General features: G+C 37.1%; 42 protein-coding genes and 1 tRNA gene (1 of these 43 running past the window's edge). 9 read left to right on the forward strand and 34 right to left on the reverse strand.

What is annotated here, in order from left to right; translation table 11 throughout:
* A partial coding sequence (locus B3C16_RS01025) for a choice-of-anchor L domain-containing protein (protein WP_291127766.1) occupies window positions 1–3,627 on the reverse strand: 3,627 nt, incomplete at its 3' end.
* 131 nt (window positions 3,628–3,758) lie between these two features.
* Here B3C16_RS01025 and B3C16_RS01030 point away from each other — a divergent pair.
* From B3C16_RS01030 to B3C16_RS01045, 4 genes are all read left to right on the forward strand, one after another.
* Window positions 3,759–4,655: a NifU family protein gene (locus tag B3C16_RS01030; RefSeq protein WP_291127769.1), complete on the forward strand. Its 897-nt coding sequence runs from the start codon at window positions 3,759–3,761 to the stop codon at window positions 4,653–4,655.
* A 176-nt stretch (window positions 4,656–4,831) separates the two neighbouring features.
* The gene (locus tag B3C16_RS01035) at window positions 4,832–6,886 is read left to right on the forward strand and encodes a thioredoxin domain-containing protein (protein ID WP_291127772.1); all 2,055 of its coding nucleotides are present in this window, start codon (window positions 4,832–4,834) and stop codon (window positions 6,884–6,886) included.
* A 45-nt stretch (window positions 6,887–6,931) separates the two neighbouring features.
* Complete coding sequence (locus tag B3C16_RS01040) at window positions 6,932–7,288, forward strand: Rv0909 family putative TA system antitoxin (protein ID WP_121311905.1); 357 nt, start codon at window positions 6,932–6,934, stop codon at window positions 7,286–7,288.
* Window positions 7,289–7,358: 70 nt separating this feature from the next.
* The gene (locus B3C16_RS01045; RefSeq protein WP_291127994.1) at window positions 7,359–8,186 is read left to right on the forward strand and encodes a mechanosensitive ion channel family protein; all 828 of its coding nucleotides are present in this window, start codon (window positions 7,359–7,361) and stop codon (window positions 8,184–8,186) included.
* Between the two features lies 1 nt (window position 8,187).
* On the opposite strand, the gene tsaB is transcribed toward B3C16_RS01045, so the two are convergent.
* Genes tsaB through B3C16_RS01060 form a run of 3 tightly spaced genes read right to left on the reverse strand, consistent with a single transcriptional unit; the run spans window position 8,188 to window position 11,535 of the window.
* Window positions 8,188–8,853 carry a tRNA (adenosine(37)-N6)-threonylcarbamoyltransferase complex dimerization subunit type 1 TsaB gene (gene tsaB / locus B3C16_RS01050; RefSeq protein WP_291127776.1) on the reverse strand — a complete coding sequence of 222 codons (666 nt, stop codon included), beginning with the start codon at window positions 8,851–8,853 and terminating at the stop codon, window positions 8,188–8,190.
* A gap of 3 nt (window positions 8,854–8,856) precedes the next feature.
* The gene (locus tag B3C16_RS01055) at window positions 8,857–10,155 is read right to left on the reverse strand and encodes an efflux RND transporter periplasmic adaptor subunit (protein WP_121311907.1); all 1,299 of its coding nucleotides are present in this window, start codon (window positions 10,153–10,155) and stop codon (window positions 8,857–8,859) included.
* Window positions 10,156–10,158: 3 nt separating this feature from the next.
* Entirely contained in the window at window positions 10,159–11,535 is a 1,377-nt protein-coding gene (locus B3C16_RS01060) for a TolC family protein (RefSeq protein WP_291127780.1), read from the reverse strand.
* Window positions 11,536–11,698: 163 nt separating this feature from the next.
* Between B3C16_RS01060 and B3C16_RS01065 the strand changes: the two genes are divergently transcribed.
* Window positions 11,699–13,090: a DUF4403 family protein gene (locus B3C16_RS01065; protein WP_291127783.1), complete on the forward strand. Its 1,392-nt coding sequence runs from the start codon at window positions 11,699–11,701 to the stop codon at window positions 13,088–13,090.
* Window positions 13,091–13,148: 58 nt separating this feature from the next.
* Here B3C16_RS01065 and B3C16_RS01070 read toward each other — a convergent pair whose 3' ends face one another.
* The 25 genes from B3C16_RS01070 to B3C16_RS01190 form a co-directional block, all read right to left on the reverse strand.
* The gene (locus B3C16_RS01070; RefSeq protein WP_121311910.1) at window positions 13,149–13,406 is read right to left on the reverse strand and encodes a hypothetical protein; all 258 of its coding nucleotides are present in this window, start codon (window positions 13,404–13,406) and stop codon (window positions 13,149–13,151) included.
* On the reverse strand, window positions 13,396–13,989 hold the full coding sequence (locus tag B3C16_RS01075; protein WP_121311911.1) for a DUF420 domain-containing protein: 594 nt from the start codon (window positions 13,987–13,989) through the stop codon (window positions 13,396–13,398). The genes B3C16_RS01070 and B3C16_RS01075 overlap by 11 nt, the downstream gene beginning before the upstream one ends.
* A complete protein-coding gene (locus B3C16_RS01080; RefSeq protein WP_121311912.1) occupies window positions 13,982–14,665 on the reverse strand; it encodes an SCO family protein in 684 nt (227 codons plus the stop codon). The genes B3C16_RS01075 and B3C16_RS01080 overlap by 8 nt, the downstream gene beginning before the upstream one ends.
* Window positions 14,666–14,675: 10 nt before the next feature.
* On the reverse strand, window positions 14,676–15,332 hold the full coding sequence (locus B3C16_RS01085; protein WP_291127789.1) for a hypothetical protein: 657 nt from the start codon (window positions 15,330–15,332) through the stop codon (window positions 14,676–14,678).
* 77 nt (window positions 15,333–15,409) lie between these two features.
* Window positions 15,410–15,766 carry a cytochrome C oxidase subunit IV family protein gene (locus tag B3C16_RS01090; protein WP_121311914.1) on the reverse strand — a complete coding sequence of 119 codons (357 nt, stop codon included), beginning with the start codon at window positions 15,764–15,766 and terminating at the stop codon, window positions 15,410–15,412.
* A 21-nt stretch (window positions 15,767–15,787) separates the two neighbouring features.
* Complete coding sequence (locus tag B3C16_RS01095; RefSeq protein WP_121311915.1) at window positions 15,788–16,816, reverse strand: cytochrome c oxidase subunit 3; 1,029 nt, start codon at window positions 16,814–16,816, stop codon at window positions 15,788–15,790.
* Window positions 16,817–16,860: 44 nt separating this feature from the next.
* Window positions 16,861–17,451, reverse strand: coding sequence for a cytochrome c oxidase subunit 3 (locus B3C16_RS01100; RefSeq protein WP_291127796.1), 591 nt, complete (start codon window positions 17,449–17,451; stop codon window positions 16,861–16,863).
* Window positions 17,452–17,453: 2 nt separating this feature from the next.
* The gene (cyoE, locus tag B3C16_RS01105; protein WP_199717086.1) at window positions 17,454–18,356 is read right to left on the reverse strand and encodes a heme o synthase; all 903 of its coding nucleotides are present in this window, start codon (window positions 18,354–18,356) and stop codon (window positions 17,454–17,456) included.
* 231 nt (window positions 18,357–18,587) lie between these two features.
* The gene (locus tag B3C16_RS01110) at window positions 18,588–20,687 is read right to left on the reverse strand and encodes a gliding motility protein RemB (RefSeq protein ID WP_291127801.1); all 2,100 of its coding nucleotides are present in this window, start codon (window positions 20,685–20,687) and stop codon (window positions 18,588–18,590) included.
* Window positions 20,688–20,704: 17 nt separating this feature from the next.
* Window positions 20,705–21,448, reverse strand: a complete 744-nt coding sequence (gene deoC, locus B3C16_RS01115) for a deoxyribose-phosphate aldolase (protein ID WP_291127804.1) — start codon at window positions 21,446–21,448, stop codon at window positions 20,705–20,707.
* Window positions 21,449–21,660: 212 nt separating this feature from the next.
* Window positions 21,661–21,951 carry a VanZ family protein gene (locus B3C16_RS01120; RefSeq protein WP_291127806.1) on the reverse strand — a complete coding sequence of 97 codons (291 nt, stop codon included), beginning with the start codon at window positions 21,949–21,951 and terminating at the stop codon, window positions 21,661–21,663.
* Between the two features lie 73 nt (window positions 21,952–22,024).
* Window positions 22,025–22,405, reverse strand: a complete 381-nt coding sequence (gene gcvH, locus B3C16_RS01125) for a glycine cleavage system protein GcvH (RefSeq protein WP_121311921.1) — start codon at window positions 22,403–22,405, stop codon at window positions 22,025–22,027.
* 81 nt (window positions 22,406–22,486) lie between these two features.
* Complete coding sequence (sprA, locus tag B3C16_RS01130; RefSeq protein ID WP_414655248.1) at window positions 22,487–29,737, reverse strand: cell surface protein SprA; 7,251 nt, start codon at window positions 29,735–29,737, stop codon at window positions 22,487–22,489.
* A gap of 39 nt (window positions 29,738–29,776) precedes the next feature.
* Window positions 29,777–30,358, reverse strand: coding sequence for a Holliday junction branch migration protein RuvA (ruvA, locus tag B3C16_RS01135; RefSeq protein ID WP_121311923.1), 582 nt, complete (start codon window positions 30,356–30,358; stop codon window positions 29,777–29,779).
* 82 nt (window positions 30,359–30,440) lie between these two features.
* Window positions 30,441–32,732, reverse strand: a complete 2,292-nt coding sequence (locus tag B3C16_RS01140) for an NADP-dependent malic enzyme (protein ID WP_121311924.1) — start codon at window positions 32,730–32,732, stop codon at window positions 30,441–30,443.
* Window positions 32,733–32,813: 81 nt separating this feature from the next.
* Window positions 32,814–33,737: a tRNA epoxyqueuosine(34) reductase QueG gene (gene queG, locus B3C16_RS01145; RefSeq protein ID WP_291127813.1), complete on the reverse strand. Its 924-nt coding sequence runs from the start codon at window positions 33,735–33,737 to the stop codon at window positions 32,814–32,816.
* Window positions 33,734–34,756: a Holliday junction branch migration DNA helicase RuvB gene (ruvB, locus tag B3C16_RS01150; protein ID WP_121311926.1), complete on the reverse strand. Its 1,023-nt coding sequence runs from the start codon at window positions 34,754–34,756 to the stop codon at window positions 33,734–33,736. The genes queG and ruvB overlap by 4 nt, the downstream gene beginning before the upstream one ends.
* Window positions 34,757–34,837: 81 nt before the next feature.
* Window positions 34,838–36,637: a cytochrome c oxidase subunit I gene (locus B3C16_RS01155; RefSeq protein ID WP_291127814.1), complete on the reverse strand. Its 1,800-nt coding sequence runs from the start codon at window positions 36,635–36,637 to the stop codon at window positions 34,838–34,840.
* A gap of 22 nt (window positions 36,638–36,659) precedes the next feature.
* Window positions 36,660–37,847, reverse strand: coding sequence for a cytochrome c oxidase subunit II (locus B3C16_RS01160; RefSeq protein WP_121311928.1), 1,188 nt, complete (start codon window positions 37,845–37,847; stop codon window positions 36,660–36,662).
* A 19-nt stretch (window positions 37,848–37,866) separates the two neighbouring features.
* On the reverse strand, window positions 37,867–39,351 hold the full coding sequence (locus tag B3C16_RS01165; protein ID WP_291127818.1) for a quinol:cytochrome C oxidoreductase: 1,485 nt from the start codon (window positions 39,349–39,351) through the stop codon (window positions 37,867–37,869).
* Between the two features lie 27 nt (window positions 39,352–39,378).
* Window positions 39,379–39,942 (reverse strand): c-type cytochrome, encoded by a 564-nt coding sequence (locus tag B3C16_RS01170; RefSeq protein ID WP_121311930.1) that lies wholly within the window; start codon window positions 39,940–39,942, stop codon window positions 39,379–39,381.
* 8 nt (window positions 39,943–39,950) lie between these two features.
* Window positions 39,951–40,478 carry a DUF3341 domain-containing protein gene (locus B3C16_RS01175; protein ID WP_121311931.1) on the reverse strand — a complete coding sequence of 176 codons (528 nt, stop codon included), beginning with the start codon at window positions 40,476–40,478 and terminating at the stop codon, window positions 39,951–39,953.
* Between the two features lie 8 nt (window positions 40,479–40,486).
* Window positions 40,487–41,896 (reverse strand): NrfD/PsrC family molybdoenzyme membrane anchor subunit, encoded by a 1,410-nt coding sequence (gene nrfD, locus B3C16_RS01180; RefSeq protein ID WP_291127823.1) that lies wholly within the window; start codon window positions 41,894–41,896, stop codon window positions 40,487–40,489.
* A 39-nt stretch (window positions 41,897–41,935) separates the two neighbouring features.
* Complete coding sequence (locus tag B3C16_RS01185; protein ID WP_121311933.1) at window positions 41,936–44,998, reverse strand: TAT-variant-translocated molybdopterin oxidoreductase; 3,063 nt, start codon at window positions 44,996–44,998, stop codon at window positions 41,936–41,938.
* A 99-nt stretch (window positions 44,999–45,097) separates the two neighbouring features.
* A complete protein-coding gene (locus B3C16_RS01190) occupies window positions 45,098–46,432 on the reverse strand; it encodes a c-type cytochrome (RefSeq protein ID WP_291127833.1) in 1,335 nt (444 codons plus the stop codon).
* Window positions 46,433–46,651: 219 nt separating this feature from the next.
* Here B3C16_RS01190 and B3C16_RS01195 point away from each other — a divergent pair, with 219 nt between their 5' ends.
* Complete coding sequence (locus B3C16_RS01195) at window positions 46,652–47,041, forward strand: SPOR domain-containing protein (RefSeq protein WP_121311935.1); 390 nt, start codon at window positions 46,652–46,654, stop codon at window positions 47,039–47,041.
* A 29-nt stretch (window positions 47,042–47,070) separates the two neighbouring features.
* On the opposite strand, the gene B3C16_RS01200 is transcribed toward B3C16_RS01195, so the two are convergent.
* From B3C16_RS01200 to rimP, 4 genes are all read right to left on the reverse strand, one after another.
* Window positions 47,071–48,210, reverse strand: a complete 1,140-nt coding sequence (locus tag B3C16_RS01200) for a hypothetical protein (protein WP_291127838.1) — start codon at window positions 48,208–48,210, stop codon at window positions 47,071–47,073.
* A 62-nt stretch (window positions 48,211–48,272) separates the two neighbouring features.
* Window positions 48,273–51,074: a translation initiation factor IF-2 gene (gene infB / locus B3C16_RS01205; RefSeq protein WP_291127841.1), complete on the reverse strand. Its 2,802-nt coding sequence runs from the start codon at window positions 51,072–51,074 to the stop codon at window positions 48,273–48,275.
* 37 nt (window positions 51,075–51,111) lie between these two features.
* Window positions 51,112–52,353 (reverse strand): transcription termination factor NusA, encoded by a 1,242-nt coding sequence (nusA, locus tag B3C16_RS01210; RefSeq protein ID WP_121311938.1) that lies wholly within the window; start codon window positions 52,351–52,353, stop codon window positions 51,112–51,114.
* Window positions 52,354–52,361: 8 nt separating this feature from the next.
* Window positions 52,362–52,829 (reverse strand): ribosome assembly cofactor RimP, encoded by a 468-nt coding sequence (gene rimP, locus B3C16_RS01215; RefSeq protein WP_291127845.1) that lies wholly within the window; start codon window positions 52,827–52,829, stop codon window positions 52,362–52,364.
* Window positions 52,830–52,998: 169 nt separating this feature from the next.
* On the opposite strand from rimP, the gene B3C16_RS01220 reads away from it, so the two are divergent.
* Complete coding sequence (locus tag B3C16_RS01220; protein WP_291127848.1) at window positions 52,999–53,823, forward strand: universal stress protein; 825 nt, start codon at window positions 52,999–53,001, stop codon at window positions 53,821–53,823.
* Window positions 53,824–53,877: 54 nt separating this feature from the next.
* Here the strand turns inward: B3C16_RS01220 and B3C16_RS01225 are convergent.
* A tRNA-Gln gene (locus B3C16_RS01225) sits at window positions 53,878–53,948 on the reverse strand.
* A gap of 270 nt (window positions 53,949–54,218) precedes the next feature.
* Here B3C16_RS01225 and B3C16_RS01230 point away from each other — a divergent pair.
* Both B3C16_RS01230 and B3C16_RS01235 read left to right on the forward strand, forming a co-directional pair.
* Complete coding sequence (locus tag B3C16_RS01230) at window positions 54,219–57,497, forward strand: DUF2723 domain-containing protein (RefSeq protein WP_121311940.1); 3,279 nt, start codon at window positions 54,219–54,221, stop codon at window positions 57,495–57,497.
* 70 nt (window positions 57,498–57,567) lie between these two features.
* A protein-coding gene (locus tag B3C16_RS01235) for a polysaccharide deacetylase family protein (RefSeq protein WP_121311941.1) crosses the window boundary here: on the forward strand, window positions 57,568–57,671 show its 5' portion. It continues 538 nt past the right edge of the window; 104 of the gene's 642 nt are visible here — the first part of the coding sequence; its start codon is at window positions 57,568–57,570; its stop codon lies off the right edge, out of view.

Raw genomic sequence — 57,671 nt, forward strand, 5'->3', positions numbered from 1 at the left:
ATCACACAATTCATAATCATCAGGCTCTGTAGCCTCTGGCGTTGGGTCAACTATTAACTGTAATTGAACATAATTAGCACATCCTGTCAAAGTATAAAATACTCTGACATAAATCGTTTGTGTCCATGGATTGATATTCTCGTATGGGCTAGGTTTTGGATTAGCGCCAAGCAGCGCATCAGTCTCAGTTTCATGATAAGTGATAGAAACACCTAGTAGTGGCCATATGCCTCCGGCTATCTCTGTCGAGGCAGATTCTAAATCAAAGAAGCCAAATCCGTCATTGTTTGGATCACAATAATGAAGAGCTTGTGGTGTGATGGCAATTGGTCCTTGGGTAACTCTAAGCAATTGCGTGGTCGTAGCATAACAACCTGTAACATTATCCTCTACTCTGATGTAAACAATTTCGTTATCCGTGCCAATGTAAGTATCCGGAGTAGTTATCGGGCTTGTCGCATTTTGAGCAGCAAGCAAAGCAGTGTAATAAGTCACAGTAACTAGTGAAGTATTACCTGCTGTTACAACCCCTTCATTGATAGTTAAATCAAACTCCGCCTGAGTCGTCGCACCATTACTACATTGGAATATAGGTTCAGGTGTAGTAGCAATTGGCAATGGATTCACCACCAAATTAAAAGAACTCACCGCATCACAACCTGTAACATTATCACTAATATTAATCCAAATTTGTTGTGGATTGCTGATGTTAGGATAGGAATTCGGTAGTGGACCGGTTTGCGTTTGAGCATCGCCTTGAGTTAAATAATAACTGATCGTTACATTAGTTTGACCATTGGCAATCTCAGTATCCATACTATTTAAAGTAAATACCTCAATCTCATCACCTGTTGAATTGTAATCACACAATTCGTAATCTGAAATTATAGGATTGGGTACCGGTAAGGGGTTGACGATTAAATCAAATGTAGTGGTAGAATAACAGTCAGGAGAACCAACATTGTAAGCTCGCACATAAATGGTTTGAATTCCTGGCACAATACTACAATAATTCAAATTCAAAGGAATCGGCGAACCACTGGTGTCGGTTTCGTAAAATTCTACAATAATATTGGGATTGCCTCCATTAACTTCGATGATTTTTGTCCCTAAATCAAACAAACAAGATATTCCATCATTATTGTCATCACAAACTACATAATCAGTAGGCTGACTAATAACCGGAGTAGTGTTAACCGTAATAACTGCAGAACCACTTTGAGTTTGCGAACAGGTAGTAGCTGTATTTTCGACACTAACTAAATTGTAAATAGTTGATGCTGTTAAAGGAGTTGTTACTATGGTTTCATTACCTAATCCATTTAAAACAATCGTTTGGTTCGGATTAGAATCTATATTATAAGTAACTTCAGCATTTGGAGTACCATTAAATGTAATTGTGGCAGTATCCCCAAAACAAATTGCTGTCGTTCCTGATATTGTAACGGTTGGTAATGGATTAACAGTTATAACAGCAGAACCTGACTGTAATTGAGAACAATTGGTAACTGGATTTTCAACACTGACTAAATTGTAAGTAGAAGAAATGTTTAAAACTGGTGTTGTAACTGACGCATTACCTGTAGCATCCAAAACAATTAATTGATTTGGATTTGAGTCAATATTATAAGTAATCTCAGCATTTGGAGTACCACTAAATAGCACAACTGCTGTATTGCCCGCACAAATTGACGTAGTACCGGAAATACCGGCCGTTGGCAATGGATTAACCGTCACTGAAGCCGAACCTGCAATTAACTGTGAACAAGTAGTCGTTGGATTAGCAATACTCACCAAATTGTAGGTTGATGGAACTGTTAATGATGTTAGTACTATTGTTGCATTGCCTGCAGCATTCAAAGTTATATTTTGATTTGGATTCCCATCAACATTATAAGTTACAACTGCATTTGGCGTTCCGTTAAAAGTTACTGTACTGTCTTCATTCGCACAAACAACTGACGGAGCAATAGAAATTGTTGCCGTAGGTATCGGATTAACAATCAATTGAAAAGAGATTGTGCTAAAATGGGTTGGATCAACATTTTCTTCCAATCTTACATATATTGTTTGACCATTAGTTCCAACAACATTTGTTGGTCCAATAGGACTTACATCATTATCCGCATTATTCTGTGTTAAATGATAAGTAACGGTATAATCTGCAGCCGAATATGTCCCCAAGACAATAGGTGTTTGAGGCACAAAATTAAAAGTGGCCGTACCACTACCAAAACTACTTTCACACAACGCTAAATTAGGTGGTTGAGTCGGAATCGGGTTGGTTGTACATACAATAACATTCAGCTCAAATTGAGTAGTTGTTAAACAACCTACCGTATTATCTTCTATCGCAGCATAAATAATTTGCCCATCAAAACCTGTATAATTTGTTGGGTTTGGAATAGCGCCTATCAATTGTTCTGCGTTAGAAAGTGTGGTATGATAAGTAATTGTAACATCAAGATTATTGGCGATGATTGGTGTGTTTTGTGTCAAATTGAAAATCACATCGCATTCCGTTAAATCATTAGGATCACCTATCATTATTTCATCTAGAAACTCTACAATCAAACAATCTGTAACAGGACATGCCGGACCAAAAGGGAATGCGGTTGCGCAATATTCGCCGGGCTCAGTAACCGTCAAACAAGGACCTGTTTCACCCGGAATGACACCACCATCAAGAGTCCAAACATGAGGAACTGTAGTTGCCAAACCAGTACAAATAACTGTAGAACTCCCAAAACAAGGTGCAAAACCATTTGAAACTAAATAATCATTAGGAAAATCTATCGGCGCAGAAGCAAAACTATTAGCCTTTAGAAAAACCGCTGAATCCAATGAATTATCTCCGACATTGGCAATGGCTAATTTAATATGATACGTTTGTCCACACTGAACATTGGCTGTAGCCGGAATAACTAAAGTAAAACCATCATACTGTATGGTACTGTTAACTGCAGGAGTACTTCCAGTCCCATTATTAACGTAAAACGAACAGTATTCACAGGGTCCGTTATTTGTAGTTCCGTTATTTAAATTGTTAATTGTAATCGGAACTGTAGTCGAAGGAATCAAAGCAATATTAATGGCACCATTAGTATAAGGACCTGCGATACCGGGACCGCTCAAGAAAAAACCAAAAACATCATTAAAACTTGAATTGGCCCATTCAGGGTATTCTTCCGAAGCAAAAACAAAGTCAAAACTCAATGTTTGTCCATTCGGCACAAAATCAAATTCAAGAATTGCTATGTTCATAACCGTATTGGTAGTCAATTGGTCTAAATCAGCATCTCCTTCAGTAGGATTATCCGTAGCATTAGTTGTCCCTCCAGAATTATTCGGCCCAATCGCCACTATTCCTTTCCCTGTTGACAAAATAATCCCTTCTTCCAGACCAATATTGGTTGACGAACCATTTAAAAAATGACCAACCTGATCACTTATAACACTGGCATTAGCCGCAGTACCGTTAAAAGTAATATTGGTAGCCGCAACTCCTTGCCCTAAGAGCACGTTTTGCACTAATTGCGCAGGCGATTGAGTATTATTGACTATTAATTGGGAATATGACGAAAAGCTAATCGCCAAAAAGAGAATTATGAGTATTTTTTTCTGCATCAAATAAAAAATGTTTTAGTAGTCCTATTTTATTAAAACCACTTGATTGTGTTAATTATTGATTAATTGTTCAAATATAGTTAATCATCGAAAATAACTTTGTTAAATTTGCAGAAAAATAAATAAAATCGATGAAAATCACCATAAAAGAAACCCAAAACCCAACAATAATTAAATTTGAATTTCCGGATTTCATTACTCAAAATGAGAACTTCGAGTTTAAAAACATTGACGAAGCCAAAAATTCACCTTTAGCCCAACAATTATTTTACTTGCCATTTGTAAAAACCGTCTACATTTCCGGTAATTTTATTGCTATCGAACGTTTTAGCATTGTAGAATGGTCAGATGTTCAAGACGCAGTGACTGAACAAATCGAAAGTTTTGTCAACAATGGCGGCGTTATTGTATTACAAACCGAAAACCCAACCCGAAAACAAGCCATAACTGTTTACGGAGAAACCACACCTAATCCGGCTTCGCTGAAATTTGTAGTCAATAAAGCCTTGACCAAAACCGCTGTCGAATTCAAAAATATTGACGAAGCCAAAGCTTCTCCGTTAGCGCAAGAATTGTTCAAATTCCACTTCGTAAAAGAAATTTTTATCACCGAAAATTATATCTCGGTTACCAAATACGAAAGCACTTCTTGGGACGAAATCACTTTAGAATTGCGAACGTTCATCAAACAATTCATCGAAAACGGCGGAACTGTGTTAGATGAAACCATGATAGTAAATGACGAAAAGCAAGAAAAACAACAAATCAAAAATTTTGACAACCTTGATACAACGTCACAACAAATCATCAATATTCTAGAAGAATATGTAAAACCGGCGGTCGCTGCCGATGGTGGAAATATTCTTTTCGACTCTTATGACGAAACCGAAAAAAGAGTAAAAGTCGTATTGCAAGGTTCTTGCAACGGTTGCCCTTCTTCGACTTTCACCCTAAAAAACGGTATCGAAAATATGCTGAAAGACATGTTGAATGATAAAGACATTGTGGTGGAAGCCATTAATGGATAAGCCGTATTTCAAAATAAAAAACTACCTTTAAGCGTCCAAATCGGACGCTTTTTTTAATTAAATTTTAGGAGCTGTTTCCCGCTTTCCGCAATATCTTTTTTTATCACACCGGGCGCAATCAAGACACTCAATTAAAAAAAAGGATACTTGCTGCAATCAGGGCTAAAAAATAAATCATGAACGAACTACATCTGGAAACCAGCCCATACCTACTCCAACACGCCAACAATCCCGTGCATTGGAAAGCTTGGAACGAAAAGTCTTTGGCACAAGCCAAGACAGCAAACAAACTCATCATCATCAGCATAGGTTATTCTGCCTGTCACTGGTGTCACGTAATGGAACACGAAAGTTTTGAAAACGACGATGTTGCCACCGTAATGAACGCCCATTTTGTCAACATCAAAATCGACCGCGAAGAACGTCCGGATATCGACGCTGTTTATATGAAAGCAGTTCAAGTCATGACCGGTCATGGTGGTTGGCCCATGAACGTGGTCACTTTGCCTGATGGCAGACCTATTTGGGGCGGAACGTATTTCAAAAAAAATGAGTGGATCAATTCCTTAGAAAAACTTCAAGAAATTTATACTCAAAACCCGGAAACCATTTTTGATTATGCCCAACAACTGCATGAAGGTTTACAGTCATTAAGCATAATTCCTAAAATCGATTCGCCTGTCGACAACAGTTTAGACCGCTTAGAAAAATTAGTCGAAAAATGGCAAAAAAGTTTCGATTGGGAATTTGGCGGTATGGCAAGAGCTCCAAAATTTATGATGCCAACGAATTATGAATTCTTGTTACGTTATGGATACCAAACCCAAAACCAAAGTTTACTCGATTTTACCAATCTGACATTAACCAAAATGGCTTACGGTGGCTTATTCGACACACTAGACGGCGGATTTTCACGTTATTCTGTGGATATGAAATGGCATGTGCCGCATTTTGAAAAAATGTTATATGATAACGGTCAGTTGGTTTCGCTTTACGCGAATGCTTATAAATTAACCCGCAATCTATTATATAAAGAAGTCATCGAAAAAACTTTGACTTTCGTCGAAAAAGAATGGCTGACTTCGGAAGGAAGTTTCTATTCTGCACTCGACGCCGACAGTTTGAATGCCGAAAATCATTTAGAAGAAGGCGCATTTTATGTTTGGACGAAAGAAGAATTACAAGAATTTATTGGTGAAGATTTCGACTTGTTTTCCGAAGTTTTCAATATCAATGAATTTGGTCATTGGGAACACGGTAATTATGTTTTGATTCAAAATCAATCTTTGGAACAAATCGCTAAAAAGCAAAATATGTCTGTGGAAACATTGGCACAAAAAAAAGAATCATGGGAACAAAAACTGTATACTGAAAGAGAAAAACGCAGCAAACCCAGACTCGATGACAAATGCCTGACTTCTTGGAACGCCATAATGCTTAAAGGCTTTGTTGACGCTTTTAAAGCTTTAGGCAGCCCAAAATATTTAAACATCGCTTTGCAAAATGCCCATTTCATCACTAAAAATCTTTGGTCTTCAGATGGCAATTTATTTAGAACGTATAAAAACGGCACTCGAGGCGGAGCCGAACAGAGCGTAGCTAAAGCCACCATCAATGCTTATTTAGAAGATTATGCTCAGGTGATTCAAGGATTTATTGGTTTGTATGAAGCGACTTTGGACGAACAATGGCTGCAAAATGCCAAGCAATTAACAGATTATTGTTTTGATTTTTTCTATAACGAAAAAGAACAGTTTTTTTCTTTTACTTCTCAAAATGACGAAGCCTTAATTACAGCACATTTTGAAGTCGAGGACAATGTGATTCCGGCCGCGAATTCAGTTATGGCGAGTAATTTATTTCGATTGGGTATTTATTTCAACAATAGTTATTACGAATCGATAGCCGAACAAATGGTGCAAAATATTATTCCGACGATTGATTATCCATCGGCTTTCTCAAATTGGCTGAATGTGCTTTTAAATTATTCGGAACAAAACAAAGAATTGGCGATTTGTGGTGAAAGAGCTTTGGATTATTTGACCCAAATCAACCAACAGTATATGCCTAACCTCATTCTTGCCGGAGCCAAAGTTGATTCCGCTCTGCCATTTTTAGAAAATAGATTTGTGGAAAGTCAAACGTTATTGTATTTGTGCCAGAACAAAACTTGCGATACACCAACCATTGATTTACAAGAAATTATCAATAAAATAACACCAAATTCTTAGAAAAAATCGTAATATTGTTATTATTAACCAATAAAAACAACTGATATGGGATTTGGAGATTTTTTTAAAAATTTGTTCGGAGGCTCAAAAGGTAAAGCCGGAGAACAAGCCAGTAATTTTGCTGATGACGCCATTGAAAAAGCTAAAGAAATAGCTGATCCGGTAGTGGATAAAGTAGAAGAATTTGTGGAAACCGCTAAAGAAAAAATAAGCGAATATGTACCACAAGCGTCTGAAACTATAGACAATGTAGTCGATAACGCCAGAGAAAAAATAAATGAGTTGGCAGAAACTGCCAAAGAAAAAATAAATTCATTTACCAACGATGCTAACGACGCTGTTGATGCAGCTGAAGAAAAAGCTAGTGATGCGGTAAATCGTGTAGAAGAAGACGCGGATTAATTTTAAAAATTATTATTTTTGCAATCCATAATTATCCCGATTCTTTCGGGATTTTTTTTACAATATGACTATGAACAGCTCGCTTTCGATTCACTCCTTTGCAGAATACGTTGAACAATTTACCACGCTTTTAATTGATTATTCTCCGAGACTGATTTCGGCATTAATCATCCTTTTCATCGGATTGTATGTCATTCGATTTATCAATCGTTTGGTTAGAAAAATCATGGTAAAAAGAGAATTTGACCCAACCTTATCTAAATTCTTAGCCGATAGTTTACTTTGGGCATTACGCATATTGTTGTTTGTGAGTTTTATTTCCAAATTAGGCATAGAAACTTCTTCATTTGTGGCAATTCTCGGTGCGGCTGGTTTGGCGATTGGTTTGTCACTTCAAGGCTCTTTGTCCAATTTTGCCGGCGGAATGTTGATTATTTTATTCAAACCTTTCAGAGTTGGCGACACCATTGAAGCACAGGGCGTTATTGGAACTGTGTTGGAAATACAGATTTTTGTAACCAAATTAATTACCGGAAACAACCAAACTATTTTTATCCCAAACGGAATTCTATCAAATAATGTAATCATTAATTATTCGATGCAAGGCAACCGCAGAGCAGATTTGTTGTTTTCCCTTTCCTATGACACCAATATTAAAACCGCCAAAGACATCGTCATGAAAGTGATGCAAAACCATCCTAAAGTTTTAAAAAATCCTGCGCCAACAGTTGCTGTGAGAGGTTTAACCGATTCGGCTGTACAATTGTCAATCCGACCTTGGGCGACCAATATCGATTTTAGTGATATGTCTTCTGATATTTTGGAAAACTGTAAAGAAGCTTTTGAAGCGGCCGGAATTTCAATACAACCATTTGTGCTTGAGACCTCGAAAGGATAATTTATGTTTTTTTAGTCAACATAAAATCTTTCAAGTAAAAAGGCTCAAAGTAAGCCACATCTTCAAACTCATTTTGAATGAATTTTTTATAGCTAATTGGACTCATCTCATTAGCAGAAGGAAATACAATTTCCGGTAGAAATACGAAGTTGACTGCGGTCAAAACTGATTGGCATTTTTCCTGACAATCGCCTACAATATAGATGGTTTCTGTCCTATCAGCATAACTGACTTCGGTTAAAACTTCTGCTTGTACTTCCGCTATTTTTTGATAATTATGGTCGAAAACAGCACTATAAACTTCCATTCTTCGGGCGTCAATCATCGGAATAATTAAGCCATCATTTTGGGTTACTTTTTGGGCCAAAACTTGTAAAGTGTCCACTGAAATTAATGGAATTTGCAACGCATAGCACAAACCTTTTGCCGCCGAAACACCGATGCGCAAACCCGTATAAGATCCCGGACCTTTGCTGATGGCAATCGCTTTCAAATCTCGGACTGTAATTCCTGCTTCTTTTAAAATATCTTCTATAAAAACATGCAATTTTTCAGCATGAGAATAACCTTGTTCGGCTATTTCTTTAAGCAATATTGTTTTTCCGTCTTTGGCTAAAGATACTGAGCAATTTTTCGTTGCGGTTTCAATGTTAAGAATGTAGGTCAAAATTTATTTGGCTTTTTCTTTGTCTGTACTGTTTTTCAATTTTACTTTATCACCCGAATTCAGGTCTTTGGTCACCGTAGTATAAGGTCCGATAATCACAACATCCCCTTTTTTCAAACCTGAAACCACTTCAATATTAGTATCATCTTGAATGCCTGTTTTAATGACTCTGATTTTGGCTTTGTCACCAACTTTCACAAATACACATTCAAATTTTTTATCGCTTTTGGCCGTCACTTTTTTCTCTTCCGGCTCTTCCTTAACCATATAGGATTTCGTAGCCGTGGTATCTGATTTCACCAAAACAGAGCTGATTGGCACACCAATTACTTTTTCTTTTCTTGTCGTGATTATGTCAACCGTTGCAGTCATTCCCGGTCTGAACGGCGAAAAATTAGCCGATTTACCTTCTAATAAATCTTGATAAGATTCTTTTAGAATTCTAACTTTTACCTTAAAATTAGTCACTTGATCAGCGGTAGTTGCTGTACTCGCAGAATTAGAAATGCTAGTTACTATGCCTTTGAATTCCTTTTTCAAATAAGCATCAACACTAATATTGGTACTGTCACCAATACTGATTTTAACGATGTCATTTTCGTTTACATCTACTTCCACTTCCATGTTGTCCAAATTGGCTACACGAAGAATTTCCGTTCCGGTCATTTGTTGGGTTCCCAAAACTCTTTCGCCTAATTCGACACCAAGAGAAGAAATTGTTCCGTCTGCCGGAGAATAAATGGTGGTTCTGCCTAAGTTGTCTTTAGCTTCTCTTACCGTGGCGTTAGCACTTTGTACATTGTAATAAGCGGATTCTTTGTTGGCTTTAGCACCTTCAAAAGTAGCGGTTGCTTTGTCCCATTCTGATTTGGAAATGATGCCTTTGTCAAAAAGCGTTTTGCTTCTGTCGTAACTGGCTTTTGCTTCTTTAAATGTAGCGTCGGCCTGACTCAAACCGGCTTTGGTTCCAGACAAGTTAGAAATCGTTCTGTTGTAGCCTGAAGTATATAAATCGGGATTGATTTTGACTAAAAGTTGTCCTTTTTTAACCACTTGTCCTTCTTTGATGGGCAAATCGATAATTTCTCCCGAAACCTCAGAAGAGATTTTTACCTCAATTTCCGGTTGAATTTTACCGGTAGCCGAAACCGTTTCGATAATTGTAATTTCATCGGCTTTAGCAGTTTCTACCTCAATGATACCATCATCTGCACCGATTACTCCATTTTTCTTTAAAATCACTAATACTATTAAAAGCAACGCGATTATTCCTACTAACCAATATATTTTCTTTTTTGACATGTTTTATTGTTTTTGAATGATTGGGATTCCAAAATAGAGTTCTACGACTTTCGTTTTAAAGATGTAATCGTATTTGGCACGAATCACATCCGATTGGGAATTGATGTATAACGTTTGCGATTGATTGTAGTCAAAGGCATTCATCATTCCAACTGCATATTTTTCTTTCGCATAATTAAACGCTTCTTGTCTGGCTTCCAAAGTAGCAATAGAAGCTTCATAAGTATTGAGTGCGCCTTTGGTATCGGTTATGGCTTTATAGACATTGGTTTCCAAATCTATTTTTGCCTGATCAAAAGTATTTTTAGACCTTTCATAAGCTATTTTAGATCGATCTACATTATTCTTTGCTGAAAAACCATTGAATATTGGCACATTCAGTTGGAGTCCGAAGTTGTGCCCTTTGTTATCACTAAACTGGTCAAAAACAGGGAGTGGTCCGGCGATTATCGGCACACCATTAGAGTCGACTCCAATTATTCTGTCGGAGTAACTGGCGTTGGTTCCAAAATTATACCCAAAAGAAAGGCTCGGTTGTAAAGCGCCTTTGGCAATTTTTATATCGCGTTCGGCTAAATCAAGATTGGCTTTCGCAATTTTAATTTCTACACGAACTTCATTGGCTTTGGCTACAATAGCTTCCGGCGACTCTGCCATCACCGGACTTGGTGTAGGCTCAATATCAACATCGGCTATATCAAAAGAGGCAAAATCTTCCAGGCGAAGTAATTGGGCTAAGCTCAATCGCGAAATAAGTAAAGCATTTTCTGCCACAACAACTTTTTGTTTATCTGAAGCGACCGTAGCTCTCATATCTAATAAGTCTCCACGAGGCACCATTCCGGCATCAACTAACTCTTGTGCGCGAATCAACTGTTTTTCATCATTGGTTAATTGGCTTTGCTGTACTTTTAAGTTTTCTCTGTTAAATAAAATATCCAAATAAGCATTGGCGACAAATAGTGAAATATCATCTTGCATTTTGGTCAATTGGTATTGAGAAGCCAATTGTGCTAATTTGGCTCTTCGCAGTCGGTTTTGATTTTGCAAACCATTGTAAAGATCAACACTTGAACTTAAACTCATTTGGGTAAATTGAGTAGTTTGATTTTCACGTGCGTTAGTCACCGGGTTGATGTTAGCTCCAATGCTCCAAGAATGTTGACTGCTGGCATTTAAGCTCGGAAAAAAGTTGCCCACAGCCGCTTTTTTGTCAATGTCCGCTAATCTTACATCGAGTTCCGATTGCTTGATGGAAATATTGTTTTTCATAGCATAAGCTACGCACTCTTCAATAGTCCATTTCTTTGTTTGTGCTGCAGCACCAAATCCCAGCAACAAGACAAAAGTAAGTAAGAGGTGAATTTTTATTATTTTCATATTAAAAGAGGTAATCAAACCCAAATTCCTTGAATAAACAAAGATATTATTTTTGGCTTTTATTTCTTAATTAAAGACTCAATGTTTTAGACACTATTTTTTTAATAATGTTACAGTCGGTTACAATATTTACATTTATTTTTGACAAAAATTATTTTTATTTATGTCAGTCCTAAAATCGATTCTCTTTCTGCTTCTCTTTTCAATTCTGATAAACAGCTGTGCTACTACTCAAAGAATCGAGGCTTTAAAACCACTCCCATCAAATGACGCACCAATGGTTTATAAAACAAAGACCTCCTTTGTTAATATGCCTTTGGAAATTTCTTTAAAAGAAATAGAGAATCAATTGAACAAAACCATGAATGGACAGATTTATGACGATTCGAATTTGGCTGATGACAAAACCGAAATGAAAATTTGGAAAACCGCTCCAATCAGATTGGTAGAAAAAAACGGTAAAATTCAAACTACAATGCCTTTGAAAATTTGGGCCAAAATAAAATACGGAACTGATTTCATGGGCTTAAACGACACTCGCGAAATCAATTTAAACGGAACCATTACGATGGTTAGCGATGTAAAACTATCCAATTGGAAATTATCAACTACTTCTAAAATCGAAGATTTTGAATGGTCTGAAAGTCCGACGATATTGGTTTCCGGAAAATATGTGCCAATTACTTATATCATCAATCCGACACTTTCCATCTTTAAATCAAAAGTAGCCAAAAAAATAGACGAAGCCATCGAAAAGTCCTGTGATTTCAAACCTTATGTATTGGATGTCTTGGAAAACATGAGCACGCCATTTGTAACCAGTGAACAATACCAAACTTGGTTCAAGTTGATTCCGATAGAAGTTTATGTTACCGATGCTGTTTTAAGCAAAAGTGAGATTAAAATGGATTTAGGATTGAAATGCAATATGCAAACTATGGTAGGTTTGAAACCCAAAAACACTTTTGACCGAGAGGCCATTCAATTTAAAGCCGTGACTAAAATACCAACCACTGTTTCGGCTAATGTGGCCGCCATTTCTACTTATGAAAGTGCTTCGAAAATTATTACGGCCAATTTCAAAGGCAAGGAATTTGCTTCCGGCAGTCGAAAAATAACGATTGAAAATGTAGCCATGTGGCAAAAAGACGGCAAAATTATCATTGCTTTAGACATGAGTGGGAGCATCAACGGCAGTATTTATTTGTCGGGAATTCCAAATTACAATGCGATTACCAAAGAAATTTATTTTGACCAAATGGATTATGTGCTGAACTCAAAAGGCATTTTAACCAGAACCGCCAATTGGCTATTGCAAGGGGTAATTTTGAGAAAAATTCAAGAAAATTGTCGCTATTCCATCAAAGCGAATTTGGAAGAAGGTAAAAAAAGTCTACTGCCTTACTTGAACAATTATTCCCCCATGAAAGGAGTTTTCGTAAACGGAACCATGAATGATTTTGAATTTGAAAAAGTAGAAGTTACAGATAAAGCCATTATCGCCTTTATTACAACTACCGGAAAAATGAGTGTGAAAATTGACGGAATGGAGTAAAGTCAGTTCTCAGTGTTCAGTTGGCAGTGTTCAGTTTCCAATAGAATGAAATGACAACCTATTTCTTTTTGTAATACATTTTATAGACCACGAAACCAATTCCGGCCACTATAATATAAGGAATGGCCATTAGGAAAACGATTCCGTCGTTTACAGCTTCTACTTTGGCATTATTTCCGGAACTTTCTAGTGCTGCTCTGCACATAGCGCATTGCGCAGTTGAGGCAATAGGCATTAGGCAATAGGCAATAAGTAATAAGACCTTACCACTGACACTTTTGACTTTTGGCTTTTGGCTTTTGGCTTTAGTTAGCATAATAAGGCGAAATCATCAAATAAACCACTACGCCGGTTACGGCAACATACAACCAAATAGGAAAAGTAATTTTGGCTAGTTTTTTATGTCTGTCAAAACGTTCGGCTAAAGCCCTCACATAAGTAAACAACACCATTGGAATAATCGCTATTGACAAAAGAATATGTGAAATCAAAATGAAAAAGTATACGCTACGCATCGAACCGGCATTGGCCAATTCTTTGTCATCTAAAAGTCCGTCCGCATTGATATCTCCGTATTTCGTAGAATCAGCCGACATGTGATAAGCGACATACATAACTAGAAAAACCACAGAACAGGCAATAGCTAAAGTCATAATCCTTTCATGCACCTTTCTATTCCCGTTTTTAATAGCCAATACGCCCATAATTAAAAGCAAGGCCGTCACCGCATTGATTGATGCATAAATTGGCGGCAAAAAGCTTAAGGGCTCTATATTGATTCCGAAATCTTTTAGTTTTACGGTAAACAAAACAGCTACCGCTATCGGGATAATTATAGAAACCGCAATAATGGAACCTCTAAATTTTCTTTCCAAGGTTTTATTCTCCTGATTATTCATTTAATAACTTTTTAATGTCTTCAATTATCGCTTTTACTCCTTTTTTATCCAATCCGTCATAATACAAAATAGGATTGCCAAATTTATCTTTTCTACATCTGATATTACCTTCTTTGTCAATCAAAGCGAAAAGCCCTGAGTGTTCGAAACCACCTGCTGCTTTTTTATCTTCTCCGGCATAAATATTAAATCCTTTATTAGAAATACCATAAATATACTCTTTGTCACCGGTTAAAAAATGCCAATTGGAAGATTTTGCTCCGATAAGTTCCGCGTGTTCTTTTAAAACCTTGGCAGTATCATATTCCGGATTAATAGTGATTGACGCTATTCCGAAATTAGGATTGCCAAAGAACTCATTTTGAATGTCCACCATATTTTTATTCATGATGGGACAAATAGAAGGACAAGTCGAGAAGAAAAACTCTAATACATATACTTTCCCTTTATAAGATTCGTTGGTGATTTTTTCATTGTTCTGATTGGTGAGTTCAAAACTTGGTGCCGGTCCAATCGTTAACAAACCGTTTTCAGCTTTTTTATTATTGGAAACTGCATCAATTCTATCCCCTTGAACAACTGTGCCGTTTTTTACTCTATTGATGATTTTGGGAATAAAAATAATTCCAAAGACCAAAATGATAAAGGATAATCCGATGTATGATTTATTTTTCATATGGCTAACTCTAAATTTTTCTGTCTGCGTTGTTTCGTTTTAAAGCCAAACGGTATTCGGCCAAAATAATTTTTACATCATCCATCATATCATTATGCAAATCGGCTGCTGATGTTGTGTTGTAACCTTCTTTGTATTCCGGTTTACCTTGATCGCTTTTCCCTTTTCGCCCGCGAAGATTTCTTTTCTTGTCGACTATATAAACGTAAGGCGTTCCAAAGTTATCGTCTAACTTGCCCAATAACTTTAATTGGGCATGATACGCTTGAATGGCTTCCCGTTTGGCAAAAACAAAATGATAACCCGAAACATCGGTTAACGCATCTAATTCCTTTAAAAGTCTTTGGGCTTGTGCCTCGGTTCCTTCCGGTGCTATAAATACAAATTGAAAATCTTTAAATTCTCTGTATTTGTTGTATATCTTTTGATTGAGCGTGAAAAAATTACCGCTATTCGCCATGATATTCTCTCCGGCAAAACCGAGTATTGTTATTTTAGCATCTAAAGTAACTTTTTTATCATTGAGGGTTTTCCATTGGGCATCAACATTTGGAATCGTTGGCGTAATGGTTGGCAAAGTGATAAAACTATTTACACCCGAAGCAAAGAAAAGATAGGCTACGATGGGTAAAACAAACAAGATGAAAAGGACAAGATTTTTTTTCATTAGGATAGTGAAAATCAGTGGTACAAAAATAAAAAAATCCCGACTGAATCGGGACTTTTTTTTGAATTAATATATTGTTAAAAATTCCATTTAATAGTAGAATCTTTAAAAATCCCGTAGATATAATCTGCTTCGACCAATAATATAAAAAGTAAATATAATACAAGGAAAATAACGGTGGCAACAACTGCCCATTTCAAGCTATTTCTTTCACCTTCCATGTGCATAAAAGCCCAAACAATATAGTAAGCTTTGTACAAGGTTAAGACAATGAAAACCCAGTTAAGCAAATTCATGCTTAAAAAGTTATTCATAAATAAAGCATCCGGTCTAACAATCCCTAAAGCAACCTCAACGATAGTTACGACAGATAAAAGGATAAAAACTTTCCAGATTCTTGATGTATTTGATACATGTTCGTGTGCGTGTGACATAATATTGTAAGTTTTCTATAATTAAACTAAGTAGAAGAATGTAAATACGAATACCCAAACTAAATCAACAAAGTGCCAATAAAGTCCCACTTTCTCTACCATTTCATAACTTCTTCTCTTTTCATAAGTTCCTAAAAGAACATTGAAATAGATGATGATATTGATAATTACTCCCGAGAACACGTGGAATCCGTGAAATCCTGTAATGAAGAAAAAGAAATCAGCAAACAATTTGCTACCGTATTCGTTTCTTTCCAAGTTAGCTCCTTCAACTACTAAATGAGCGTTTCCAATCATTACTTCTGATTCGGCTCTGTTCAGAATTTCTCTGTGTTTGTTTTTATTTAAACCAGGCTGTAAAGTTTTATTGGCTTTGTCTTCTTTGGTATCTCTGTAGATTTTTTCGGTTCTAACCAACAATTCAGGATGGGCTTTGAAACCGGCTTGTATTTCGGCAACTGAATAAGTAGGCAAAGCCGCTTCATCAGAAAACCAAACTCCATTACTGCGTTTGTGTTGTTCTCTTGTTTCCGGAAGTTGTACCGCAAAGTCTTCTAATTTAACTCTTTTACCTGTATTATCAACGAATTGAATGATACTTCCACCTTTAGTTTCAATAGCACCGTATTCCCCTTTGATGAAGTTTTTCCATTCCCAAGCTTGCGAACCAACGAAAATCAAACCTCCGATAATGGTTAACAACATATAGAAAGCCACTTTCTTTTGTTTCATTTGGTGACCGGCATCAACAGCCAATACCATTGTTACAGAGGAGAAAATCAAAATAAAAGTCATCAACGCTACGTAATACATTGGTGCAGGAACGCCATGTAAAAACGGGAAGTGCGTAAACACCTCATCGGCAATTGGCCAATTATCAATAAATTTAAATCTTGAAAATCCGTATGCCGCAAGGAAACCCGAGAAGGTCAAGGCATCCGATACGATAAAAAACCACATCATCAATTTGCCATAACTGGCACCCATTGGCTCATTTCCGCCACCCCAAGTATTTTCGTTTGTATTTGCAGTAGTAACTGTAGCTCCCATAAAAGTTATATAGTTAAAAAGTTCCCAAATTTAGATTTTTTTTCTTATTTAAAGAAATATAAAAAGAAAAACAAACAAATCCACAAGAAATCAAGAAAGTGCCAGTACATTGCACCTAGCTCAATTCCAAGTGTTTGACTTGAATTGTATTTTTGTTTAAAATGATTATAAATTATGATTAAAAGCGAAATAATTCCTCCGGCGAGGTGAGCCAAGTGTACTACGGCAATTACGTAGAGAAAAGTTGTCGCAATATTGCTCTCCGGTCCGGTGAAATAATAGCCTTGTTTTATCAATTGCTCAAAGCCATTAAACTGTAAAAACACGAAGGTAATTCCGAAACCTAAAGTCAGTAAAAGAAAACTTGTAGTTGCTTTTCTGTCGTCTTTTTGAATGGCTTTCTTGGCCAAATGAAAAGTTACACTACATAATATGATTGCCAAAGTACTAAAGTAAAATGAAGTCGGCATTTGAAAATCTTTAACCCAATCTTCTCTTGACTTACTTACTACAAAAGCACTGGTAATTCCGGCAAACATCATGGTCATACTGGCCATAGCAAACCACAACAGCAATTTGTATGATCTTGCAGTTCTTGATTTATGTTCCTCGGCGGTCATTGTTGTTGGTGCCATAACTATCTTAAAAATTTATCGGTAATATAAACTATTTGCAACAAAGTAATATAAGAAACACTCACTAACATAAGTGTTCTGGCGGCTTTAGCAGTTCTGAGCTGATACAACTTTACCGCGTAAAAAATCATCCAAAGCCCGAGCAAAAATACAATTCCTGCCGCAATTGGCGAAATAAATAATCGTCCGGTATACCCTAAACTTGGCAATAAAGAGGCAACTAACAACCAAACCGAATATAAAATCGTCTGTAAAGCTGTTGAAGTGTCTTTTTTACCCGTTGGCAACATAAAGAAACCTGCTTTTTCGTAGTCTTCATATAAAAACCAACCTATCGCCCAAAAATGAGGAAATTGCCAAAAAAACTGTATTAAAAACAAAGTTCCCGCTTCAATTCCAAAATGGTTTGTTGCGGCAACCCAGCCTAACATAAAAGGAATCGCACCAGGAAAGGCACCCACAAAAACCGAAAGCGGCGTATGAACCTTTAAGGGCGTGTAAATACTCGTATATAAAAAGATGGAAATCGCACCAAACATGGCTGATTTAGGATTAATCAAATACAATAAAACCAAACCGATGATGGTCAGCAAACTAGCCACAAACAAAGCGTGATTCGGAGACATTCTACCCGAAGCAACCGGACGGTTTTTTGTTCTGTCCATTAAAGCGTCAAGATCTTTCTCGATGACTTGGTTAAACGCATTAGAAGCACCAACCATACAGTAACCGCCAACGGCCAACATCAATAAAGTAGACACTTTTAAATCTTGAAAATCCACCACACCAAGCAAATAACCGGCAATAGAAGAAAATACTACGCTGATAGCTAAACCTGCTTTGGTGATTTCCTTGAAATCAATCGCAATTTGTTTAAGAGAAAATGTAGTAGCAGTAGCGTTCATCCGTAGTTTTATTCCGAATTCTCAGAACTGCTGCAAAGGTACTTTATAGAAAACGATTTGACAAAAAAATATTGAAGATATATTGAACGATTTTTAAGTATTAGAAGCGAATGGTCATTGTGTGTCAGTAATCCATTTTCCCGCCATCCGTTATACAAGGTGCCACTACTGTCGGGGCTAAAAGGAAGCCGTTTTAATTCTTGGTAACCAGTAAAAAATACAAATCAACGTCTAGTAATCAAAATACCAGTTAAAAATATCACATCTCAATCCGATAGAAAACCAAGTGGTGCTTTCTTTTACGGCAAGCGCCGTTTCAGTGGCAGGCGTAAAATTTCTGTAAATTAAACTCCCATACAACTTCATATTCGTCATCGGATTAATCAAATAACCGGCTTGTAAATCGGCGATAAAAACATTGGTTTTATTGCCTTGTCCAACGACAACTCCGGTATCAAAAGGCCGGTCTAAATCATAATCCCGGTAAATATCGCTTCCATAGTTAAAAGTATCAGTAGCATTGTTGAAATCTAAACCTCTTGTCCCAATAGTAACTTTGGCATCGGCAAAATAACGTCCGTTATGGTAGCGCGCAATGGCAATCAACTCTCTGAAATTTCCGCCCCATTGGTGACCCAAACTTTGGTTGTTGTGACCATAATTGGTAATGGCTTCGCTATGCGCATAAACATACGGTCGAACCACATTGTATTCTCCTTGCAGTAAAAGGTTTTTAATATTAAAAGCGTTGAAATATTTGGCTCCCAATTGGTACCCAAATTTATTCTTCCAACTTTTTTCTCCGGCTTTGATATCATTTAACGAGAATTCATCTAACAAAAATTGTCCGTAAAACTGAATTTGGTTATTGAACTTGAATTTTGAAGTCAATCCCAATAAAGCATTTCCACTACGTGCCGAAGAAGCAAACTCCACTGAACGATAGAATATAATTGGATTCGCAAAACTCATATCAAAACCACGATTGTTTTTATTGGTCCAAACCACTGACTCAAACAAACCAATATTCCATCGGTTGGTGACATTCAAACTCAAATAATGACTGGCCGCAAACTTCGTCGCATAAGTTCGGTCTAGCGTAACGTCCGGACGAACATCTTTTAACCAAGTGTAAATGTTGGTGTATTTGATTTTCCAAAAAGACGTATTCAATTTAAAATACGGATACGGACTAGCGCCATCACCCAACAATAGCGAACGATAACCATCACCAATAAAATTGCGACCATAACCCAAATTCATATTCAGAAACTTACTTGGGGTATACGCCAAATTAGCTTCGGCTAAAGGAAAATCATACGCATCAGATTTAAACCCTTTCGCAATTCCGATTCCGGGAATAATCGCCGGATTTCCACCAGCCGGAGCCAATGATTCCGCATAGCGATTGAAATAATCAGCAAAACGTCCTTGGCTTTCATAAACCGTTGTGGTAAAATTGATTGTTGCGCCCAAACCACCGTTAAACTGAATTCCACGCGTATTGACATAAGTATAACTGGAAACACTCGGATCGCTTTTCCCAAATTGTAAATCCAAAATTGGGTTTAGCGTAAACCAATAGTCTTCGCCTTGAACTTCGACTAAATTTTCATTCCAAAACTTTTTGCCCCACCAACCTTGTTTGTTCTTGGCTAACTTTTTATTTTCGGCGGTCAAATCGTAATACTTGGAAACATCCGCATAAGAAAAGGGCTTGGAAGCAGTATGATTATTCGCCCCAACTTGGTTCATTTCGTCATCAAATTGCGCATAATAACTATGCGAAAACGGAATATTCAAATGACTTTGAAATTGTGGATTGTCAAATTTTGTGTACTTAATGCTATCTAACTCGGTTAAGGGTTTGTGGTTAGGTTTGTAAAAATTAGATTTTGTTTCGGCTACTTTTTCTGCTTCCTTTTGCGCTTCTCTTTCGGCTACACTTTGCAACGGAATGGCAATTTTTATAGTGTATTTGGCATAAGTCGGATTTCCGTTATACGTTGCCGGACTAATTTTTGGCATTTGCCCAAAAACTCTTTTGCTTTCGGTGACCAAAGTTTCATCTACGGCGTCGACATAAATCACTTTAAAACTTCCTTTATCATCTACTTCAAAAAGCACAATGACATTTCCTTTCAAATTATTGGGCACTTTGAAATTATTGTACACAAAATTTTGCACTTCGTTATAAAAACAAGTTTCTAAAGCACTAAATTCCTGACCTTCACAAGCCGGAAATACCGGAAATCGTTCTGTAGCTTTTTGTGTTACTTGCGCATTAGACAATAAGGAAAACAGGAATAAAAAGGAAAATATATTTTTCATATTTCGGAATAATAATATTAATAATTGCCCGAGGCAGTTTGGCCATGAGCAATAGTTTTGGCGGCAGAAGTACCAATTCTTTTCACACCTAATCGAATCATTTCTTCTGCTTCTTGATAAGTCCGAACACCGCCAGCGGCTTTAACCGGTAAAGGCGAAGCATTTTCGAGCATCATAATTATGGTTGGAAAAGTAGCGCCATTGGGCAAATTGTTTTCTGTCTTGTAAAAACCGGTTGACGATTTCACGAACACATTGAAATAATAATCTTCTTTGAAATTAGGAATCACTACATTTTTGATCAAAGCCGAAATTTGAATAATTTGAGCATCGGTTAAAGCCGCAACTTCTATAATCCACTTGGCTACTTTATGGTGGTCAAAAGCGAGTTTGGTTCCTTTTAAGACTTCGGTTTTTACTAAGTCGAATTCCCCATTTTTAAAGGCTTCGTAATTACAAACATAATCCAATTCATCTACTCCGTCTTCAATGGCTTTTTGGGCTTCGGCTAATTTTTCTTCAAGAGAATCAGTTCCTTCCGGAAAAGAGATTACCGTTCCGATAAGCAATTTCGATTTGGCTTTGGAAATCATTTCTTTGGCCATTTTGACTTTATCAGGTCTGATCATAATCAATTTAAAACCTTCTTCAATAGCTTCTTGAATAAAACCTTGAACAATCAGGTCATTTTCCTTCTCAGATAAACCTGCTTGGCTTGCTGTTTTTAAATAAGTAGAATCGAGATACTGTTTTATATTCATATGATGTAAAATCTATTTGTCAATGGTTATATAGGGTATCGCCTTTTATTAACCGGTGTTTATCTCAAAACGATTTTATTCATCGTTGGTGTTCGATGATTTTCAATTGCTTGCAACAAACTTCTTGTCAATGGCGATTTCATGCTATAAAAGTAAAAAAAAATCCCGATTTACATCGGGACATTTATGGTAAGTTAGATGGATTATTGGTTTTAGGCTTTCTTTGCTATTTTAATTAAAACAAAAACCAGAAAAGCAGCCATCGCTCCGCTAAAATTGGCCAATACATCTAAACTATCGGCTTGTCTTGTTTTGGTAAAAGCGCCTTGCAAAAACTCGATTAAAATTCCGAAACAAAGAGAAGTCAAAACAACATAAAACAACATTCTTAAGGCAATATGATTTTGTTTCAACCAAAAGTAACAGCTCCAAAGTAACGTAAAAACCAAATGGAAAGTAAAGTGTCCATACTTGTCAGCGCCGGAAACTTTAACCTTTGGCAAATCATTGAAATTAACCAAACAAAGTACCAATATTAAAAAAGTCCAGCCAATGGCCAGACTTAGTATTGTTTTTTTAAGCACCGATTAAGGCTTTATAATCTTCACTTGACAGCAAATCTCCGATTTCCTCTTGGTTACTGATTTTTAATTTTATCATCCAACCTTTTCCGTAAGGATCTGAATTTACATGTTCAGGAGTTACTTCCAAGTCTTCGTTGAATTCGGTGATTTCTCCTGAAAGCGGTAAGAACAAATCAGAAACAGTTTTCACCGCTTCAACAGTTCCGAACACTTCATCTTTGTCAAGAGTTTGGTCTAAAGTTTCTACTTCTACATAAACGATATCGCCTAATTCTTTTTGGGCAAAATCGGTAATTCCTACTGTTGCTACATCGCCATCAATCAAAACCCATTCGTGGTCTTTGGTATACTTTAAATTACTTGGTATATTCATTAGTTAGTTTGTTAAAAGTTGTGTTTTAAAAATTTCTCCAAAAGTATAATTTCTCTACAGATTATTAAAATCTTTAACTGATTAATTTCCGAAATTATAACGCATCGTAAATCCAGTTCTGATGTTGGTCAACGGGAATGAGGTTGAAATCACCGGTTTAGAGAATGAATGATCATAGAAGAAAATCGCCGTTAGGTTTTTACTAAACGAATAATCCGCGGTTAATTTGGCTGACCATATGTTTTGTCCACCACCTAATTGGTTGTTGTCATAATCTAAGTAACGAACAATCGTTTTGTTATTTCTATAAGAGAAATCCACTTTGACATTGATATCACTTTTAATAATACCGGTTGGATTGTCAGCCAATTGTGACGAGAAAATAACGTCTTTGAATCGGTAACCTAATCCTATGATGTATTCGTGTCCTTGTACTTCGGTCAACAAATTGTTATCAAAACTCATGGATAGACTTCGGTCTTTTTTCATTTCGGCCAAAATTTTGAAAGAGTTTTTCATTTCAAAATCAACCCTTACCAAAGGATTGAATTGTTCAACCAAGTTGATGTTGGCGACAATAGTTTTGTTATGAAAATTACCGTAATCATTGTACTGACCGCCAGGGTTTTGATCATAATCAAAATTAGAACGGAAAGAGTTAATCGTATACGAAGCTCTATAGGCATGTTGGATAGAGAATCTTTTGAATCGATCTTTGAAAAATTTATAGCGCATCAAACCACTGTATTTCATGTTCCAGTTCGGAATAGGTATACTGCGGAAAATACCCAAAGAAACCCCATCAGCTGATGTACCGGTGTAAGCCGCTAAGAAAGATGGAATCAAAACCGATTGGTTGTTTTTTCCAAATCCTATTGGATATCCTTGATTTGCGATATAGAAAGCATACTTTTCAGGCTCTAAAGTCTGATCAGGAATTGGATTGGCACTATCACCATATCGTCCCAAACCAATAGTGCCATTTTGTGCTGCTAATCTGTCTGCAATCATCAAACGATTATCTCTAAACTCATCAAACGCCGCTGAACCATTTTCATCGCTTTTACCAAATGAAGTCGCAATCATTACCGTTGAGATGGAGAAATTTCCAAAATTGTATGGTGAAAGTGAATTGTACATTCCGGTAGCTTCCGTAACATCATATTGTTCTGAATAATTATCAGCATAAGTTCTGTTGGCGGTCAAATCGATTTTAAAATCCGGGAACAAATCTATATTAGCTGTCATTTCCAAGGTTTTGGTAATGGTTCGCGTATAGTTTTGGTTGAAATCAGGATAAACGGTTAACCAACCTCTTTTCGCCGCTTCGTATCGAACGTCATCTTGCGCTCCGAAAACAAATCCGAACGAAGGTTTAGCCGAACCAAAGAAACCTAAACTTGGTAAAAATCCGGGAAGCAGTGTTCCTTCATTTTGAACATAGTTAATTTGGACATTTTTCACACTAGTCAACACCCCTTTCAAGCCGTCTAAAAAGACATTGGTATTAGCCGCAGGTTGTGGTCTGGTGTTGGTAATTTTTTCTCCCGGTTTTGGCAACGCAGCCGGTTTTGCAGGAGCAGTTGCAGGTTTTTTACCCAATCCGATATATTTATAGAACGTCTCCATATTGAATGCCGTATTCAATCGGTGCGAACCTGCATTTTGAATCGTATTTCCTAAGTCGTAATCTCTACCATCTAATGTAACTGATGACAATGCCAAAGAAGAACGCTGCCAACTGTAATCCCCGGTATAAGAATAAGTAGACTTCACAAAGGCTAAGAATGGCAATTTGTTCAGAGGCAAATCATAATTGAGTACAATTTGCTGGTTGTGTTGGTTTGGCGTTCCAATGTTCCAGAAATCTGTCCAAATCGTATAGCTGTTATCCGGAACGTTATTTTCATCCAAGTAAGAACGAACAATATTATGAGATGCCGCTGTAAAATTAATTTTTAACGATTTGGTCAAATTGTAGTTGAAACCATATTGGTAATTGAACATATAGTTTCTTCTAAATAAAGGCTCTATAGGAATTCCTTCCACATCAACTTGTCTGAACTGTTGTTTGTTGTATTGTCTGATAATATTAGAGCTAAAAGATATACTGGTCGGAAGATAATTTAAGTTGAAATCACTCAACATTTTCCAATAACTGCTTTTCTTGAAAAACTTGTTTTGCTTGAAAGGCTCGATCGTTTTTGGCTTGAACGCATAAGTATAATCAACCGAAGTAGTCACTTGTTGGTCAATGTAATTTTCGATTTCGTAATTGTGTTTTTCCACTTCATTATACGAATAAGAAAGCGTTAAATTCTCCGGATCATAAATGCGTTGTTTTTGTTCCGGTGCTCTTTCTTTTTTTACCCCAATAAAGTTGATGCTTGTTCTTTTGGTATAATCAATAGCGCGCTCTCTAATATTGTTTCTTTCCGCAGCATCAGTAGTATTACTGATCAATTGCTCTAATCTGATATCTTGATTAAACGGATCGTACTCCGGCGTGATAATTTCTTCTCCGATAGCATAATTGAATGGCAAATTAATTCCCCATTTTTTAGGCAATAATTTACCTAAGCTAAAGTTGGTTACAATATTATATTGTTGCACATCTTCTCTGCTTCTTTCGTTTGGTCCTTCTTCCAAAGCCCCAAAACCAATCGTACTCATTCTACCCGTAGCAGAAAGAGTCGCAAAGTCGGCCATGTTGGTATCAACATTTAAAACAGCTGCCATACCACCTTTATTGTTCATATCGGCAATACGCAATTCGTTGAACCAAACTTCTCCTCGAACTTCATCGGTATGATTGTTTTTAACCCCAATCATTAAAGTTCTTACCAAACCAAAGTTTGGATTTCCTTTTATCCCTAATTTTAATACATCATCATCATCCCCATTTGGTAACAGCGGATCATTATCAGGATAATAAATACCTTCAGCATCTAAAGGCAATCCTGTGTTTCCTATCGTTCGCACTTTCATCTTGGTCAATAAGTTCATCGCCAAATTGATTTCGTTTACTTCCGGCCAAATAACATCTGCTAGGGTTGCCGTTGCAGGCGTCACTTTTAATGGAATTTCCACTTGGTAAAAGTTATTGGTAAAGTCATTTCCGAAACGAATAAACGCTACCATTTGATTGTCTAAAAGTGGTGAAGCATCCGTTGGTAAAGCTTCTGCGTGTAAAAACATTCTCAGTTTGTTGAACTGACGCATATCTACATTTACGTTTTTGAATACGGCTCTTGAATCACCCACTTCCAAACCATCTCCGGATACTCTCAACGACAACGATTGCTCATTTTGACTGATGACTTGTTGTCCACCACTTGGCAATTCTTCACGAACAACGCCAGGAGGTGTTACATAAGGAATTGGCAATCTTGAAGCATTTTCCTGAATATTTACTGCTAAAACATCAAAGTTAGTATCATCAGCAGCAGGATCATCTCCAGGTTGAAAGGTTTGTTCATATCTTCTCCATTCGCCACGAACTAAGTCTAAAGCTCCGAAACGCAAGGTAACCGGTTCTGTAAATCCGGTCATGAACATTCTCATAAAACGGATGGAACGGAAATCAGAAATACTACCGACTGTAGTGGTAGGTTGGGCTACCGGAATTTTAAATTGGTACCAACGAGCAGTGGTTGTGGTTCCATTTGGCAAATCCTGCACCACTGTTTCTCTTACATCTGTAATAAAGTTTTGACCTACTTGCATGTTAGGCTGCATGTCAATTTTATACTCATAATAAGCGTTCACCGTATTCATGGTATTGTCACGGTTGATGTCTTCAACATCGGGAATGGTTGTTGAACCTCTATTGTTTTCAGACACTCCAACAGGTGAATTGCCTTCTACACCATTATATTTCTTGTAGCGTTGAAAAACCGTCGGACCGGTTGCATTTAAAAAGTATTGATAATTATCCGCCGCCGGGTCATCTAAAGTAGAATAACCGCCTATGCCCGCTAAGTTTCTCTCCGCGTCATCGTTGATTCCGTCAAAACCAACATCCTGTGCCGCCCTATTAGCACCATCCACATCAAAAGCATAAATAAGCGATTGAGATGAAGGAACTCTTCCCCAAACGGTTGTACTGGTTAGCGATTGAGAACTACTATTTGAAGGCAAACCGTTTTCATATTGTTTGCGTTCGTCTTTCAAAACATCTTCTGAGATTTCTCCTAAGTTGAAATACAATTGTCCTACGTTAGAAGGATTCGCTACAGCAGAAGGATTCGTAGGGTCAAAATAAGGATCTAATACCCAAAACTGGATATACTCCACATTACTTTGTTCGAAATTGGTAGAATTAATTGCTCTTGTAATTCCACCGAAATTATCTTCAGGAGCTGAAAAACCTGATGGATTCAGTGCTTCCGGATTATAATTATATGGCCCTCTTTCTTGCGGATAATACGTTAAATCTAAAGTGTTGATTACTGTGGTCTGGCCAATGTTAAGTTCCAAATTCGGAAACAACTCTCGGCTGAAGATTCTACGAGTACTATTTAAGGAAATTCCGTCCGGACCAATTTCTCCCGGTGTTTGCACATAAATAGTTGGGTCAATAGTGTACCAATTTAATTGAGCTCTTTTATGACCATAATCTAAACCGACTAAAGCGGAACCAAAATCAGGATAATCCACTCCTGCTTGCCATTTTGGAACACTGGATAAATTCCATGACAATGGAGAACGCATATCAATAGTGGTTTGAGAGCCTTCAAAATCATCTACATAAACGGTAGCTTCACCTTGAAACTGATCGGCTGTTGGCGTATCGGGTTGCAAAAAGGCAATTTCACCTCTAACGGATAAATTAGAAGGAACATCGGTATCAACATTGGGCAACTTATTAGCTAAACGAGTTAAAAATGGGACTTCAGTAGAATAGTTGGCGTTAAAACCAAAAATGGTATTGTTTACCGACTCTTGTCCGTAATTTGATTTTTGGGTAAAGGGTCTTTCGGTCATTTTGATGAATGTACCACCTAACATCAACTTATCAGAAAATTTGTGCTCCACATTTATCCCCATGAATCTTCTGGTTTGTTGCCCAAAAGTAGCATTGTTCTCTACGGAAACTTCAATTGGTGTACTAGAAGCTTGTAGCGAAGGATCTAAAATTTGAACTCTACCGGCTTGGTAATTCACACTATAGTCGATTCCTTCTTGCAGCAATCTTCCTCCGGCAGTAACTACAACCGAACCTCTTGGCACATTATAGGCACCGATTGGAATTCCATCGCCACCGGCGGATTTAAATCTTCCTTTTAATTGGAACTTATTCTTTTCTGCATCTTGCAAAGCACCGGCTTGTGTACTGGCATACATGCTTTTGAAAACATATTTTTGCTGGTTCCCATTATAAGTACTTTCGGTATAATAATCTTCAGCTCCCAATTTTAATTTATCAAAAATTAATTTACCAAAAGGTTCTACTGTAGTGAATATAATGCGTCCGTTTTGTTGGTCAATCGTTAGTCCCGGCAAGAAATCGAAGAAACCATCTCCTCCGGCTTGCGGGTCATTGTTGTAGTTCAATCGGTCTACATTAAATACTTTTATCAAAGGTGTTTCAGCCACTAACATATCCGGATTAGTTGTTGGTGGGAAAGGAGTTCCCGGTACCGGCGATATATAGTTTATCGGAGACGGATCGGTATATAAAATATTTAACCTGAAATCTTCTTGTTGCAATTGAAAAGCGCCAGGAATTTGGTAGATGTTTTTCATCATCAAGTTCCAAATTGGTTTATCAACATTAGTCAAATTACTTTTTAGCATTTTCAAAATCAAACTTTGGGAAGACACGGTTTGATTTGCCGGATCGGTTTGATCTACTACAGTGGCATCAACACCATCTGTTCCAAATTCCCCTACTTGATAAACTTGATCCCCAATGGTATATTGGTAAGCTACTGCTAAAACTTCATCGTTAGCCAATCGTTGTTGCAAAGATACATATCCTAATTGCGGGTGAAAAGTAAACTCATTCGGCATCAACTTTCGGGCGTTTTCCAACTTAGAATAATCTGTTCCTTCATCAACCACAACTAAGTTATTGAATCCTGCACTAGAAGTTACAATGTCACGAATGTTATTGTTTAACAAACCGGTTCCCGCACTAATTTGAGCCGGATCGTACTTGTTGTTGCTGTTATCCGATGGAATATCATCTGTCGGAATAGGCACTGTAAAGAAGTTATTGTTGATATCAGTTTGATTCAGCGCTACAATTTGGCTGTCATTAAAACCAGCCAATCTTGCTTCTCCTAAATCTTGAAGTGCGATGATATTTCTTAGGTTATTGTTGGTAGTACTAACTCGGTTTTGTCTATTGGTTACCCAAACTTCAATACGGGTAATTTGAACTCGACTGCTGATTAAAGGATAATCCACCAATGCGGCATCGTATTTATTTCTGAAATATTGCGACAAGAAAAAGTGTCTGTCCGCATCATAATCCAACCCAAAAATTTCGAAATCCTGAATGGTTCCGCCACCTTGAGCAGTAACCGATCTCGTTTGGGACTTTTGCTCAGAGAAAACTCCGGTAATCGTAGTTTTACCAAATTGCAATTGGGCTTTGACCCCAAATAAACTTTGGGCACCACGAATTAACGAGTTGGTCAGCGGCATGCTCACATTTCCGACTTCAATTTTCTGAATGATATCGTCTTCCGTCGGCGTGTATTCTAATTTGATTAAGTTTTGAAAAGCAAAAGTCGATTCGGTGTCGTAATTGGCATTTACGTTTAAACGCGTTCCCACTTTTCCCATCAAACTCATACTGATTCTTTGGTCGAAATCAAAAGTAGTTTGCGCCCTATTTCTTGGTGATAGCGCCGGATTATCTTGCTTGGTATAACGAACACCTAGGTCCATTTCGACAGAACCGGTTGGTTTTACATCGATGGTATTGCCGCCAAAAATCGTTTCAAAAAAGCCTGAATTGACATAATATCTTGGCAATAAATCTTTTTTATCCGCTTCGCTTCCCTCTTTTTTGCCGTCAATCGCATCTGATTTCTTCTTAAAATACTCACGCATAGATTCGCGAAGCACTAATTCTTGGTATTCCTTTGGCGTTAAAATAAGTGGGTAATTGATATTAAATCCGTCAAAAGTGCTCGAATAAATATAACGATTGGTGATCGGATCGTACGTATAGGAATTGACAATACTTCTCGGATTTTTAATTTCAATTCTTCCGGTGTTGTAACCTGTTGAATCTTGAGCAGGCGTTGGTACCGGCGTTACTTGAGAAAATGCATTTACTCCAATAAGCAAAATCGCTCCCAGAAGGATTTTTTTCAAGTTAAAGAATGATTTCGTTGCGTATATTGTTTCCAAGAATTATAAATTTTTTAATGCTTGTTTGATTATCGTTTCTACTGTGGCTTCAGGATTTTCTTTGATGATTTTATCCACCACTTTTTCTGCATTTTTCCTAACATAACCCAAAACCTCCAAAGCAGATAACGACTCTTCTCTGTTAATATTGTGTTGTGACACTGAAATTTCGTCTAAGTTGTAGATTTTTAACACTTTTTCTTTTAAATCCAAGATAACTCTTTGGGCTGTTTTGCTTCCAATTCCCTTGATGGATTGTATTGTTCCGACGTCACCACTTCCTATGGCCTGTATAATTTGTTTCGGGTCTAATGATGACAACATTGTTCTGGCAATACTGGCTCCAATTCCCGATACGGACAACAATAATTTAAAGAGTTCTCTTTCAGATTTTTCGACAAAACCAAACAAAGAATGAGCATCTTCTTTGATTTGCAGATGGGTAAATAATTTGATGAAATCGGTATTGGGAAGTAATGAAAAAGTATGCAAAGAAATATTAACATGATAACCCACTCCATTGCAATCGATTACGACTTCTGTTGGTGTTTTTTCTACTAATTTCCCTTGAATATGTGCAATCATTTTAATTAAAATCTATTCCAAATATAACAAAATTCTTCAACTGACATCATCTCTTGGCAATATCTGAACAATATTACAAAATCTATTTAGACGTCATCTTTTTTCTCTTCTCTTTTTCTTGCGCATCAACTACTGACACAGCCACCATATTGACCATTTCTTCTACGCTGGCGCCTAATTGGAAAATGTGTACGGCTTTTTCCATACCTAACATAATTGGTCCGATAGAATCTACTTTGTACAACTCTTTCAAAAGTTTGTAATTGATATTTGCTGCTTCCAAATTTGGGAATACCAAAGTATTGACTTTTTTACCTGCCAATTTAGAGAAAGGAAATTTATTTTTCAACATTTCAGGATTCAGCGCAAAATCGGTTTGGATTTCTCCATCCACAACTAAATCAGGATAATACTTATGCAAATAAGCTACTGCTTCTCTAACTTTGGTAGCACTTTCATAGGATGACGAACCAAAATTCGAAAACGAAACCATCGCAATTACCGGCTCCATTCCGAACATTCTAACGGTTTTTGCCGTCATCAATGCAATTTTGGCTAATTCATCTGCTGTAGGATTTGGATTGATTGCCGTGTCTGACAAAAACATCGGTCCACGATTGGTCATCATCATATTGGTTGTGGCAATCAAGGTAATTCCCGGTGCTTTCCCAATTAATTGCATCAAAGGTTTCACCGTTGACGGATAACTTCTTGAATAACCCGAAACCATCGCATCGGCATCGCCTTCATTAACCATCATAGCGGCAAAATAATTACGCTCGCGCATCCATTTTTGGGCATCCAATAATGAAATCCCACGACGTTGCCTTGACTGCCAAAAGATGTCGGCATACTTCATTCTGCGTTGGTCTTCTTCTTTGGTTTTAGGATCAAAAATAGGCACTTCGGCATCGAAACCTAATTCTTCTTTAAGTTCTAAAATCAATTCTTTGTTTCCTAATAAAATGGGATGAGCGATACCTTCTTCGTAAGCAATTTGGGCTGCTTTCAATACGTCTAAATGATCTGCTTCCGCAAAAACTACGCGTTTTGGATCGGTCTTGGCTCTATTGGTCAACAAACGAACCATTTTATTATCGGAACCTAAACGTTCTAACAATTCTTCTTCATATTTTTCCCAATCCGTAATCGGATGCAACGCCACACCTGAATTCATGGCGGCTTTGGCCACAGCCGGCGCTACTTGTGTGATTAGTCTCGGGTCAAATGGTTTTGGAATGATATACTCTTTTCCAAAATTCAAACGGGTTTCGCCATAAGCGATATTTACTTGTTCAGGCACGGGTTCTTTTGCCAAATCAGCTAAAGCATGAACCGCCGCCATTTTCATTTCTTCATTAATTTTCGTCGCTCTAACATCTAAAGCGCCACGAAAAATATAAGGAAAACCCAATACGTTATTCACCTGATTAGGATGATCGGAACGACCGGTTGCCATGATGATATCTTTTCGTGTGGCAACGGCCAAATCGTAGTCAATCTCCGGAATCGGATTGGCCATAGCGAATACAATTGGATTTTTGGCCATGCCCAAAAGCATTTCCGCTGACATGATATTTCCGGCTGATAATCCGAGGAAAACATCGGCACCAACTAAAGCTTCCGCCAAAGTCGTTCCTGCTTTTCCATGTGCGTATCTTTTTTGCAAATCGGACAAATCACTGCGCTCTGAAGAAAGCACACCGTCTTTATCGAACATGATAATATTTTCAGCTTTTACGCCTAATAAAATATACAAATTGGCACAAGCCAAAGCCGCAGAACCGGCTCCGGAAACTACGATTTTAACTTCGGTAGTTTTCTTTTTGGCAATTTCTAAAGCATTCAACAACGCGGCTGACGAGATAATTGCCGTTCCGTGTTGGTCATCATGCATTACGGGAATATTCAATTCTTCGACCAAACGTCTTTCGATTTCGAATGACTCCGGCGCTTTGATGTCTTCTAAGTTGATTCCACCGAAAGTTGGCGCAATATTTTTAACGGTTTCGATAAACGCATCGATGTCTTTAGTTCCGACTTCGATGTCGAAAACATCAATTCCGGCAAAAATCTTAAAGAGCAAAGCTTTTCCTTCCATTACAGGTTTTGAAGCTTCGGGACCGATATCTCCTAATCCTAAAACGGCAGTTCCATTGGTGATTACGGCTACTAAATTTCCTTTGGCGGTATATTTATAAACGTTGTTAACGTCTTTGGCAATTTCTAAACAAGGTTCAGCAACACCCGGAGAATAGGCGAGAGACAAGTCTCTTTGCGTCGCATATTTTTTGGTCGGCACTACTTGGATTTTCCCTGGCGTAGGTTTGGCGTGGTATAAAAGTGCTTCTCTTCGCTTACTGTATTTATTCATTTTGGTTTGTTTTATTCTGACTTACAAAGGTAGAAGACTTACTGAAATAGGGAAACATTTGAGAGTTTCTTTTGCAATGTTTTACTTCAAAAAATCAATATTTCGTTTCAATCCTTCCCATTGAGTTCGCTTTAATGGAGAATTGGTAAAAACTGCTTTAAAAGTTTCTTCTGTGATTTCTTCCCAGTCCTTTTTGGTATAAGATAGAAGTTCAGGATAAGGAGAAAACAAGGGTTCGCTATGTGGCTTGGAAAATTTATTCCATGGGCAAACGTCTTGGCAGACATCACAGCCAAACATCCAGTCGTCTAGTTTGCCTTTCATTTCCTGAGGAATATTTTCTTTGAGTTCAATGGTGAAATAAGAAATACATTTGCTTCCATCCACAACATAAGGTGCCACTATAGCTTGCGTTGGACAAGCATCAATACAAGCGGTACAAGAGCCGCAATGGTCTGTTGTAGCATGGTCATATTCTAAATCTAAATCAATGACCAATTGGGCAATAAAATAAAAAGAACCTACTTGACGTGTTAGCAAGTTACTATTTTTACCAATCCATCCTAAACCGCTTTTGGCAGCCCAGGCTTTGTCCATAATAGGGGCAATATCAACAAAAGCGCGACCGTTTACGTCTCCGATTTCTCTTTTAATTGACTTTAATAATTTTACCACTTTCTTCTTAATCACATTATGATAGTCCTTACCATAAGCATATTTTGAAATCTTATAACTGTCTTGATTTTGCTCTTCGGAAGGAAAATAATTAATTAACATTGAAATCACACTTTTAGAATCGCTGACCAACAAGATTGGGTTCAAACGTTTATCAAAATGCTCTTCCATATAAGACATTTCTCCATGACAATTTTGCTTCAGCCAATGCTCCAGTCGAGGTGCTTCTTCTTCTAAAAAACCCGCTTTGGAAATCCCACAAGACAAAAAACCGAGGCGTTTGGCTTCGGCTTTGATAAATTGGGTGTATTTTTCTTTGTTGTTGATCAAAACAATCCTCCTTGAATATTCGTATTGATTTTTCCTAAATGCTTATACGCCTTTTCCGTTACTTCTCTTCCTCTTGGCGTTCTTATGATGAATCCTTCTTGGATTAAAAATGGCTCGTATACTTCTTCGATGGTTTCTCCGCTTTCAGAAACAGCTGTCGCCAAAGTGGATAGGCCTACCGGTCCGCCTTTGAATTTATCGATAATAGTAGTTAGGATTTTATTGTCCATTTCGTCAAGCCCATGAGCATCTACGTGTAATGCTTTTAGAGAATAACGTGCAATTTCAATGTCAATTTTCCCGTTGCCTTTGATTTGTGCAAAATCTCGAACACGGCGCAATAAAGCGTTGGCAATACGAGGTGTTCCTCTACTTCTTCCGGCGATTTCAATCGCGGCTTCCATCGTAATTGGCATTTTTAGAATCGTTGAACTGCGTTGTACTATGGTAGTTAAAAGTTCGGTGTTATAATATTGTAAACGACTTTGAATTCCGAAACGAGCTCTCATTGGAGCAGTTAATAATCCTGAACGTGTGGTCGCTCCAACTAAGGTAAACGGATTCAAATTGATTTGCACTGTTCTGGCATTCGGACCGGATTCAATCATGATATCGATTTTGAAATCTTCCATGGCGGAATACAAATATTCTTCCACTATCGGACTCAAACGATGGATTTCGTCTATGAACAAAACATCTCTTTCCTCGAGATTTGTAAGTAATCCAGCTAAATCACCGGGTTTATCTAAAACAGGTCCGGAAGTAATTTTAATACCAACCCCTAATTCATTGGCCAAAATGTTAGCCAAAGTAGTTTTTCCTAAACCCGGAGGTCCGTGAAAAAGGGTATGATCGAGCGCTTCATCTCTTTGATTAGCGGCTTCTACAAATACTTTTAAGTTATCTAGCACTTGTTCTTGACCGGTAAAATCATCAAAACTCAAAGGCCTTAACTTTTTCTCTAAATCAAGCTCTTCCGGATTAAAATTATTGTTGGTTGGATCTAAATTCTCGTTCATTTCACAAATATATAACAAAGTTGGTTGCAAATAAAAATGCCTTTCGATTAGGAAAGGCATTTGTTATATTTAAAGTAAGAATTAGTGATGTAAAACTTCTTCTCCCGGTTTCATAGGTACATTTTGAGGAACAAAATCATCATCATGACCTGGCTTACTGTAATCGTAAGGCCATCTGTGAACTTCAGGAATTGCTCCAGGCCAGTTTCCGTGAATGTGTTCAACAGGCGCAGTCCATTCCAATGTATTTGATTTCCAAGGATTTTGAACTGCTCTTTTTCCGTAGAAAATGCTACTAAAGAAGTTGTACAAGAAGACCAATTGGAAAGCACCACCTACTAAAGCAAAAACTGTAATAATCACGTTTACGTTTTGTAAGTCGTCAAACAATGGGAAATTAGTGTTTGTATAATATCTTCTTGGTAAACCTGCCATTCCGATGAAGTGCATTGGGAAGAATACGCCATAAGCACAAACTGCCGTTACCCAAAAGTGAACATATCCTAAGTTTTTGTTTAACATTCTTCCGAACATTCTTGGGAACCAGTGGTAAATACCAGCGAACATCCCATACAATGCAGATATACCCATTACCAAGTGGAAGTGAGCCACTACGAAGTAAGTATCGTGAACGTTAATATCCAAAGTACTATCTCCCAAAATGATTCCTGTTAAACCTCCTGTGATAAAGGTAGAAACCAATCCGATAGAGAATAGCATTGCAGGATTTAACTGTAAGTTACCTTTCCATAAGGTTGTAATATAGTTGAATGCTTTTACTGCTGATGGAATTGCAATCAATAAGGTGGTGAATGTAAATACCGAGCCTAAAAATGGATTCATTCCCGAGATAAACATATGGTGACCCCAAACGATAGTTGATAGGAATGCAATCGCAATAATGGACATAATCATCGCTCTGTAACCAAAAATAGGCTTACGAGAGTTGGTCGCAATAATTTCAGAGGTAATACCCAAAGCCGGTAATAATACGATATATACTTCAGGGTGACCTAAGAACCAGAATAAGTGTTCGAACAATACCGGTGAACCACCTTGGTAATGTAAAACCTCTCCGGCTATATAAATATCAGACAAGAAGAATGATGTCCCGAAACTTCTGTCCATGATTAACATCAAAGCTGCAGATAATAATACTGGGAATGAAATAACCCCAATGATAGCAGTGATAAAGAAAGCCCAAATAGTAAGTGGCAATCTTGTCATTGACATCCCTTTAGTTCTTAAATTGATTACCGTAACGATATAATTCAATGAACCTAATAATGATGAAGCGATAAAAATAGCCATAGAAACCAACCATAAAGTCATCCCTGCTCCAGAACCGGACATAGATTGTGGCAAAGCACTTAAAGGTGGATAAATAGTCCATCCTGCAGAAGCCGGACCGGATTCTACAAATAATGATATCACCATTACAACACTTGATAAGAAGAATAACCAGTAGGAAATCATGTTTAAGAATCCTGAGGCCATATCTCTTGCTCCAATTTGCAATGGAATCAATAAGTTACTAAAAGTTCCACTTAGACCGGCAGTCAAAACAAAGAAAACCATTATCGTTCCGTGTATGGTAACTAAAGCTAAATAAGTTTCGTTATTCATAACGCCTCCCGGAGCCATTCTTTCCCCAAGGAAAAAACTAAAAATTTTAAAAGATTCTTCAGGCCATGCCAATTGCATTCTGAATAACATTGACATACCAACACCAATTACTCCCATAATGATACCGGTAATCAAATACTGTTTGGATATCATTTTATGATCAATACTAAAAATATATTTAGTAATGAACGTGTCTTTATGGTGGTGTTCGTGTTCGTCGTGACCGTGATCGTGATTGTGAGCTTCTGCTGACATATAGGTAAACTTTTAAATTTTATTAATGTTTCGTTTCTGCTTGAGCAACTACTGTTGTGTCTTTGCTGTTTGAAGAGGTTGAATCTTTAGTTGGTGTTGCAGGAGTTTCAGAAGCTTTAGCTTCAGCCGCTGCAGTTTTCACTGCTTGAACAATAGTTTTTGCGGAGTTTTCTTTTAACCAATTTTTGTATTCTTCCGGAGTATCCACTACAATTTTCATTTGCATGTTGTAGTGAGAAGCACCACAAATTTTGTTACATAACAATAAGTAATCAAAAGTATATGGGTCAAGTGCGGGTTGTCCTTCTGCAATTAATTTTTCACTTTTCTTTGCTCTTATGGCATTGATATTTGCCACTTTTTCAATCATTGCCGGTTTATCTCTCATCTCAGCAGTAGTCAAAGTTGGAACAAAAGAAAATTGAGTTACCATGCCCGGAACACAGTTCATTTGTGCTCTAAAGTGAGGCATATAAGCTGAGTGCAATACATCTTGAGAACGCATTTTGAAAATTACTCTCGTTCCTTTTGGGATATGCAATTCAGCTGAGCTAAAATCATCTTGAGCATTTGGGTCAGACAAATCAACACCAAGGTTATTAACGCCTTCTATATATCTAACATTTGCTTTTCCTAAAACATTATCTGCACCGGCGTATCTCGCTTCCCATTTAAATTGTTGCGCGTAAAGTTCGATAACGATAGCGTCATCAGCATCCTCTTCATCCACAAACATAATGTTCGTCCAAGCATATAATCCATAAAGAATTAATCCTGCTAAAACAATCGCCGGAATAACACTCCAAATAAATTCTAATTTGTTATTGTCAGCAAAATAAAGTGCCTTTTGCCCTTGTTTTCCTCTGTATTTAAAAGCAAAATAGTGAAGTAATGCTTGAGTAACGGTTTGTACAAAAAAGATTAAAACCATCGAAATCATCATCAGGTTGTCTACTTGTGGACCATGTTCCGAAGCAGCATCGCTCATCAAAGGAAATTGGCTGTAATTTAAAAGACAGTAGATTGTAGTTAGGTAAATAAATCCTAAGAAACCAAACATCAAGTAACCGTTAACTTTGTTATCGTTATCGTTAGCCACTTGAGTGTCATTCACATTTCCACCAACTTGAGTTAAGTCAAATATTTTAGTTAACTGCCATAGGGCAACTGCCAATAAAACTACAACTATAAGTATCAAAAGAGTTGTCATTTGTAATTTACTTTAAATATTAATAATGAAAATGTTTACTTTCTTCGATGAAAGGATTGCGTTTTGGAACCAACGGTGCTTTAGTCAAGGCACTGAATACTACAAAAATGAATAATCCAAGGAAGAATAAAATTGCTGCAATTTCAGGTATTCCAATGAACCATCTGTCACCTACTGTTGCCGGCATAATCATATTGAAGAAATCAACATAGTGTCCGAATAAAATAACAACACCTGCAGTCACGATAATCCAAGAAACACGTTTGAAATCGGTATTGATTAACAACAATATTGGGAATACAAAGTTCATAGCTACCGCTCCAAAGAATGGCAAGTTGAAATCTTCAATTCTTGTTTTGAAATAAGTTACCTCTTCAGGAATATTTGAATACCAAATCAACATGAATTGAGAGAACCATAAGTAGGTCCAGAACACACTAATACCAAACATGAATTTTGATAAATCGTGTATGTGGCTTGAATTTACATTTTCTAAATAACCTTTAGATTTCAAGTATAAAGTCACCATAGAGATAGTGGTAATTCCACTAACAAAGAAACTAGCAAATACGTACCATCCAAATAAAGTACTGAACCAGTGTGGATCAACTGACATAATCCAATCCCATGACATAATAGATTCTGTTACGATAAAGAATACTAAGAATGCTGCTGACATTTTGAAATTCTTTTTGTAGAAAGAGTTGTCTGTAGCTTCATCTTGCGCCAAACAGTTTTTTCTAGATAAATGTCTGTATAAATTCCATCCCGCTATGAAGATAGCTGCTCTAATAATCCAGAATGGGAAGTTTAAATAACCTGATTTACCGGCGATTAACGCATCATAATTTTCGTGTCCTACTTCTGTTACACCATCGTTCATCCATACAAATAAATGATTGAAATGGAAACCTGATAATAATAATAAAATGAAGAAAATAATAGAACCCGGTAATAAATAAGCCGTGATTCCTTGCATTACTCTGAATAATACCGGAGACCAACCAGCTTGTGCTACTTGTTGGATTGCATAGAAAGCCAAAGCTCCTAAAGCAATTAACATAAAAAATAAACAAGCTACATATAATGCTGCCCAAGGTTTGTTTTGTAATTGGTGTAGCACGTGTTCTGCATGTTCCTTATGCTCATCATGTCCAGCACTAGCTTTCGCGTCGTGTCCGGCTGTTTCAGCATGTGTTGCTGGTGCAGTATGTGCTACAGCCGCAGTGGTATCATGTGCTACAGAATCAACAGGTGTTTCACTCGGAGTAACCGCAGCAACAGGTTCAGTATGCGCTTCATGCGTTGCTGACTCAGTTTTGGCTTCATGATCGGGAGCAGCTTCGTGTCCACCACCGTGATGTTCTGCTTCTTCAGCTTTTAAAATAGCCTCAACCTCATGAATATCTTTTGGTGCAGTTAAAAAACCATAACCTATCCCAAGAATACCCACGATCATTAGGACAAAAGAAAAGGTTTTTAGTTTACTTGAAAATGTATACATATCTATAACAATCTGTTTGTTCTACAATTATAATTTGCTTTTAAGTTGCATTACATAAGCGGCAACCAACCAACGCTCTTCTTGACTTAACTGATTAGCATGAGAACCCATTGAGTTCAAACCATAAGTCACAACATGGAAAACACTACCTTCATTGATAACTCTGTCGGCATAACTTGGAACTCCCAAGAATTTCTCTTGAGTCACCAACTTCCCTTTTCCATTTCCTTCGCCACCATGACAGATAGCACAGTAAATTCCGTAAAGCTCTTCTGCCTTTTTCATATCCACTTGAGTTGAATCAAGCGGTGATTTTGGATTTAAAGCTTTTATTGCTGCTAAAGCTTCAGGAGTATTTGGATATTCATAAGGAACGAAACCTCTTTTTATTGAACCATCTGCAGGTGATTGTCCTACTTTACCTTTCTCACCTGTTGGCGAATTGAAAGCATCTGACTCAGCATTGGTTTCATAAGCCACAGATTCGTACATATTAGGCATGTATTGATAGTTTGGTTTCAAATCATCTTTACAAGAAGACAGAGAAACAATGCTACCCAATACAAATGCTATTTTAAGTAAACTTTTCATATCTATTATTAATGCTTATCAATTACTTTTACTTCTACTGCTCCTGTTCCTTCGAAGAATTTTACCAATTCTGCTTCATTGTCATGAACAGCTACTTCCATTAAGAAGTGGTCATCGGTAGTTCTTACATCCGGATTTTCTGCTTCTTTAAATGGCCACAATCTACTTCTCATATAAAAAGTGATAACCATTAAGTGAGCTGCAAAAAACACAGTCATCTCAAACATTACCGGTACAAAAGCCGGCATGTTTTGAATATAACTAAAACTCGGTTTTCCACCAATGTCTTGCGGCCAATCGGTAATCATGATGTAATTCATCATAACCGTTGCCACTGTTAAACCAATACATCCATAGATGAATGCACAAATGGCTAAACGTGTTGGTGCCAATCCCATAGCTTTATCTAAACCGTGAACAGGGAAAGGAGTGAAAATTTCCTCAATATGATGATGGGCTGCTCTGGTTTTGTGAACCGCATCCATTAATACATCATCATCATTGTATATTGCGTGTATAACTTTATTACTACTCATAGCAAATATTAATGTTTATCTGAATGATTATGACCTTCTGCTTCTCTTTGTTTCTTATAATTCTCACCTGATGATTTCAAGATTGTTTTAACCTCTGCTTGAGCAATCACAGGGAATGTTCTCGCATATAAAAGGAACAATACAAAGAAGAAACCAATTGTACCGATGAAGATACCAATATCTACAAATGTTGGTTGGAACATCGTCCATGATGATGGAAGATAATCTCTGTGTAATGAGGTAACGATAATTACGAAACGCTCAAACCACATACCGATATTTACCACAATAGAGATGATGAAAGAGAACATAATACTGGTTCTTAATTTCTTGAACCACATGAACTGTGGAGAGAACACGTTACAAGTCATCATCGACCAATATGCCCACCAGTAAGGACCGGTTGCTCTGTTCAAGAAAGCATATTGCTCATATTCTACTCCTGAATACCAAGCCACAAATAACTCAGTGATGTAGGCAACCCCAACAATAGAACCTGTAATCATAATTACAATGTTCATCAATTCGATATGTTGGATAGTGATATAAGCTTCAAGATTTGATACTTTTCTCATGATAATCAACAACGTGTTTACCATCGCGAATCCAGAGAATACCGCTCCCGCAACGAAGTACGGAGGGAAGATTGTGGTATGCCATCCCGGAATTACCGAAGTAGCAAAGTCAAAGGATACAATTGTGTGTACAGAAAGTACTAAAGGCGTTGCTAAACCTGCCAAAACCAAAGATACTTCTTCGAAACGTTGCCAGTCTTTTGCTCTTCCACTCCATCCGAAAGATAGAATAGAATAAATTCTTTTAGTGAAAGGAGTTACTGCTCTGTCTCTTAACATCGCGAAATCCGGCAATAAACCTGTCCACCAGAATACAAGTGATACAGAAAGATAAGTCGAAATCGCAAATACGTCCCAAAGCAATGGTGAATTAAAGTTAACCCATAACGAACCGAATTGGTTTGGAATTGGCACAACCCAGTAAGCTAACCATGGACGACCCATGTGAATGATTGGAAATAAACCTGCTTGGATTACCGAGAAGATGGTCATCGCTTCCGCAGAACGGTTAATAGCCATTCTCCATCTTTGACGGAATAATAATAATACGGCAGAGATAAGAGTTCCGGCGTGACCGATACCAACCCACCAAACGAAGTTAGTGATATCCCAAGCCCAACCAACGGTTTTATTTAATCCCCAGGTTCCAATTCCGGTAGAGATAGTATAGACAATACAACCTATTCCCCAAAGGAAAGCGGCTAATGCAATTGAAAATACTGTCCACCATTGTTTGTTGGCTCTACCTTCAACAGGCGCAGCGACATCTACTGTTACATCGTGATAAGATTTATCACCTATAACTAAAGGTTTTCTAATGGGTGCTTCGTAGTGAGACGACATAATCCTTTATATTGTTTCTTAATTAATTATTTTTTGATACTAGGTATTTCTAACTTTAACGTGATAGAAAACGTTTGGTTTTGTTCCAACACTTTCTAACAAGTGGTACATTCTCTTATCTTCGACTAACTTAGCCACTTTACTTTCTTTGTTGTTAACATCTCCAAAGACCATAGAACCTGAAGAACAAGCGGCAGAACAAGCGGTTTGGAATTCTTCCACACCTACTTCTCTTCCTTCGCGTTTGGCAGTTAGGATTGTTTTTTGTGTCATTTGAATACACATAGAACATTTTTCCATAACACCACGAGAACGAACGTTTACATCCGGATTTAATACCATACGACCTAAATCATCATTCATATGGAAATCAAATTCTTCGTTGTTACTATATAAGAACCAGTTGAAACGGCGTACTTTATAAGGACAGTTGTTCGCACAGTAACGAGTACCAACACATCTGTTATAAGCCATTTGGTTTTGACCTTGACGACCGTGAGAAGTGGCTGCCACAGGACAAACTGTTTCACATGGTGCGTGATTACAGTGTTGACACATTACCGGCTGGAAAACAACTTGTGGATTATCCGCAGGACTTTCCATGTCTCCAAATCCGCCTAATGACCCTTTATCACCAAATAAACCATCGAATTCTTTTTTCTTCTTGTTGTCCCCTGCGAAAGTTTCTTCAGAAGAATAATATCGGTCAATACGCAACCAATGCATATCACGACTTCTTCTAACTTCAGATTTTCCAACAACAGGAACGTTGTTTTCTGCATGACAAGCTATAACACAGGCACCACAACCGGTACATGAGTTTAAGTCGATAGAAAGATTGAAGTGATGACCAACTGAACGATCAAATGATTCCCATAAATCAACTGAAGTTGCTTTTACTTCTTTGTGATCCAAAGAAACCATCGGTGATGGATTCCAAACTTCCGGCTCATCAAATTTTGCAGTAAAAACAGTTAAAGTGGTTTCTTTAATAATATCACCTCTTCCCATCAAAGTTTTTTGGGACTGAACACAAGCAAACTCATGCTCACCATCAGCTTTAGTTAAAGTGGCTGATTGAACGTTATTAAAGTTATTATATAAAGCGTAAGCGTTAACACCTACTTGCATTTCTTCTTTTAAAGCGGCTTTTTTACCATATCCTAAAGCCAAACCAATAGTTCCAACAGCTTGACCAGGCTGAACGATTACCGGAGCAGTGATTGAAGTATCACCAACTTTTACAGTAGCATAACTTCCGTTAAGACCACCATTGGCAACGATTTCATTCATTAAGTCCTTTTTATCAGCGTCAGCTTTCGAAACGGTAATATAGTTATCCCAAGAAACTCTTGTAATTGGATCCGGAAATTCTTGTAACCAAGGGTTATTGGCTTGTTGACCATCACCTAAACCTGTTTTAGTATACAATACTAATTCGAAATTAGCCAATGGTTTTGATTGTGCCAAAGCATTGGCTGCAGCAGAATAATCCGCTGAACCACCAACAGCAGCCGAAGCTACACCGGCAACAACACCATCATGAACTGCTTTGTTCCAAGTCAGGCCATTTAAGTAGGCAGCAGAATTGGCTTTGATGTAATCATAGTAAGCTGCACTATTACCGTTCCATGACAACAATCCTTCTTGGAATTGTTTTGAACTGAATAACGGACGAATAGTTGGTTGTACCAAAGAATAGGTTCCTTTAGTCAACATTAAATCATTCCATGACTCCAAATAATGAGTAGCCGGAATTGCGATATTAGTTACTGAAGCAGTTTCGTCTTCTTTCAAAGAGAACGCTGCAGATAATTTTACTTTTTTCAATCCTTCAGCAAAAGATTTTCCGTTGGCCAAAGTGTAAACAGGATTCACACCGCTCATAATTAAAGTATGAACACTTCCCGCATTCATATCAGCTAATAACTGGGCTACTTTTGCATCAGAACCTTTTCTGATTTGACGCGTTCCAACAGTTGAAAAAGCTTCACTGGTTAAGGCTTGGTTAATCGCTAAAACTAATAATTGAGCATTTTTATCTTGAATGCCACAAACCAAAACACCTTTACTTTTTGCCGCTTTCAATTGTTGTGCTGCATTAGTAATTGCCTCTTCGTTGGCTAATTTACCGGTAGAAACCGATGAACCTGTAATTACATTGTATATTTTAACTAAAGCTAATTTTTGATCCGCAATTTTCATCGGAACACGTTTATCAGCAGCAGCGCCTGACAAAGTCATGTTGGCTTCAAACTGAAAATGTTTCGACATTTTGCCTTTTTGAGGAACTCTACCTTGTGCATAACCACTATCAAATCCTCCACCTTGCCAATCTCCTAAGAAATCTGCACCGATAGAAACGATAGTGTTGGCTTTTGAAAAATCATAATCAACCAAAGCTCTTTCACCATAAACAGCTTCGAAAGCATCTAAAGCGGCTGATTCAGAAACTGAATCATAAACTACGTGCTTAGCTGTTGGGTTTTGAGCAATAAATTCAGCGATTAATTTTTCAGTAGAAGGACTTGCTAAAGTATTGGTCAACAAAACAACTTGTCCACCTTTAGCTTTAGCTTCTGCTAAACTGGCTTTGATTTTTAAATCAGCTTCTGCCCAAGTAGCATCTTTTTGAGCAACCTTAGTCACTTTAAGACGCATACTGTCATATAACGACAATACAGAAGCATGCACTCTAGCATTGGCGGAAAACTTAGCCCCTGCTATTGTATTATTTTCAATTTTAATTGGACGACCTTCACGTGTTTTTACTAATAAATTAGCAAAATCAAAACCATCAAACATAGATGTTGCAAAATAATCGGCAACACCGGGAATAATTTGTTCCGGTTGTAAAACGTAAGGAATAGATTTATGTACTGGTCCTTCACAGGCAGCCAATGAAGCGGCGGCAGTACTAAATCCAACGTATTTCAAGAAATCACGACGAGTTGTTGAAGAAGAAGATAATGAATCTTTGTCTGACAAGAATTCATCTGTTGGAATTGCTTCCACAAATTCATTATTTCTAAGCGTCTCAACAATAGAACTATTTTCGTTTAGTTCTTCAACACTTTTCCAGTATTTTTTGTTTGATGACATCGTATATAAATATTAGCTTCTTAATTTATTTTTGTTTGTTCGATAATTTGGTTATTCGTCAATTCGGCTAATAAATAACCGAATCCAGAAATCAACAAATTAATAGTGACACTTACCACATTCTAAACCTCCCATTTGTGCTGCAGTCAATTTGTCTACACCATATTTTTTAGAAAGTTCTTCGTGAATTTTAGTATAGTAAGCATTGCCTTCCATCTTAACATCCGTTTCGCGGTGACACTTAATACACCAACCCATGGTTAATGGCGCAAATTGTTTTTGTATTTCATACTCTTGAACCGGACCGTGACATTTTTGACATTCAATACCGGCAACAGTTACGTGTTGTGAGTGATTGAAATAGGCAAAGTCAGGTAAGTTGTGAATACGAACCCATTTAACAGGTTTTGTTTTACCGGTGTATTTTTGAGTAGATTTATCCCAACCTACTGCATCATATAATTTTTGGATTTCACCATCGTAGAATGCTTTTGTGTATTCTGGGGTTGCAGTAGTATCAGCAACTTCCGAAATGTTTTTGTGACAGTTCATACAAACATTCAACGAAGGAATACCTGCATTTTTACTAACTCTCGCTGCAGAGTGACAGTATTTACAGTCGATACCATTACTTCCTGCGTGAATTCTGTGAGAATAATGAATTGGCTGGATTGGCGCGTAATCTTGATCAACACCTACTTGCATCATCCATCCATAAACAAAATAACCACTAGACAACAACAAGAAGATTGAAGCAACTAATACTAAAAATTGATTTTTAGCAAAAGCTTTCCAAATTGGCAATGAAGCTTCCTTTGATACTGCTTCAATTCCGTTAGCTTTGGCCACCTTGGCTAATACATTGTTCACAAAGAACAACATAACCACCAACATAAACATCACTAAAGCTAAAGCTCCAAGAATTACATTGTTAGAAATTCCGCTCTCTTCACCACCTGTTCCGGGAACAGCTGCAACTACTGGCGGTTCTGCTTTTTTCTCATTGGTATATGCAATGATATTATCTACATCAGCTGTTGATAAATTTGGAAACGAAGTCATCACTGACTTGTTGTATTCCTCAAAAATCTTAACCGCTTTAGCGTCTCCGGATTTAACCATAGCAGAACTATTGTTTACCCATTTGTAAATCCAAGCCATGTCATACTTTGCAGAAACTCCCCTTAATGCCGGACCTGTCATCTTTTTATCAAGAGCGTGACATGCCGCACAATTGGCGTTAAACAAAGCCTTACCTACTACCGGATCTCCTCCGGCAGTTGCCATAGGCACTGCTGTTGCAGTAGCCGGTGCTGCTGCGTCGGTTGCCGGCGGTGTTGCTTGTGAAAATGAAGTGAAGGAGACTGTTAGCATCAAAGCTAAACTGAAGACTATTTTCCTTGAAATCGAATTATGGTTACCCATTTTTTTCATATAATATAATGATTATCGACTAATGTTGGCATGGTTTTTTCTAAACCTGTTTTCGGTTAATATGCCACGCCTTGTTAAAAACTTGCACAAAAATACGACTTATGAACTATTCTCAAAACCTTAAATATATCTTAAATACCAATTTATACTAATTCTAAATAACAAATACTATTTTGTTTAATTTTTTAAGTTTTACATTTGCATAAAAATCAAATCATTATGAAAGATTTCTATAAAACTAAGCTCATTTTAAGTGCTTCATTTCTTTTCTTTTTAACACAAAAAAGCTTTGGTCAGGAAGCAAAAGTAGCTGTAAGTCAAGATCCAAAGTTTGAGCAACTACTCAATGAAAAAAGAAGAATAAACAGCTCTATTACCATCAACGACCGCTATAAAATCCAGATATTCAACGGAGATAGCGAAAACTCCAGAAAAACGTTGATGGATTTCAAAAAAGAAAACAAAAATCTCGACGCTACTATAGTCTTCAGCACACCAGCCTATAAAGTTTGGGTTGGCAATTTTAAAACCCGAATCGAAGCTGAAAAGAACTTAGAACTACTCAAAAAGAAATTCCCGAATGCGTTTTTAATCAAACCAAACAAATAAAAAAAGCCCTGATAAATCAGGGCTTTTTTTTATAAATTATAAAACTTCTTGTAAATCATTTTTTTATCGGCCGGAGTTCGTTTTGTCTTCTTGTATTCTTTGAGTAAAACGGGATTAGATTCGAGCATATTTATAACATACTTGTCCGTTAAAAAAGTCGGCATTCCGGTTGTTCTTTCTATCACTAAGGGAATTCTTTGAGGTTCTGAACTACCACTTCCACTAAAAATCAGCACCGGAAGTAATCCACCGCCCATCGCTACCATTCCGCCATAGGCTAAATAAAAACTATTGAAATCCAAATTACGCTCTTCTACTTCATTAATAAAATAATTAACCCCTAGTATTTCGGTTTTTAGGTAAAACTTCACGGTTGAAAATTGGAAAAGATTAATATAAAAATTATTTCCGTCACTAAAGCCATAAAACCCGTTCTCAACCCTACCCGTAGCATTGTTCAAGAGACAAAAACCTTCTTTGTATTTCGTTATGGTATAATCCTCTAAACTGAGGAACTTTCCATTAAAAACATCTTTGTAATTCAAATAGACACCGGCTTTTATTTCTGTATTGATACTGTCAAGATTAACGGATTCTTCAGAAACAAACGGAATGGCAATTTTATAGGTGTCTTGGGTATTCATGTAATTTGCGAAACTGTTTTTAATAGCCGTCGTAATTAACTGCGCGTGCTTTTTAGTGACATCGGAACGTGAATCTTCTTTAGAAGAAAAAAACGTCCCGGTGATGTATTCTAGCCCATCTTCCTTCTTTTCTATGATATCCAAAACTATTGTCGCAGAACCGGTTTGCATTTTTTTAAAATTATTATCGGTATCTGCGCTACTCTCTGTTACATATAGCTCGTTAATTCTAATGGAGATGGCACGTTTGCTTTCCTTTTTTGGATACAAAACAGCCAACAACGATTGAAGTTCATCTGTCAAAGGTTTTTCAAAATTGGCAGAAACTTTACTGTTGAAAAGTGACACATAAACGGTTCCGATATTTTCTTTCACTTGTCGGCCGTCATATATCTTTTCAATATAAAAATCACAATCAATAGCGGTGTTCTTTTCATTAGCCAAAGAAATCAAATGAACTTTCTTTTCTTGAGCAAAAGAAATAGCGCAGAAGAAGAAACAAAAACCAATTGCAATTTTTTTCATGAGTTTGTCTATTTGAGGCTAAAATAAAAAAAGTCCCGATTGCTCGAGACTTTTCTTTAGTATTATTTCAACTTTTTCTTCACTTCTACTTCTTGGAAAGCTTCGATTAAATCCAGTTGTTCAATATCGTTGTAATTCTTAATTTGAATACCACAATCATATCCTTTGGCTACTTCTTTCACATCGTCTTTGAAACGTTTTAACGTGGCTAATTCACCTGTGAAAATAACAACCCCTTCACGAATCAAACGAATTTTAGAGTTTCTGAATATTTTACCATCCGTAACCATACATCCGGCAATTGAACCGACCTTAGATACTTTGAATATCTCACGAATTTCAGCAGTACCGGTAATTTCTTCTTTCATTTCCGGTGACAGCATGCCTTCCATTGCGTCTTTCAAGTCGTTAATCGCATCGTAGATAATTGAATAACTTCTGATGTCGATTTCCTCTTTTTGAGCCAATTGACGAGCATTTCCTGCAGGACGAACGTTAAATCCGATAATAATCGCATCTGAAGCAGAAGCCAACATCACATCAGTTTCTGTAATTGCACCAACGCCTTTGTGGATAATATTGATTTGAATTTCTTCAGTAGATAATTTAGAGAACTCACTCGAAAGTGCTTCCACAGAACCGTCCACGTCACCTTTAAGGATAATGTTCAATTCTTTAAATTGACCTAAAGCAATACGACGACCAATCTCTGCCAAGGTAATATGGCGTTGTGTTCTCACCGATTGTTCACGCATTAACTGTGTACGTTTAGCAGCAATTTGTTTGGCTTCTCTTTCGTCTTCAAACACGTTGAATTTATCACCTGCCGTTGACGCACCATCCAAACCTAAAATAGAGATTGGTGTTGATGGTCCCGCTTCTTTAATACTATGACCTCTTTCATCATGCATGGCTTTCACCTTACCGTGATTTTTTCCGGCCAAAACGTAATCACCAACTTTTAAAGTTCCTGATTGCACCAATATCGTTGATACATATCCTCTTCCTTTGTCTAATTGTGCTTCAACTACAGTTCCAACGGCTAATTTATTTGGGTTTGCTTTTAAGTCTAAAACTTCAGCTTCAAGCAATACTTTTTCTAATAATTCTTTAACACCGGTACCTTTTTTAGCAGATATATCGTGTGATTGGTATTTTCCACCCCAATCTTCTACCAATAAATTCATGGCTGCTAATTTCTCTTTAATTTTTTCAGGATTCGCGCCTTGCTTATCAATTTTGTTAATAGCAAATATCATCGGAACTCCGGCTGCTTGTGCGTGACTGATGGCCTCTTTGGTTTGTGGCATGATATCATCATCCGCAGCCACAACAATAATTGCGATATCGGTAACTTGAGCTCCACGAGCACGCATCGCGGTAAACGCTTCGTGACCCGGTGTATCCAAGAAAGTGATTTTTTGTCCGCCTTCTAATGTAACCGCATAAGCACCAATGTGCTGTGTAATTCCACCCGATTCTCCGGCTATTACGTTTTCATTACGGATATAATCCAGTAAGGAAGTTTTACCGTGATCCACGTGTCCCATTACGGTTACGATTGGTGCACGAGTCACTAAATCTTCCGGACGGTCTTCAACTACTTCCATTGTTTCTTCGATGTCGGTTGTAATGAATTCTACTTCATAACCAAACTCATCTGCCACGATGGATAAGGTTTCCGCATCCAATCTTTGGTTCATAGTTACCATGATTCCCAATGACATACACGTTCCAATCACTTTGGTAATCGGCACATCCATCATGGTTGCAATTTCACCTACAGTTACAAACTCAGTAACTTTGATGGTTTTGCTTCCTTCTTCGAGCGCTTGCATCTCGTCTTCATTTCTTTGACGGTGCGTATCACGCTTATCTCTTCTGTATTTGGCTGCTTTAGATTTGTTTCCTTTTCCTTGAAGACGTTCTAAAGTTTCTTTGATTTGGTTTTTTACTTCCTCTTCCGTTGGCTCTACTTTTTGAACTATAGCAGGACGATTTCCTTTTTGGAATCCGCCACCGCCCGGTTTGTTGCCGGTTTTATTTGGTCCGAAAGCATTTCCTCCACCACCACCACTGGTAATAGCAGGCTTACCGGTTTCTCCTGGTTTACCCGGAATTCTTTTTCTTTTATTTTTATTAGCTGCATTTTGGGCCGCTTGTGCTGCCGTTTGTCCGGCACCCGGAGTTGCAGGCTTATTGGCGTCCTTTTTGAACTCTTCTTTTTTCTTTTTTGGTTTGTTGAATTGAGATAAATCAATTACTTGACCGGTAAGAGTGGCACCTGATAATTTTTGGTATTGTGTTGTAATCGTTTCGTCAACCGGAGCTTCCTCTGAAGATTGAGCTACTATAGGTTTTTCAACTTCAGCTACTTTAGTCGGTTTTTCTTGAGGAACCTCAACTACCGGAGCTTCTTCTTTTTTAACGATTTCTTTTGGCTTTTCAACAGCAATTTTCGGAGATTCTGCTGGAGCTGCAGGAGCAACGGGAGCTGCAGGTTTTGGATCTAAATCAATTTTTCCAATTTGTTTTGGAGCACTGATTACCGCTTTGGCTTTGACCACTTCTAACCTTTGACGCTCTTCGTCTGCTTTGCGTTTGTCTTCGATTTCTTTTTCTCTTTCGAGTCGAAGCGCTTCTTTTTCTTTTCTGATTTCTTCACTTACGCCTTTAGAAGCTTCTTTGTTTCCTTTGTCTCCGGCAAATTGACCACAAAGAATATTGTATACATCATCGGAAATTTTTGTGTTTGGACTTGCTTCAATAGCAATGCCTTTATCCTTAAGATAATCCACAGCTCTTTCCAAAGAAATATTTAATTCCCTTAAAACTTTATTAATTCTAATATTTCCTTCAGACATAAAATCTTTTTAATGTTTATCTATTTTGGCGAAAGAATTAGTCCTCAAACTCTTCTTTCAGTATTCTTATTACTTCTAAAATGGTTTCCTCCTCTAAATCGGTTCTTCTCACTAAATCAGCCACATCTTGATTCAAAATACTTCTGGCAGTATCCAATCCGATTTTAGCAAATTCGTCGATTACCCATCCATCGATTTCATCTGAGAACTCTGTTAATTCCACATCATCTTCTTCGATAGCGCTTCCTTCTCTGATTACATCTAATTCATAGCCTGTCAACAATCCGGCCAATTTGATGTTGTGACCACCGCGACCAATCGCTTTAGAAACTTCTTCTAATTTCAAGAACACTTCGGCTCTTTTTTTCTCTTCGTCAATTTTAACCGAAGATACTTTGGCAGGACTTAAGGCTCTGGTGATGTACAACTGTAAGTTACTGGTGTAGTTGATTACGTCAATGTTTTCGTTTCCTAATTCACGAACAATTCCGTGAATACGAGAACCTTTCATCCCAACACAAGCACCAACCGGATCAATTCTATCATCATAAGAATCCACGGCTACTTTTGCTTTTTCGCCCGGAATTCTCACTACTTTTTTAATCATAATCAAACCATCAAAAACTTCCGGAATTTCTTGTTCGAATAATTTCTCCAAAAATTTATCTGCCGTTCTCGACATGATAATTTGTGGTTTATTCCCTTTTAATTCAACGCTTTCAATGATACCGCGAACATTATCTCCTTTACGGAAAAAGTCAGACGGGATTTGTTTTTCTTTGGGTAACACGATTTCGTTTCCTTCATCATCGACCAAAATTACAACTCTTGGGCGAACATGGTGTACTTCGGCCGTGTAAATTTCGCCAATTAAATCTTTAAATTGTTTGTAAAGATTCGTGTTATCGTGTTCATGGATTTTAGAAATCAAGTTTTGACGCAAAGCCAAAATCGCTCTTCTTCCTAAATCTATCAATTTCACTTCTTCAGAAACTTCTTCCCCGATTTCAAAATCAGGTTCAATTTTTCTGGCATCAGTTAAAGTGATTTCTTCGTTTTCTAAATCTAAATCGTCATCAGCAACAACAATTCTTCTTCTCCAAATCTCCATATCACCTTTATCAGGATTGATAATGATGTCAAAATTATCATCAGAACCGTATTTCTTTTTTAATGCGTTTCTAAATACATCCTCCAAAATCGCCATAAGCGTTACTCGATCAATGAGTTTATCATCTTTAAACTCTGAGAATGATTCGATTAATGCAATATTTTCCATGCCAAATTTTAATTAAATATTATAATAACAATTGCTTCTTTTATTTCTGAATAAGGAATTTCACGTTTGTGTTCTACTGTTTCTTTTCCTTTACCCACTTTTTTTGGTTCTCTTGCAGTCCACGAAAGCGTTATACTTTCTTCTGAAGCTGCTTCCAGTTTTGCTTCTATTGTTTCGGTAGCGGTTTTTACTTTCAACGTTCTGCCAATATTTTTTTTGTATTGTCTCACCAATTTCAATGGTGTTGAAACGCCGGCCGAAGCTACTTCTAATGAAAAATCTTGTTCTTCACGGTCTAAATTATTTTCGATTACTCGACTAACATCGATACAATCCTGCAAATTTACACCATTATCACCATCCAAAGTCACGGTAATCTTATAACTCTCTGAAATACTTAAATCTACCAGAAACAACGAAGGTTTTTCCAGTAATCCTTCTTCTAATAACTTCGTAACTTTCTCTTTAAATGTCATAGTTGTATAAAAAGAGGGAAGCATTGCTTCCCTCATTATTTAGTTTGAATGGTAAATAACGGTGCAAATATAGTTATTTTTTTATAAATCAAAAATCATTGCTGAATCAAAAAAAAATAATACCTTTATTGTGTTAAAATATCCAATCCAAAACTTACTTTTTTACATTATGAAAAAAATTTTAGTCCCAACAGACTTTTCAGACCACGCAAAATACGCCTTAAAAGTTGCCGCTCAAATCGCTAGAAAAAACGGTGGAGAAATATTCCTTCTTCACATGCTAGAGTTACCTCACCAAGCGGGTGACGCCATTGGAAGCGGTCATGATTTACCTGAAATAATGCTTTTCAAAAATGCCGCTATCAACAGATTAGAAGATTTAATGGATGACGAATGCCTTGATGGATTGAAAGTTTCCGAAATCATACAATTCGAATTAGCATTTGAAGGAATCATGAATATTAGTAAAAAGAACAACGTTGATTTAATTGTAATGGGCTCACACGGCGCTAGCGGATTTAAAGAAATGTTTATTGGTTCCAATGCAGAAAAAGTAGTTCGTAATTCTGATATCCCGGTTTTAATCATCAAAAAAGAAGCCGGTGATTTTGATGTTACTAAATTTGTATTCGCCTCTGACTTTTCAGACGAAATCAAAAAGCCATTTAGCAAAGTTGTTGATTTCGCAAACAAGTTTGACGCTGAATTATACCTTGTGATGATTAATACCCCTAGTAGCTTCAAACCAACTCATGTAGCGCAGGAAATCATGAAAGATTTTATTGCTAACTTTAATATCAACAAATATTCTACCCACATCTATAATGATGTCAATGTTGAAAGTGGTGTTTTAAATTTTACCAATTATGTTGATGCTGATTTAATCGGAATGAGTACACACGGTAGAAAAGGGCTTGCGCATTTCTTCAACGGAAGTATTAGTGAAGATTTGGTAAATCATGCTGCTAGACCGGTAGTTACTTTTAAAATTTAAAAACCAAAGCCATACAAAAACAAAAAAGCCTCTCAAATTGAGAGGCTTTTTCTGTTGGTCTACAAGGACTCGAACCTTGAAAGACTGCACCAAAAACAGTTGTGTTACCATTACACCATAGACCAGCATTACTTCACTAAGCAATATAATCAACGGAGTTCAGAGAAACTTCGTTTTGCTTAATGCGAGTGCAAATTTAGAACAAATTTTATTTTACGCAAACAATTATAAGAAAAAATTAAATACTTCATTTGCAAAACCGTCATATCAGACCATAATAAACTTGTAATTAATTCATTATAGGTTTGAGATTTTTTTGTTAATCGAAGTTTAATTGCGTTAAAAAAAATAGTTTCTTTGTATCCATAAATAAAACCCCTTCATTTCATACTTATATGATGAATTTTAACTTCAACAAGTGGAATACCATTTTAGGATGGACAGCCTTTGCTATTTCTTTAATAACTTTTTCGCTAACTGTAGAACCTACCATGAGTTTTTGGGATTGTGGAGAATACATTTCAACGGCTGCTAAACTGGAAGTAGGTCATCCACCCGGAGCACCGCTTTACCAAATCCTTGGGGCTTTCTTTGCTATGTTTGCTACAAGCAAAGAAACCGTTGCCTTGATGGTCAATATGATGTCGGTATTCTCAAGTGCTTTTACCATACTATTTATGTTTTGGTCTTCTTCTATACTGTTGAGAAAAATTGTTTCTTCTTATACTGAAATGGACAAAAACAAAGCGGTAGTTATTTTAGGCAGTTCAATGGTTGGCTCGTTGGCTTTAACTTTCTCTGATAGTTTTTGGTTCAATGCTGTAGAAGCCGAAGTATATGCTATGGCGTCATTCTTGATTGCGCTATTGTTCTGGCTTGGATTACGCTGGGAAGAAGAAATGCACACACCAAAAGGAAATCGTTGGCTGTTGCTCATTTCCTTAATTGTCGGGCTTTCTTTTGGAGTTCACTTTATGGCATTATTGGCCATACCGGCGATTGGGTTTTTATACTATTTCAAAAATTACAAAACAGTTTCCTTAAAAAGTTTCCTTATTGCCAATGTAATTATTGTGGCTGTTCTATTGTTTATTTTCAAATTATTATTGCCATATACATTAGCGTTTTTTGGGAAAATGGAAATCTTTATGGTAAATAGCATTGGGTTACCTTTTAATTCAGGGACGATTTTCTCCACCTTGTTGATTATCGCTTTTTTCTATTTCGGATTAAAATATACTCGCGAAAAAGGACATCCTTTTTACAACACCGCTTTATTGTGTATTCTTTTTGTATTGATTGGTTTTTCTACCTGGATGATGCTACCTATTCGTGCCAATGCCAATGTGGTTATCAATGAAAACAAACCTTCTGATGCTGCCGAAGTTTTAGCGTATTACAATCGTGAACAGTATGGTGTAAACCCATTGTTTTACGGTCCGCAATACACAGATACTTTTGCCGGATTAGATGAAGACCAACCTTATTTAGACAAAGCGCCAAACTACGAAAGAGATTATAAAACCGGCAAATACGTGATTGTTAACAATTACAAAAATGCCGATCAAAATACAGACGACAATCACAAAGCAATTCTGCCGCGTCTTTGGAGTACTGACCATATTGATAATTATGTTCAATTCACAGAAATTCCTAAATTTACTTTAAATCAAAACTACCCTTACGAAGAAGATTTAGCGCAATATGGTGTTGACATCGACAGTTTGAGCGAAGAACAAGTAATGCAAGCCGTTGGTCAGTTAAAAGAAGAAATGCAGAAAAACATTAACGACTTCAAGACTGCATACGCCCAAAAACAAATTGACAACGATGACTATATTTCATTCCTGAAAAAATACAGTGATTATCTAATCATAGAAAAACCATCTACTTGGGACAACATTAGTTTTATGATTGAATACCAATTCGGATACATGTACGGAAGGTATTTGTTATGGAATTTCGTCGGAAGACAAAATGATGTTCAAGGAAAATATGACAACCTTGATGGAAATTGGTTGAGCGGAATCAAATTTATTGACGAAATACATTTAGGCAAAGGAACTCAAGAAAATCTTCCCGATGACGTAGTGAATAACAAAGGTCGAAATCTGTATTATTTTTTACCGTTTATAATTGGCTTAATAGGATTAATGTACCACGCACAAAGAGATTTGAAAAGCTTTTATGTATTACTCATTTTATTCTTGTTCACCGGCTTGGCCTTAAAAATATATTTGAACGAAAGACCTTTTGAACCAAGAGAAAGAGATTATGCTTTAGTTGGTTCATTCTATGTATTCGCTATTTGGATTGGATTTGGCGTCTATGCCATCTACGAAATAATCTCCGAATACCTAAAATCAAAAATCGTTGGACCGGTCGTAATTACAGCTTGCCTCTTAGCAGCTCCGGTTTTAATGGCAACCCAAAACTGGGACGATCACGATCGCTCGAATAAATATACGGCTATTGCCATGGCCAAAAATTATTTGGAATCCTGCGAGAAGAACGCCATCCTGTTTACCATTGGCGATAATGACACTTTCCCCTTATGGTATGCTCAAGAAATAGAAGGCATCCGAACCGACATCAAAATTGTAAACACCAGCCTGTTTATGACCGATTGGTATATCGATCAAATGAAGTTTAAAACCTATGATGCGGCCGGCTTACCTATTTCGTTTACACACAACGAATACGTTGGTGATAAGTTAGATTATGTGGCGCATATCCCAAAAACTGACGCGCGTTGGGACATCAAAGCTTTTATCGATTTTATAAAAGACCCAAGGTCAACGATTGATTTACAAAACGGACAAACCATCCATTTTTATCCAACCAACAAAATCAGAATTCCGGTAGATAAAAATACTATTATCAAAAACAAAGTGGTGAATTCAATTTACAATGACTCCATTGTTCCTTACATCGACTTAGACATCAAAGGCAGTGCGATGTATAAAAATCGTTTGATGATGTTAGATGTCTTGGCCAATAACAATTGGGAAAGACCAATCTATTTCACCGGAGGAAGTTTTGGAGATGACGATTATCTTTGGATGAAAGATTACTTACAATTAGACGGTTTAGTTTATAAATTAGTGCCTATAAAAACACCTGTCGACAAAGAAAACCCTTATGATATGGGCCAAATTGACAGCGATAAAATGTATGATTTGGTAATGAAATGGAATTGGGGTAACGGTGAATTAACCACCATTTATCACGATCCTGAAACCAGAAAAAACAGCATTTCCTACAGAACCAATATGGCGCGATTGATGGAACAATTAATCAATGAAGGCGATAAAGAAAAAGCCAAAAAAGTCATTGAATTGGCCTTAACCAAAATGCCTATGGATTATTACAGCTATTACACTATGGTAGAACCATTTGCATCCGGTTATTATGAATTAGGCGAAAAAGCAAAAGCGCGAGAATTATTGGAAAAATTAATGACCAAATACAAACAAAGCCTTAAATATTACGCCGGAATTCAACCTTCTATTCAAAACGGAATTGCGACCGATATCATTACCGACATTGAACGTTACAGAAGTTTATTGATGGTAATGAAAGACCGAGGCGATGTAGAATTTTACAACAAAAACAAAACTGAATTTAATTCTTTGGCTAAAAGATTTGCCCGTTTCGGAAGAGAATTAGAGTAAACCAACATTAAAACTTGAAGATGTGCCAATTTGACTATTCATTTTGGCACATTTTTTTTATATTTAGCCTATGAGTTTATGGGTCAAAACAAACCGTTTCGTCAAAACAATTTTTCCGAATTACATTTGGGACATTCCCAACAATGAAAAAAAGATTTATCTCACTTTTGACGA

Source organism: Flavobacterium sp. UBA7682 (genome assembly GCF_002482945.1).
Lineage (GTDB): Bacteria > Bacteroidota > Bacteroidia > Flavobacteriales > Flavobacteriaceae > Flavobacterium.

Excerpts from the sequence above, each read along its gene's own strand:
- B3C16_RS01030 (WP_291127769.1), top strand. The coding sequence starts at position 3,759 with ATGAAAATCACCATAAAAGAAACCCAAAACCCAACAATAATTAAATTT.
- B3C16_RS01035 (WP_291127772.1), top strand. The coding sequence starts at position 4,832 with ATGAACGAACTACATCTGGAAACCAGCCCATACCTACTCCAACACGCC.
- B3C16_RS01040 (WP_121311905.1), top strand. The coding sequence starts at position 6,932 with ATGGGATTTGGAGATTTTTTTAAAAATTTGTTCGGAGGCTCAAAAGGT.
- B3C16_RS01045 (WP_291127994.1), top strand. The coding sequence starts at position 7,359 with ATGAACAGCTCGCTTTCGATTCACTCCTTTGCAGAATACGTTGAACAA.
- B3C16_RS01055 (WP_121311907.1), bottom strand. The coding sequence starts at position 10,155 with ATGTCAAAAAAGAAAATATATTGGTTAGTAGGAATAATCGCGTTGCTT.
- B3C16_RS01060 (WP_291127780.1), bottom strand. The coding sequence starts at position 11,535 with ATGAAAATAATAAAAATTCACCTCTTACTTACTTTTGTCTTGTTGCTG.
- B3C16_RS01065 (WP_291127783.1), top strand. The coding sequence starts at position 11,699 with ATGTCAGTCCTAAAATCGATTCTCTTTCTGCTTCTCTTTTCAATTCTG.
- B3C16_RS01070 (WP_121311910.1), bottom strand. The coding sequence starts at position 13,406 with ATGCTAACTAAAGCCAAAAGCCAAAAGCCAAAAGTCAAAAGTGTCAGT.
- B3C16_RS01075 (WP_121311911.1), bottom strand. The coding sequence starts at position 13,989 with ATGAATAATCAGGAGAATAAAACCTTGGAAAGAAAATTTAGAGGTTCC.
- B3C16_RS01080 (WP_121311912.1), bottom strand. The coding sequence starts at position 14,665 with ATGAAAAATAAATCATACATCGGATTATCCTTTATCATTTTGGTCTTT.
- B3C16_RS01085 (WP_291127789.1), bottom strand. The coding sequence starts at position 15,332 with ATGAAAAAAAATCTTGTCCTTTTCATCTTGTTTGTTTTACCCATCGTA.
- B3C16_RS01090 (WP_121311914.1), bottom strand. The coding sequence starts at position 15,766 with ATGTCACACGCACACGAACATGTATCAAATACATCAAGAATCTGGAAA.
- B3C16_RS01095 (WP_121311915.1), bottom strand. The coding sequence starts at position 16,816 with ATGGGAGCTACAGTTACTACTGCAAATACAAACGAAAATACTTGGGGT.
- B3C16_RS01100 (WP_291127796.1), bottom strand. The coding sequence starts at position 17,451 with ATGGCACCAACAACAATGACCGCCGAGGAACATAAATCAAGAACTGCA.
- cyoE (WP_199717086.1), bottom strand. The coding sequence starts at position 18,356 with ATGAACGCTACTGCTACTACATTTTCTCTTAAACAAATTGCGATTGAT.
- B3C16_RS01110 (WP_291127801.1), bottom strand. The coding sequence starts at position 20,687 with ATGAAAAATATATTTTCCTTTTTATTCCTGTTTTCCTTATTGTCTAAT.
- deoC (WP_291127804.1), bottom strand. The coding sequence starts at position 21,448 with ATGAATATAAAACAGTATCTCGATTCTACTTATTTAAAAACAGCAAGC.
- gcvH (WP_121311921.1), bottom strand. The coding sequence starts at position 22,405 with ATGAATATACCAAGTAATTTAAAGTATACCAAAGACCACGAATGGGTT.
- ruvA (WP_121311923.1), bottom strand. The coding sequence starts at position 30,358 with ATGATTGCACATATTCAAGGGAAATTAGTAGAAAAAACACCAACAGAA.
- B3C16_RS01140 (WP_121311924.1), bottom strand. The coding sequence starts at position 32,732 with ATGAATAAATACAGTAAGCGAAGAGAAGCACTTTTATACCACGCCAAA.
- ruvB (WP_121311926.1), bottom strand. The coding sequence starts at position 34,756 with ATGAACGAGAATTTAGATCCAACCAACAATAATTTTAATCCGGAAGAG.
- B3C16_RS01155 (WP_291127814.1), bottom strand. The coding sequence starts at position 36,637 with ATGTCAGCAGAAGCTCACAATCACGATCACGGTCACGACGAACACGAA.
- B3C16_RS01160 (WP_121311928.1), bottom strand. The coding sequence starts at position 37,847 with ATGACAACTCTTTTGATACTTATAGTTGTAGTTTTATTGGCAGTTGCC.
- B3C16_RS01165 (WP_291127818.1), bottom strand. The coding sequence starts at position 39,351 with ATGTATACATTTTCAAGTAAACTAAAAACCTTTTCTTTTGTCCTAATG.
- B3C16_RS01170 (WP_121311930.1), bottom strand. The coding sequence starts at position 39,942 with ATGAAAAGTTTACTTAAAATAGCATTTGTATTGGGTAGCATTGTTTCT.
- B3C16_RS01175 (WP_121311931.1), bottom strand. The coding sequence starts at position 40,478 with ATGAGTAGTAATAAAGTTATACACGCAATATACAATGATGATGATGTA.
- nrfD (WP_291127823.1), bottom strand. The coding sequence starts at position 41,896 with ATGTCGTCTCACTACGAAGCACCCATTAGAAAACCTTTAGTTATAGGT.
- B3C16_RS01185 (WP_121311933.1), bottom strand. The coding sequence starts at position 44,998 with ATGTCATCAAACAAAAAATACTGGAAAAGTGTTGAAGAACTAAACGAA.
- B3C16_RS01190 (WP_291127833.1), bottom strand. The coding sequence starts at position 46,432 with ATGAAAAAAATGGGTAACCATAATTCGATTTCAAGGAAAATAGTCTTC.
- B3C16_RS01195 (WP_121311935.1), top strand. The coding sequence starts at position 46,652 with ATGAAAGATTTCTATAAAACTAAGCTCATTTTAAGTGCTTCATTTCTT.
- B3C16_RS01200 (WP_291127838.1), bottom strand. The coding sequence starts at position 48,210 with ATGAAAAAAATTGCAATTGGTTTTTGTTTCTTCTTCTGCGCTATTTCT.
- infB (WP_291127841.1), bottom strand. The coding sequence starts at position 51,074 with ATGTCTGAAGGAAATATTAGAATTAATAAAGTTTTAAGGGAATTAAAT.
- nusA (WP_121311938.1), bottom strand. The coding sequence starts at position 52,353 with ATGGAAAATATTGCATTAATCGAATCATTCTCAGAGTTTAAAGATGAT.
- rimP (WP_291127845.1), bottom strand. The coding sequence starts at position 52,829 with ATGACATTTAAAGAGAAAGTTACGAAGTTATTAGAAGAAGGATTACTG.
- B3C16_RS01220 (WP_291127848.1), top strand. The coding sequence starts at position 52,999 with ATGAAAAAAATTTTAGTCCCAACAGACTTTTCAGACCACGCAAAATAC.
- B3C16_RS01230 (WP_121311940.1), top strand. The coding sequence starts at position 54,219 with ATGATGAATTTTAACTTCAACAAGTGGAATACCATTTTAGGATGGACA.